This window comes from Flavobacterium sp. (assembly GCF_044339515.1).
GTDB lineage: Bacteria > Bacteroidota > Bacteroidia > Flavobacteriales > Flavobacteriaceae > Flavobacterium.
In genome coordinates, this window is sequence record NZ_JBIIVK010000026.1 from 1 (window position 1) to 47,241 (window position 47,241).

The following is a 47,241-nucleotide window of genomic DNA, read 5'->3' on the forward strand; positions in this document are numbered from 1 at the left end:
TCACTTTTTATTATATCTTTGTCAAGTACACTGTACATAAGGGTTGATTTTGAAATGATTATGTTTTGCAACACAAATTTCGTCAACCCTTTTATATTTACAAAATAAGTTTAAATCACTTCATTATGAAACTTAAATCTATCAAAACATTATCATTTTTTTCTATTTTTGCTTTAGTATTTACTCTAATCTATTCTTTATCTTCTTGTTCAGAAAATAATGAAGTTGAAAACGTTAATACTATTGATAAAACAAATTCTATGGAATATAAAAATTCATTGTTTTTTCCACAAAATGATGGCTCAATTTTGAAATATGAAAACAATAAACCTGTATATGGTGTTGCTATAAATACTGAAATTGGTGCAAGTTTAAATACGAATTCTAGAAACAATTCTGATTCATATAGAATTTCAAATCTTGAAACTGGAGAATATATTGATATCGTTGAGATTGTAGAGGAAAATGATTATTTCAAGTTCAATGCAATAACAAGTACTGGAGAGCAAATTAATGATGTAAAATATTACGGTGATGATTTTATAACAAGCCTAGAAAATTATACAAATGAAAACAATTCAAGAGGTGTTTATGAGAATGAAATTCAATATTGCGGTCCTTGTGTAGTAGTGGTTGTATCTGCTATCGTAGCAATTGTTGACTCTTTACAAGATTCTCCTTTAGAACAATGTAGAGGTGCTATGCAAGCTTTGAGTTGTCCAAGTGGTTCTCGACCTTATATGCAATTCAGCGAAGGATGGTTTTCTACAACTTGTAATGTAGGGTGTAGATAATTATAAATTATGTTAGAAAAATTTAAAAAATACAATTCAAACTATTTAATATTAAGTGGTGCAGTGATTTTTTGCTGCACCATGCTATTATATACATTTGTTTCAATCTATTTTGAAAAAGAATTAGGTAGTTTATCTCGTTTTGATTCTTTTAATAATTATTTTGTTTTTGTTTTTAGTGCATTAATTATTGCACCGATTTTTGAAGAATTTTCTTTTAGAGGTTATTTTGCTAACAATTTACTTTTTAGAACAGTATCAGTTATAGGTATGATAATCTATATATATTCTACCGATAACTTATACCTTTATATTTTATTAATAATCTTGTTTGGGCTAAATTTTGTAAAAAATGTGGATAATAAGTTTTCTTTTATTATTAGTTCAATTATTTTTTCACTTGTTCACTACAAAACACAAGACTTTTCTTCAATTATAACTATTATACCAATGTTTTTTCAATTAAGTTTAGGATTAATTCTAATTTGGGTAGTTTTAAACTTTAATTTATTTAAATCAATTATTATACACTTCTTATTTAATATTTTTTTTATAATATTGTTTACAATACCATTACAATTTCCAAAAGGCGAGAATAAAAAAGTTTCTTATTTGGGTTATACTATTGAATGGAGTAAAACCCCAATATTTAGCTATAAAAACACTTTGATTTCAAGACCAAGCGAATATGAGGTAATAGCTGAAAACGTAGACATAGAGAAGTTTTATAATGCTTTTGATTCTAATAGTATTACAATTAATAATGATAACAAGTTTTTTAAATTTAAAATCAAAATTAACAGAGTTGATTCGACGGCTAATAAGTTAGATTCAAAAACCCTAAAAAAACTATTAGAAAAAGCAAATTTAACTGAAAACAAATAAATACTCTATTTTCTTCATTTTGCGTGAAAAGTGTCTGTTTATTTATGGTGTTAAAATTTTTTACTAATATTTTTTCTAAATTTTAAGTATATTATTTCATTCCATTATTAAATGATAAAAGTTTTTTAAAACAAAATCCTTACAGATGTAAATTTGAAAGGATTTAATTTTTATTAAACAGAGCTTAACAAAACTCGTTATAAGCATCTTTTAAATTCTCTGCAATCATTTCTGCTGGACGTCCTTCAATGTGGTGACGTTCTAACATGTGAACCAATTCGCCATCTTTAAACAACGCCATACTTGGCGACGATGGTGGAAAAGGAAACATGTGTTGTCTCGCTGCATCAACGGCATCTTTGTCAACACCGGCAAAAACGGTTACTAATTGAGTTGGTTTTTTTGCTCCGTCTAAGCTCATTTTGGCTCCCGGTCTTGCATTTCGGGCGGCACAACCACAAACCGAATTCACCACCACTAAAGTTGTTCCGGATTGTTTGATTGCATTTTCAACCGCTTCTGCACTATATAATTCTTGAAAACCTACTTCCGATAATTCGGCTCTCATGGGTTTTACCATTTCTTCTGGATACATAATTATTTAAGATTTATGATTGTTGATATTTGATTTTCTGAATGCAAAGTTAGTAAGAAATCATTTTGATTGGATGATTTGAATCATAAAGATTTGTTATGGTTTAATAAGTCCTCATAACAAATCAGATCCTATTTTTAAACCAATAAAAATGGTTCTGGGTCGTGAAGGACCGTAAATATAATTCGCATCACGATTCACACCCAAGTCAAAATCATTTTGGTATTGATTAAAAAGATTCTGAATACCGCCACTCAATTGAAGATGTAATTTTTCTTTTACCACAAATGTGTAGGAAGATTTTAAGTTTATTTCATAAAACTCATTTGTAGTCACCAAACGGTCTTCTGCAATAAACCCAGCGAAATGTTGTGCATACATTCTTCCGGTATATACCAAAGAAAGATTGTTCTGAAAAGCTTTTTTGGGCGAAAATGTTGCCATTAAATTTCCATAAACATTCGGAGAACGAAAGAAATTTCGATTGGTATTCGTCACGTTTTCACTCCATTGAACCGCTTCGTCATACAAAGCTTTTTGAATGGTTGCTCCTGCTTGAAATTGCCATTTTTGTCCCGGAGCATATTTTGCCTCCAAATTCACACCATACACATCAGCTCCTTTTCCGTTACGTTTTTCCCAGATGGTTTCTGAAAGTTGTTCTAACACAAAAGGGTCGTTTAATCTAGTGTAAAAAGCTTCAAATGTCAATCCGGCTTCTGAGTTTGGTGAAACTTTACTCCAATCTAACGAAGTTAAAAAGGAATGGGATGTTTCCGATTGCAACCCATCCGCTAATTCAACCAAAGCGACTTCTCCGGCTGCAATTCGAGCGTGAATGTCTTCCGAAAAAACTTGTGGAGCTCTAAAACCTTTAGCATAGCTATTTCGCCACTGCAAATTTTCTTTAAAATTATAAAGTATGTTTAATCTCGGATTAAAAATCACGGCCTCATCAGCAGCATTGTGAAAATCGGCTCGCAAACCGCCTAAAACTTTTAGTTTTTCATTTACTTTCCATTCTTGTTGAGCATAAATTCCCAAAATATCTAATGTTTGATTTACAAATGCATTATAACCTGGTTTTTCATCAACCATCATTTCTTTTTTGTATTCGGCTCCGGTTGTTAAGGTTGCCGATCCACCTAAAAATGATTCTTGTTTTCGGTTGTATTGAGCTCCACCAATCCATGTGATGACTTCGGTATTTCCATAACCGCGAATGCTTTCTGCATAATCAATATTACCCAATTCATCATCGGCTCTACCACCATAAAAGTTGTCATTTTTAGATTGTTGGGTGTTGAAATAAACAGCATATTTATTTTTTTCATCCTCTGAATAATTTTCGAATGTGAGTCCGCCACCAACCATTTTGGAATTAATTTGTTCTGTCGTAAGAGCTTCAAAAGGTTGCAAATCAAAACGATTTTCGCCACCTCTTCTAAATTCATTTACCGTATGAAATTCTGCTGTAATTTTACTTCGTTCAAACGGACGATAAAACGATTTGAATCCGAATGTTCGATTTTGCATCGTCGTAATTTCCGTAAAATTATCATCATTGGCATCAAAAGGTTCACGGTCACGAAGCATCGCAAAAATTTGAAGACCTAAATTTAAATCTTCTGATAAAACTGTTCCGTTTAATGTTAATGCTTTGTCGGGCACATTTCCTTCAATTATACCTAAATGCGAATTAATTTCAAACGAATTTTCTATCGGATCTTTGGTAATGATATTGATTGTGCCCGCAATCGCATTCGACCCATATAAAGACGAACCACCACCACGAACAACTTCAATTCTTTCTATCATATTGGTCGGAATTTGATCTAAACCATACACACCATTTAAAGCAGAAAAAATCGGTCGGCTATCCATTAAAATTTGGGAATAAGCTCCATCCAAACCATTCATCCGAACTTGAGAAAATCCACAGTTCTGACAATTCGTTTCCATCCGTAATCCGGGTTGAAAACTTAATCCTTCGGATAAACTAATGGCTTGGGCTTTTTGTAAAACTTCTGAATTGGTTACGGTGACAATGACTGGAGCTTCTGTTCTTTTTTGCAATCCTCGTGTGGCAGAAACCACCACTTGATTCAGCCCGAAAACACTTTCTTCCAAATTAAAATTCAAATGAATTTTTCCGCCGGATGGTACATTAATGTTTTTTTCCTGATTTTTAAATCCAATGGCTTGCACAATAATGGCTTGTTTTCCCGACGGAACTTCAATTGAAAAATTTCCGTTTTCATCAGAAGAAGTTCCTGTGGTTGCATTTTTTAAAAGAATGCTTGCAAATGGAACTGCTTGACCTTCAGATAAAACATGACCAACAACCGTTCCTTTTTCCTGAGCTTGTGTAAAAAATGTAAATAAGAATGATACTAAGAGGAAAATTTTTTTCATACAAAAAATAAATTTAGACAAAACTAAAAATTATTTTACTCATATCAAATTATCTTAGTATATTTGTTTCAAATTAATTGAATTCATGACCTATTCGGAAGAAAATTATATCAAGGTAATTTACCATTTATCGTTGGTTTCACCTAAAGGAATCAATACGAATGCAATTGCCGGAATGATAGAAAGCAAAGCGTCTTCTGTTACGGATATGGTTAAGAAATTAGCCGAAAAAGAATTGGTTGATTACCAAAAATACCAAGGCGTGACGCTCACTCAAAAAGGATTGCACGCCGCCAAAATGATTGTAAGAAAACATCGGTTATGGGAAGTTTTTTTGGTAGAAAAACTAGATTTCACTTGGGATGAGGTACACGATTTAGCAGAAGAATTGGAGCACATTAAATCCGAGAAATTGATCAATCGTTTGGATGAATTTTTAGGCTTCCCTAAAGAAGATCCGCACGGTGATCCGATTCCTGATCGATATGGACAGATGATAAAAGTGGAAAAACAATTACTTTCTGAAGTAGGTTTGAACAAAAAAGTGATGTGTTTGGGTGTTAAAGATAGTTCGCCGAGTTTTTTGCAGTATTTAGATAAACATCAAATTTCGTTAGGTTCTGAAATTGAAATTATCAATAAAGAAGCCTTTGATATGTCGTTGACTATTTTGATGAATGGAAAAGAGATTTTAATTTCGAATAAAATTGCAGGTAATTTATTTGTAAAAGTGATGTAATATGTTTGATCGCATTGTTGATTATTTATCGAGTATTGACCCTATTTTAGCTGCGTTATATGCCACGTTATTCACTTGGTTTTTAACAGCGTTAGGAGCTTCTGTGGTTTTCTTTTTTAAAACAATGAACCGGGCCGCTTTAGACGGAATGCTTGGTTTTACAGGCGGAGTTATGGTTGCTGCCAGTTATTGGAGTTTGCTTGCACCTGCTATTGAAATGTCAGAAGGAGAAGGTTTTGTAAAAGTAATACCGGCAGCGGTTGGTTTTCTTTTAGGAGCTTTTTTCTTATTTGGTTTGGATAAAGTTTTACCGCATTTACATATCAATTTCAAAGAAACTGAAGGTGTAAAATCACCTTGGCAAAAAACAACACTTTTGGTTTTAGCCATCACGTTACACAATATTCCGGAAGGATTGGCTGTGGGTGTTTTGTTTGGTGGTGTAGCTGCCGGAATTCCGGAAGCATCGATTGCTGGAGCAACAATTCTAGCGATTGGAATCGGAATTCAAAATTTTCCGGAAGGAATTGCGGTTTCTATGCCGTTACGACGAATGGGAATGAGCAGAAAAAAGAGTTTTTTATACGGTCAATCCTCCGCTTTAGTAGAACCTATTGCCGGTGTTTTGGGAGCAGTAGCGGTTACGTTTTTCACTCCAATTTTACCTTATGCTTTGGCATTTGCTGCCGGAGCAATGATTTTTGTGGTGGTGGAAGAAGTAATTCCGGAAACGCAACAAGATAAACATACCGATATTTCAACCCTCGGATTTATTGGTGGATTTGTGGTCATGATGAGTTTGGATGTGGCGTTGGGAAGTTAATGACAACCACAATCATTTCCATCGCAATTCTTCTTCGATTTTTTCTTTGTGAATAAAGGTTTAAAAAGAATAATTACGGCTACTACCACTAAAATATAAACAATACTATTTTGTATCATAATGTAAAAATAAATGGTTTTCAATTACTTGAAAACCATTTATTGTTAAAGTTTTGCTCCTACAGAAATATAAAATGTTCTGCCCTCTCCTGGAAGAATACCGGGACCGGGATAACCTCCTGCTCTTCGAGTGGTAAATTCTTCATTAAGTAAATTATTAATACCTGCTCGGATATTATAATTTTTCAAAAATCTATATTCGGTTGATAAATCAAATACGCGATAATCGTCCAAAAGGCCGGTAACACCATTAGCTGATGGAGCTATTGTGTTATTAGCATCCGTAAATATTTTACCGGACATTCTGTATTGTAAAGTAGAAGAGAAATTATCATTACTCCAAGAAAGCCCAAAATTATGAATATAGCGTGGAGCATTTTCAACTCTATTGCCTTCTAAATTAGTTTCTGTAATCGTAACATTTGGTGCCGTTCCGGATGTGTTAAAAATTCTAAAATCGTTATAACGACTATCAATAAAACTTACAGACGCAAATAAATCTAAGTTTCCATAGGGTTTATCAATATTAAATAACTTGGTAAAGTTCAGATTAAAAAAACCTTCGATTCCTTTGTTTACTGTTTCACCCAAGTTGGTTCTGTAAATAAAAGTTCCTTGTGTGGGGTCGTTATTCACAAATTGTCTAATCCCACCAATTCGGTTATTATAACTCAAATAAAACAAACTAAAATCAAAGTTTAAATAGTTTTTAAATGTTCCTCTAAATCCTAAATCAGCATTAAAACCACTAGCGTCTTTTAAATTTGGGTCAATAACATCGGTTACCGCTGGAGGAGTATAATCTGAAAACAATACAGGTCTGTAAGCTTGAGTTATATTAGCATAAATATTTGTGGTTGTAAATTTGTACTCTAAACCCAGTCCAAATAAAGGTTGACTTCTTGAAATCGTTTTATCAGGAAAAGCAACATCATTATTATTACTGATTCCAAATCTTCCTTCGCCTGTGTTTTTGATGTATTCATATCGAACTCCAGGTGTAACGCTAAATTTTTCAGAAACTTTAAACTGATTTTCTGCAAATACCGCTACGTTTTCTGTCGTAAAATTTAAATCACGGGCAAACCTCCCATCTATAGACAAATCAAAATCAAAACCTGTTGTTCCTCTTCCGTCTTGAACCCGTTGTGTATTAGCTTTGTACAAACGCACACCAAAGGCGAGATTATTGTTTACTTTCCCAAGCTTGTATTTATAAATGTTTCTGTTCTCCAAGCCGAAATTTTCGTAAAAATCGCGATCTACTCTTCGGTTGGCATACTCATTAGTAGCAGGATTGATAACATCTTCAACATTTGGAGTTGCAGTGAATCCAACACTGTTTCTTTCGCCAACAAGCCCAAAAAGTTTTGTGTTTGAGGTAAAATTATCATTTATCTTAGTATCAAAATTTAGGGAAAACACATTCCAAGGCGTGCCAAACCAATTTCTTTCTCGCAACGATTGTCTCGGGTCATCTTTAAATTGTTCGTCAGTTAAACCCCCAGCTTGTTGCATTTGGTAATCCATATTAGTATATTCTGCAGACAATTTGGTGTTTTCTGTAAAACGATATTCCACAAAAGCGTGTGTGTTTCGAACCGTATATTCACTATTCTCTCTCCATCCGTCAGCACTTCGGGAATGGTTGTAAACATAATAAGAAAACTTTTTAAAATTTCCGCCAATAGCGTTGTAGCTACTCATCATACCATAACTTCCCACAGTGTTTTGTGTTTCAAAAGAAAATTTCTTTTTTGTTTCTCTTTTTAAAACATAGTTCAGCATTCCGCCAAACTGTGGACCAAATTGCAAAGATGAACCACCGCGAACTAATTCTATGGTTTCAACCGCTTCCAAAGGTGGATTATAATAAGCTTCCGGATAACCAAATACATCAGACGAAATATCATACCCGTTTTGACGTGTATTTAATTCCCAACTTCTATTTGGACTTAAACCGCGAACTCCAACATTAACTTGGATTCCTGAGCCTTCGTTCTCCCAAATGGTGACACCAGGAATTCTGGAAAAAATTTCTCTACTATTGTTGGTCGTAAAATTTCCGTTAATATTAGATAATTTTAAAACTTCATTTTTTTTACCTGAAAACAATACATTTTGTTTTATTTCAGGTAATCTTTCTGGGCTGTTCTTTTTGGGCTCAAGAGTAACTTCTTGTAATCGTATAGTGTCTTGTTGTTGTTTTTGATTGTTCGTTTGAGCGTTTACTACTATGAAACTAGATGTTAAAAACAGCGTAAAATATTTTTTCATTTTTATTTAGATTGATTCTACATTGCAAATGTAAAACCTATTTTTTATTTAGACAAAATATAAATAAGAAAAAAATAAAGAATTTTATAAGTGTTTGAAAATTAAACTGTTTTAAATTTTAATGCTTGAAAGTTATTTTATTTGAGTGTTTGAAAAGCCAGAAGAGCGACTAAATAAGCAAATCCGCTCATAACAAATAGCTGTATTATCGGCCATTTCCAAGAATTAGTTTCTTTTTTAACAATGGCTAACGTACTCATACATTGCATTGCAAAAGCATAAAAAAGCAAGAGTGAAATTCCGGAAGCAAAAGTATATATTGGTTTTCCTGTAATGGAATTTACCTCATTTTTCATTTTTTCTTTGATGGTATTTTCTTCTTCACCATGACTACCTACACTGTAAATAGTAGCCATTGTACCTACAAAAACTTCTCTTGCCGCAAAAGAAGCAACAATTCCAATACCTATTTTCCAATCATATCCAAGAGGTAGAATAACAGGTTCAATTGATTTTCCGATGATTCCGATATAAGAGTTTTCAAGTTTAAAAGAAGCGATTTTATCTTGTATTTCATCTTCAGATAACGATTGATTTTGAGATTCAGAGCTAATGATTTCTTCTGCATTTGCAAAATTATCAGTCGGCCCATAGGATGCCATAAACCATAAAATGATAGACAAAGAAACAATGATTTTACCGGCTCCAAACACAAATGCTTTTGTTTTTTCAAGCACATTTAATCCCACATTTTTATAGTATGGAATTTTGTAATTTGGCATTTCAATCACAAAAAAACTTTTTGATTTGAGTTGGAGCATTTTGTTTAAAATGGTTGCCGAAATAATTGCCATCAAAAAACCAAGCGTGTATAAAATCATCAACGTAAGCCCTTGTAAATTCAGAAATCCAAAAATTCGTTTGTCTGGTATGATTAAGGCAATTAAAATAGCATAAACGGGAATTCTAGCTGCACAAGTTGTAAATGGCGTAACTAAAATGGTAATTAATCGCTCTTTCCAATTTTCTATATTTCGAGTTGCCATAATGGCTGGAATAGCACAAGCGGTTCCAGAAATTAATGGCACAACACTTTTTCCGCTAAGGCCAAATCGTCTCATCGTCTTGTCCATCAAAAAAACGACTCTACTCATATATCCGCTTTCTTCCAATAAGGATATGAACAAAAACAAAAAGGCTATCTGAGGAATAAAAATCACTACACCACCGATACCGGGAATAATTCCTTGTGAAATCAAATCGTTTAATTTTCCGGATGATAAATGTTCGTTAACCCAAGTACTAAGTGTAGCAAACGATTCGTCAATAAATTCCATAGGAATGCTGGACCATTCAAAAACAGATTGAAAAATCAGAAATAAAATGGTAAAGAATATAATATAACCACCAATTTTATGGGTAAGAATGCTGTCTAGTTTGCTTCGTAAATCTTTTGCTTTTGAAGGATCAATTGATTTACCAATTTTGAGTAAATCATTGATAAATTGATACCTTTTTATGGTTTCTTTATGTTGTAATCTTTTTAATTCATCATCTGATTTTGAGAACGAATTATTTTGGATTACCTTTTTTGAAAGCTCACCAAAATTTACATCTTGTGAAATAACCAACCAAAGTTTATACAATTGTTGATTGGGATATATTCTTCGTAAATTATTGAAATAGTCAGAATCAATTTCAGAAGCATTCAAACAGGGTTCGGTTGAAAGCAATTCATAATTAACAATCAATTCTTTCAATTCCTCGATTCCGGTTGCTTTTCTGGAGCTAATGAGTGCAATTTTGGTTTTTAAAGCTTCTTCTAGTTTAGGAATATCCAATGAAATTCCTTTTAACGCCATTTGATCGGCCATGTTGACGACCAAGATAGTTGGAATTTCTAAATCTTTTATTTGTGTAAAAAGGAGTAAATTTCGTTTTAGATTTTCTACCTCAGAGACTACAACTGCAACATCGGGATAATCTTTATCATTCTTATTTAAAAGTAATTCTATTACCAGATTTTCGTCTAATGAATTAGCATTTAAACTATACGTTCCCGGTAAATCAAGAATAGTAGCTTTTTTATTTTGAGGTAAACTACAGGTGCCAACTTTACGCTCTACTGTCACTCCCGGATAATTTCCAACTTGTTGATTGAGTCCTGTTAATTGATTAAATAAGGAAGTTTTTCCGGTATTTGGATTTCCAATGAGTGCAACTTTTAGGGATGTGTTTTTCATTCAGCAATTTAGTTTTGAATGATTTCTACAATAATCTCCTTTGCCATTTCTTTTCGAATAGCCAAATGAGTTCCATTCATATCAAGATACAAAGGATCTCCAAAAGGAGCTGTTTGCACTAATTCAACCAAATGACCTTCCATGCAACCCATTTCAATTAATTTCAAGGGAATGGTTTCCAAATTAAAAGCTGTAATTATAGCTTTTTCGCCTTTTTTCAGTTGGTCAATTGTTGTTTGCAAAGTTTATTTAGAATAAATATAAATACAAAAATAACTTATTTTCATCAATATTAATTGATAAAAGTCTGTTAAGAATTTAATTTTTTTCGTCTATTAAAAAACGTATGTCTTCTATTAATCGTTTTATTTCCTCCTTTTTAGTACCATCATAAAAACCACGAACTCTTCTTTTTTTATCCACTAAAATAAAATTTTCAGTATGAACCATATCATATAATTCTCCTTCGGTTTCGGTTTTTACGGCTAGATAAGATTTTCTGGCAATGTAAAAGATATCTTTTTTATCTCCCGTTACTAAATTCCATTTGGAATCAATCACTCCTTTTTCTAACGCATATTTTTTTAGAACAGGAACACTATCAATATGAGGCATGACTGTATGAGATAAAAGCATCACACCTGAAACATCTTTAAAAGCATTTTGAATTTCCACCATATTGTCTTGCATAATCGGACAAATTGTAGGACAAGTAGTAAAGAAAAAATCAGCGACATAAATTTTTCCTTCATAATTTTTTTGAGAAATGATTTCTCCGTTTTGATTGGTAAAAGAAAAATCAGCAATGGTATGGTATTTACTAACATGTTGAACCGTGCTGTCAACTAATTCAGGATTAACGTCGGATGGATTGAAAATGGGGAGTTTTTTCTTTGGCGTTAATAAATAAAAAGAAATGGATAGGAAAGCAATAGAAAAAATCAGGAATCCTAACAATTGAAATTTGTAGCGTTTAATAAAGGAATGCATAACAATTATTTTTACAAAGGTAGAAAAGTTATCCTCAAAACTTCTGCTTATACAACTGTTAATTAATAGTTATCAATTGAAAACGTTTTTCTATTTTTGAATAAAAAATTCAACCTAAATGAAAAGAAATCTACTTTTATTATTAATAATTCAATCTTCATTTGTCTTTGCTCAATTTAATCCAACCGCTCCATGGATGGATAATGTTCAGAAAAGAGATAACAAGGATGCTACAATTGATGAAATCAAAACAGCTTTTGATACTTATTGGCAAGACAAAAATAACAAGGTAAAAGGTAGTGGATACAAACCTTTTATGAGATGGGAAACCCATTGGCGAAATAAAGTAGATGAAAACGGATATCTAATGACACCTACCCAAATGTGGGAAGCTTGGAATCAAAAACAAGCAAGAATACTGAGTCGCAATGAAACACTGAACGACATCAGCAATTGGGAACCGCTTGGCCCTTTTAATCACATCAATACCGGTTCTTGGTCATCCGGACAAGGACGTGTAAATGTAGTCGTAGTTGACCCAAATAATGCCAACACAATCTACATTGGTGCACCGGCAGGTGGAATCTGGAAATCAACAGATGCAGGACAAAACTGGACTCCGTTATCGGATTATTTGCCGCAGATTGGTGTGTCGGGAATTGCCATTGACCATACTAATTCAGATATAATTTACATTGCCACCGGTGATAAAGATGCCGGTGATACCTATTCAATCGGCGTTTTAAAATCAACTGATGGTGGATTAACTTGGAATACAACCGGATTGACATTTAATAACACTTCAACAGTAGCGGCAGATATTTTTATGCATCCAAACGATCCTTTAACGTTATGGGTTGCAACTAGTGCAGGGCTTTTTAAAACCTCAAATGGCGGAACAACTTGGACAAATAATCTAAGCGGAAATGTAAAAGATTTGAAATTGAAACCGGGCAATCCAAACATTGTGTATGCCGTAACGAATAATCGTTTTTACCGCTCAACCAATGGCGGAAATAGTTTTACAATGATTACATCCGGTATGCCTGCCAATTCGGGGCGGTTAATAATTGATGTTACTCCTGCAAATCCTGAATATGTATATGTTTTGAGTGCAAGAACAAATTGGAGCCATCAAGGATTATATAAATCAACTAATTCCGGTGTGAATTTTTCAATAACTCAAAACACTGTTGATATTTTTGAAGCTGATCAAGCCTGGTTCGATTTAGCCTTAGCGGTTTCGGATACCAATCCGGAAGAAGTTTACACCGGTGTTTTAAATGTTTGGAAATCGTCTGATGGAGGTAATAATTTTACTAAAATAAACAGCTGGTCAAACCCTTTTCAAGCTACTTATACGCACGCAGATATTCACTTTTTACGTTTTTATGATGGTGTGCTGTATTGCGGTAGTGATGGAGGGGTGTATGTTTCTACAAATAATGCAGCTTCGTTTACTGATCTAACAGCAACGGCTCAAATAGGTCAATTTTACAGAATTTCCGTATCGAAACAATCGAGCTCAAAAATAGCCGGAGGACTGCAAGACAATGGTGGTTATGCTTTAAGTAATAATCAATGGAAAAATTTTTACGGAGCGGATGGTATGGAGACTGCTATTGATCCAAACAACAGCAACAAATACTATGGCTTTATTCAAAACGGTGGAGGTTTGTATTTTACCAATAATGCTGGAGCATCACTCTCAGGAAGTATAGGTGCCCCGGAAGGTGAAGGGGGTAATTGGATTACTCCGTTGGTTTTTAATTCAGCCGGAGAATTGTTTGCTGGGTACTCTAATTTATACAAATTGGTCAATGGTTCATGGCAAAATATTTCGATTAATTCTTTCTTCAATGGAAATATCGAATTAATTGTAGTTGACCCTTCCAATGATGATATCATGTATATTGGTGATGGCCAAGATTTGTATAAAAGTTCAAACAGAGGAGTAACATTTGATTATCTTTTTTCATTTTCTTCGGACATTACCTCAATTGAAGTAAACGTTCATAATAATAACATAATTTACATCACCGCCTCTGGTCTTAATGGAGTGGTTTCCAAATCTACCAATGGTGGTTTATCGTTTGCCAATTTTGCACAAGGGTTGCCTTCGATTGGTCGAAATGTCATCAAACACCAAGCCAATCATCCTTTAAATCCCGTTTATTTAGGAACAAGTTTGGGCGTCTATTATCGTGACGATTCCATGAATTCGTGGATTCCCTATGATACTAATTTACCAAATGTTACAGTGACTGATCTAGAAATCAACGTTTTGGACGGAAAAATTATTGCATCAACTTACGGAAGAGGTGTTTGGCAATCACCAATCCCATCCCAAATAGCCGAAAATGAAATTGCTCTGTTGAGCATAGAAAATCCAGCGGCATCAGTCATTAACTGTAGCACGAATAGTTTGTCATTTTTAGTAAAAAATACGGGTTCAACCACAATCACTGATTTCATATTAAATTATTCGATAAATGGAATGGATGCTAGTTATGATTGGAATGGATCTTTAGCTTCATTAGCTACAACTACGGTAGAAATTCCGAACATCACATTAATCAGAGGAAATTCTATTATTCAAGCAAATATTGTAATGGAAAATGATACTTTTTCAAACAATAACGCCCTAAATATAGAAGTATTGAACAATGATGGTGGTCAAGTTGGAGAAGTAAATACTTTTGAAACAGAGGAATCATCACTATTATCCAATCATGAAGGATCCGAAAATAGCTGGCAACGAGGAATACCAACCGGAACATTATTAAACCAAGCAGCTTCGGGAGCAAATGTATATGCAACGAATTTAGATGGGGATTACCTCGATTTAACTAAAGCCTATTTGTATTCACAATGTTATGACCTCACACAAATTACAAACCCGATTATGCGTTTTAAATTAGCGTTTGATATCGAAGAAAATTGGGATGTGCTTTACGCAGAATATTCAACTAATTTTGGTGAAAATTGGGTTGTTTTAGGAACCGCAGATGATCCGAACTGGTATAACAGCGACAGAAATCCGCAAAGTGGTGGAGATTGCGAAATTTGTCCGGGTGCACAATGGACAGGAACAAATACTAACCTACTAGAATACAGTTATCCGTTAAATGCCTTTACAAATGAAAGTAACATTATCTTCCGTTTTGTCTTTCACTCTGATTATACAGTTACAAAAGAAGGAGCTGTTATCGATGATTTTGTTATTGACGGAACATTATCAACACAAGCTTTTGAAAACAATTCTATAGCGGTTTATCCTAATCCGACAAAAGGTGTTTTCACTTTATCGTACGGGAATTTTAATCCGCAACAAATTGATATATATGATGTTACCGGTAAAAATATTTTATCTGTTGGGAATGCGGATTTAACCGATAATCAAACTGAATTGAATTTGTCTAACGTTTCAAACGGAGTTTATTTTATCAAAATTTCAAATGAAAACGGGCAAACCGTGAAACGAATAATTAAAAATTAAGAAATGAATACAATTAAAAGAAATCTAATCTGTGTGTTGACATTGTCTTCCCTAACAGTCGGATTTGCTCAAGAAAAAAGTAAAGAAACCATCGGAATTAACATGGAATACATGGATAAATCCGTAAAACCAAGTGATGATTTTTTCCGATTTGTAAACGGAAATTGGTTAGATAAAAATGAAATTCCTGCTGACAGAACCCGTTGGGGAAGCTTTGATGAACTTCGTAAAAAGACGGACGATGACATGAAAGTTATTCTCAATGAAGCATTGCAAAATCCGGCTTATACAAATGAAACTGATCAAGAAAAAGCATTGAATCTTTACCGCTCAATTATGGATACGGTTTCTCGAAATAAACTCGGCATCAAACCGTTAGAACCTTATTTAAAAAAAATAAATGCCGTTAAAAATGTTTCCGATTTAAAGAAACTTTTAATCGAAATGGAAACCGAAGGTGGAATCGGATTTTTTGGTGTTGGTGTGGGCACGGATGCGAAAAACAGTAACCGAAACGTTGTGAATGTTGGGTTGGGAAGTCTTGGTCTGCCCGATCGAGATTATTATGTTTCCGATGAAAAAGACAGCAAAGAAAAAAGAGAAAAATACCATGCTCATATCATTAAAATGATGAGTTATTTGGGAGAAAAACCTGCACAAGCAAAAGCCAGTGCCGATAAAATTTTAGCTCTGGAAATTGCGATGGCAGCACCTCGTTTAGATCGAGTGGAAAGAAGAGACCGAAGAAAAACATACAATCCGATGACAGTGGCTGAACTTCAAAAATTAACACCTACGATTAATTGGACAGAATATTTAAAAGGAGTTGGTTTGCCTATTGTTGATACTTTAATCGTATCGCAACCCAAATACATGACCGCATTAGAAACTATTTTCAAAGAAAATAAAGTGGAAGATTGGAAAGCTTACATGCGTTGGACCTTGTTAAACCGTTCAGCCGGAGCACTTTCTACTGAAATCGGAAATGCCAACTGGGAGTTTTTCGGAAGAACGCTTACTGGTGCAGTAAAACAAAGACCGTTGGATGAAAGAGCTTTACAAACCGTAAACGGTTCCTTTGGTGAAGCATTAGGGAAAATTTATGTTGAAAAAAAATTCCCACCTGAAGCCAAAGAAAAAGCAAGAAAAATGATTGATAATGTGTTTCTAGCCTTTGAAAACAGAATCAATAATTTACCTTGGATGGCAAAATCTACCAAAGAAAATGCAAAAGCAAAACTGAGAAAATTTAATGTAAAAATCGGTTATCCCGATAAATGGAAAGATTATTCTAAAATAACCATAATCAGTCCAAAAGATGGCGGAACTTATTTTGAAAATTCGAAGCGAATTACGAAATGGCGTAACAATGAAAATTTTGCCAAATTAGGTAAACCGGTTGATAAAACTGAATGGGGAATGTCTCCTCAAACCGTAAACGCTTATTATAGTCCGTCGTTTAATGAAATCGTATTTCCTGCTGCAATTCTTCAACCACCGTTTTATGATTACAGAGCAGACGAAGCTGTAAATTATGGTGGAATTGGAGCCGTAATTGGTCATGAAATTTCACATGGTTTTGATGATAGCGGTTCGCGTTACAACGCCGATGGAAATTTAGTCAACTGGTGGAGTGACGAAGATCTAAAACAATTTACAGAATTAGGCGGAGCTTTAGCAGATCAATATTCGCAATTGGAACCGTTACCGGGAATTTTTGTAGATGGGAAATTTACGTTAGGGGAAAATATTGGCGATTTAGGTGGAGTAAGTGCCGCATTAGACGGATTGAAAATTCACTTAAAAGAAACCGGAAATCCTGGTTTAATCGATGGGTTTACTCCTGAACAACGTTTCTTTATTTCGTGGGCCACCATTTGGAGAAGTAAAGCCAGAGACGAAGCAATTAAAAATTTAGTCAAAACCGATACACATTCTCCAGGTCAATACCGGGCGTATGTTCCCCTTCAAAATGTAGATGCTTTTTATGAAGCATTCAACATTAAACCCGGCGATGGAATGTACATTGCAGAAGACAAACGAGTACGAATTTGGTAGTGAAGTTAAAATATTAATAATCAATGCAATAATATTCAAAATCCAACGTTGTAATTCAACAATCATTTGCTTCAAGCAAGTTAGAGTTAGTTAAATTTTGTTTTGGTGTTTTGAAAAAGGCGTTCCGGAAATTACTTCTGGAACGCCTTTTGAATTTTTTTTTCTGAGTGGCTGAGTTACTGAGACTCTGAGAAACTGAGTTTCTAATATTTTAAGTTTCACATTTTTTTCTCAGCTACTCAGCTACTCAGTATCTCTTTTTAATAACTCATCTCCACAGTCTGTCTCACTTTTTCTAACGTGATATTTTGTTTTTCGCCCATCGCTTTCCAGCCTCTTTCTTCAAAACGATCTACAATAAAATCAGCTGTTTTTTCATAATCAGTGGTGTAATTGGAAAGTTTAGTTTCCATTCCCATTTTATGTAAAAATTCAACCGTTTTTTCAATGGCTTGTGTTGCTTTTTCTTCAATAGAATTTCCTTCTACATTCCAAACGCGTTCACCGTATTGAGCTAATTTTTCTTTTTTGGTTTCAAACATGGTTCGGTATAAATTTGGACCTATGATAGCTAATGTTCGGGCGTGATCAATTTCATATAAAGCGGTTAGTTCGTGTCCAATCATGTGTGTTGCCCAATCACTTGGAACACCTTTTTGAATCAATCCGTTTAGTGCCATCGTCGCACACCACATAAAATTGGAAGCCAATTTATAATCTGATGGGTTTTGAACCACATCCGGTCCAATTTCAATTAACGTTTGTAAAATACTTTCGGCAAATCGGTCTTGTAAAAGAGCATCGTGTGGATAGGTTAAGTATTGCTCCATTACGTGTGTGAAAGCATCAACCACGCCGTTTTCCAATTGTCTTTTTGGTAAAGAAGCCACCACAGATGGGTCACAAATCGAGAATTTTGGGAATAACGCACTTCCGCCTAAAGTTAATTTTTCTTTCGTAGCTTCGATGGTAACTACCGCACCCGAGTTCATTTCGCTTCCGGTTGCCGGTAAGGTTAAAACCGTTCCAAACGGAATGACTTTGGAAATATCTTTAAATAAAATTCTTTTCTTTAAAATTTCAACGGCATCACCTTCAAAATTCACAGCTCCTGAGATGAATTTCACGCCATCAATCACACTTCCGCCACCAACGGCTAAAATGAAAGTGATTTTTTCGTTGCGAATGATTTCTACCGCTTTCATCAACGTTTCATAACGAGGATTGGGTTCGATTCCTCCAAACTCTACCATTTCTACTGATGAAAGTGCGGCTTTTACTTGGTCGTAGATTCCGTTTTTAAAGATGCTTCCCCCACCGTAAGCCAATAAAATTTTACTGTTGGCAGGAATTAATTCGGATAATTTGGCTATTTGACCTTTTCCAAAAATATAATTGGTTGGGTTGTATAATTCGAAGTTTGTCATTGTAAGATTGTTTAAGAGGTTAAAGGTTTAAGAGTTTAAAAGGTTTAAAGCTTAAACGCATACAAAGTTACAAAACGATTGAAGGAACAAGTGGTAAAGGAGTGTTAAGAGAACGAATTATTTCCTATAAAACAAATTATGATCTAAAAAAGCCCACACATTTTCCGGTAAAACGGCTCTCACATTTTTACCGTGTTTGATGCTTTCGCGAATGAAAGTAGAAGATAATTCAATCACCGGAGCTCCTACACGATGAATTTTTGGATGATTGATAAATTGTTCGTCAATGACTCCGGAATTTAATCTTGGATACAGAAAAATGTCATGGTTTTGCAGAATTATTTCGTAGTTTTTCCATTTATGTAGTGAATTCAGATTGTCTTCGCCCATAATCAAAGCAAATGCATAGTTAGGATATTTTTCCTGAAGATGAGCTAACGTATTGATGGTATAATTCGGTTGAGGTAGTTTGAATTCGATATCAGAAGGTTTTATTTTCGGATAATCTTTGGTCGCTAAATGCACCATTTCTAGTCGATGATAATCATCCAATAATGTGCTTTTTTGTTTATGCGGATTGTGCGGCGTAACCACCATCCAAATCTGATCCAAATCAGAATACTCCGCCATGTGATTGGCAATGATTAAATGCCCCACGTGAATTGGATTGAAGGTGCCGAAATAGAGACCGATTTTCATAGATTAGTCCTTAGTGAATAGTCCTTAGTCCTTAGTTTTTGAGAGTTTTTGAAAAGGAATAAATCATTTTTGACTCTTCCTGAATCATTAGCATTAGCTCATCATATAAAGATTCATCTTTAATAAAATCTAATTCTTTGGAAATAATGAGTTGCGTTTCAATTTCGTTTAATGATCCTTTAGCAATATCAAGAAAATAACTGAATGATTTATCCGTATTTCTTCCAAAACCTTCGGATATGTTAGATGGAATTGAAACTGACGCTCTTTTTAATTGGCTTGTTAAAGCAAAACGTTCATCTTCAGGGAATGTTTTAACCAATTTATAAACTAAAATGACAATTTTTATACCTTTTTGCCAAATAAGTAAATCTTTATATGAATTTACAGCTGCCATAAATATTTTTTTTATTAAGTACAACAAACTAAGGACTAAGGACTATTCACTAAGGACTATCAACTAACAAACTTCTTAACCAATTCATACGCCTCTGCTTTCGCCACATCCAAATCATAATTTTTAATCACTTTATCAAATTGCGGTGCGGTAGCTAATTCAACCGATGCTTTTGCAATTCGCATGTTGATTTTATCATCCGATTCTGTAGAACGCTTTTTCAAACGAATTTTTAATTCATCAATACTCGGCGGTTTCACAAAAACGGCTAATGTCTCGGTTTTAAATTTCGATTTTATTCGCAAGCCACCCGCTACATCAATGTCGAAAATGACATTTTTTCCTTTGGCCCAAATGCGTTCGACTTCACTTTTTAAGGTGCCGTAAAAATTATCGCGATAAACCTCTTCCCATTCAACAAATTCTTCTGCTTTGATATGGTTTTTAAATTCTTTGAGCGATATAAAATAATAATCTTTTCCGTGCACTTCTTCACCTCGTGGCTCTCGAGTGGTACAAGAAACCGAAAATTCCAAATTCAAGTCGGATTGAGCCAACAAATGTCGAACAATGGTGGTTTTTCCCGATCCGGATGGTGCAGAGAAGACAAGTAGTTTTCCTTTAGTCATATTTTTTTTAAGTGATTAGTGAATAGTAATTAGTGAATAGTAAGTATCGGCTAATTACTATTCACTAATCACTAATTACTCTATAATACATTCAAAACTTGTTCCTTAATTTTCTCCAATTCATCTTTCATCATCACTACCAATTTTTGCATTTCAGAATGATTCGATTTGGAGCCCATCGTATTAATTTCACGACCGATTTCTTGGGTAATAAAACCTAATTTTCTTCCATTCGCTTCCGTTCCTGCAATAGTTTCGATGAAATAATTAAGGTGATTTTCTAATCGAACTCTCTCTTCGGTAATGTCATATTTTTCAAGATAAAAAATCAACTCTTGTTCAAATCGGTTTTCGTCCACATTGGCTTCTAATTCTGCTAAAGCGGTTCGAAGTCGATTTTTTACTGTTTCAATTCGTTCAGTATCCATACTCACCGCTTGATTCATGAAATTTCGAATATTTTCAATTCGCATAATGAATTCGCTTTCCAATGATTTTCCTTCATCGACACGGAAAGAAGCAATATTTTTCATGGCATCATCCACTACCTTTAAGATTTCATTCCATTCATTTTCATCAATTTCATCACGTTCGGTTTTTAAAGCATCCGGCATCCGAACGGCCATTTTCATCAATTCGGTTTCATCTGCATTTGGAATCACCGCTTTCATTTGATTGATATAGCCTTTCACAATCGGAACATTGATTTTGGAGGAAGTTTCCTCACCGGTAATTTCTATATAAATGGAAAAATCAACTTTGCCTCGCTCTAATTTTTGTGAAATGATGTTGCGTAATCCCAATTCCATTTCACGATAAACAGATGGCATTCTTACATTCAAATCCAATCCTTTACTGTTTAACGATTTAACTTCTACGGTTATTTTTTTGGTTGGAAGTTGCAAAGAGGCTTTTCCAAAACCGGTCATTGATTGTATCATGCTTGTATAAAAATGTTTTCAAAGATAATTAAAAGTTTACAGTCTCAGTCTCAGTTTTCAGATTTACTGCGACTGTAAAGTGCGACTGTAAACTACTTTTTTTTTTGCGTTACCAAATAAACTCCCGTGAATATCAAAATAGCCGAACCAATTTTCACCCAACTCAATTCGTCTTTTCCTAAACTGATGGCAAAAACAGTGGCAAATAAAGGTTGAAGATAGATAAAAACCGCCACAGTAGTAGGTTTTAATTCCCGCATGGAAACTAAGTTTAATAAATACGTTAAGAAGGTTGAAAAAATGACTACAAAACCTATTTTCCAATATATATCAATCGGAACTAATGACCAATTCACGGCATCAAATTCGCTCCACCCAAAAGGTAAAACCATCAAAAAACCAAATGTATATATCCATTTTACGAATGTAAAGGCATTATATTTATCCATTAGTTTTTTGACAATGATAAGATAAAAACCATAAGAAACGGCATTGATAAACACCAACAAATTCCCTAACATTTCGTTTGGAGCATTTATCATCGATTTTCCGTAAAGAATAAGAGAAATGGTCCCGGCTAAGCCCAAAAAGATACCGAATACTTTTCTTTTTAACATCCGTTCTTTCATAATAATGGCAGAAAGGATAAGCACAATCATTGGGGTGGTAACCATCAAAACCGCTCCCATGATGGGCGAAGTATAGCTTAAACCTTTAAAAAATGTTAGCATGTTTAAAGCAACACCAAAAAAAGCTGCAGCAATGATTCTTGGAAAATCAGATTTTGCAATTTTTTCTTTCGGACCAAAAAAGGAAATCATCCAAAATAATAAAACTGAACCTCCAACACGTAGAACAATGAAACCAAAAGGTTCTATAAACTCAGGCATTACATCTTTGGCAATGGTAAAAGTAACCCCATAAATAATGGAAACCAAGGTGGCCGCCATTAACGCCCAATGTCTTTTACTCATTTGCTAAAATATCAATGGCTGCTTGAACGATTTTGGGGCTATTTCCAACAAAAATAGATTTGTCAATCAGAATCACCGGACGGTTTAGGAAAGTGTAATGTTCTAAAATATATCTTTTATAGTCGGATTCAGTGAGTTTTTCATCTTTTAAGCCCATTTCTTTGTACAATTTGGCTCTTTTGCTAAAAAGCACTTCATAATTACCTGTCAATTGTTGAATTTCTTCTAATTGCTTGACAGTTATGGGTTCTTCTTTAATATCTTGGAAAATAAAGTTGTTTGTGTTGGGTAGTGATTTGATGATTTTTTTGCACGTATCACACGTTTTGAGGTAGAAAATTTTACGCATCTAACATTTTTTTACAAAAGTAATTACTTTTTGACTAATTCTAAATCAACAAATTGAGATGTTCTTCCTGTTTTATAAAAAGGTATGACAACAATAAAATTGATTTATATTTTGAGTAAAACAAAAATAGTAGTAATATTGCACTCTCTAAACCGGTCCTATAGCTCAGTTGGTTAGAGCACCTGACTCATAATCAGGTGGTCCTTGGTTCGAGCCCAAGTGGGACCACAAAACCTCCCAAACGGGAGGTTTTTTCTTTTTTTCTTTGTAATTAAAAATATTTTTTTCAAATCTCACAAACCAAAACCAAACATTTTACGTTAATATAATTTTGAAATCAAAGAAGTTAACAAAAAAAATGTATTTTTGCCGATGATTTTAGAATTTCATAGACTTGAGTCAAAAAAAAGTAACATAGCTTTTGTTTTATAGAGATTTTTACTTTATTTGTCAAAATATTTTGTTAAAGAAAAAATTTATTTACATTTACACCCTATGACAATTGTTCCAAATAAGTTTTTAAACGCATTAATAGGATGCTTTATAGGAATGGTTTCGTTAACTGCTCATGCTTCAACATCAGTAGCTAACCCAAACCCTCCGCCACCTACACCGCCACCACCGGGATTACCGATTGATGGAGGGGTTGCCCTTTTAATAATAATAGGATTACTATTTGCTTTTTATAAATACAACTTCAACCAAAACATAAAAAAAACGCTGAAATAATTCAGCGTTTTTTGTCTAGTTTACTTTCTCAGTTCGTTAAGTCGTGAAATATATTTCCCAATTACGTCAAATTCTAAGTTTATAATTGTGCCTTCTTTTATAGTGTGAAAGTTTGTGTGTTCATATGTGTAGGGAATAATGGCAACACTAAACTCATTTAATTTTGAATTTACTACGGTAAGACTTACGCCATTTACGGTTATAGAACCTTTTTCTATGGTAACATTATTCAACGTGGCATCGTACCTGAAAGTAAAATACCAACTCCCATTGGATTCATTAACAGCAACACATTGCCCTATTTGATCCACATGACCTTGCACTATATGACCATCAAGGCGGTCACCCAATCTCATAGCTCTTTCTAAATTCACTACATCACCAGTCTTCCAAGAACTCAAATTAGTCTTTTCAATAGTTTCTTTGATAGCCGTTACAGTGTAATCAGTATTGTCAATTGACACAACAGTTAAACAAACGCCATTATGAGCAACACTTTGATCTATTTTTAATTCCGATGTAATGCCGGAAGTGATTGTGAAGTGAACATTATCCCGCTCTTTTTCAATCGATTTTATTCTTCCGAGAGTTTCTATGATACCGGTAAACATTTGTGGTTTTATTTTTGTAAATTTGCACTTCAAAAATAGCAATAAATTACGTCTTGTCATGGTAAAAAAAGCAGAAAATATTCTCGTAGGAATTTCAATTGGAGATTTAAACGGAATTGGAAGCGAGGTCGTTCTTAAAACATTCGAAGATTCAAGAATGTTAGAATTATGTACACCTGTGATTTTTGCCAATGTAAAAATGCTGTCCTATCTCCGAAAAGGGTTTGAGTCAACCGCAACACTTCACGGAATAGACAAGTTGGATCAAATTATTCCCGGAAAAATCAATGTCTTTAATTTATGGAAAGATAGTTTTAATTTGGAATATGGTGTGGCCAACGACATTGTAGGTTCTTATGCCATTAAATCATTTATAGCAGCCACAAAAGCTTTAAAGGAAGGAATTGTAGACGTTTTGGTTACAGCTCCTATTAATAAATACAACATTCAATCGGAAGATTTCAAATTTCCCGGACATACCGATTATTTAAATCAAGAACTTGACGGCGATGCGTTGATGTTAATGGTCAACGATTCATTAAGAGTAGGTTTACTTACTGATCATATTCCGGTAAATGAAGTAGCGAAACATTTAACCGAAAAATTGATTGTTCAAAAAATCTCAACCGTCAAAAAATCACTTGTTCAAGATTTTAAAATAGGAAAACCTAAAATTGCTGTTTTGGGATTGAATCCGCATTGTGGTGATAATGGTGTAATTGGGAAAGAAGATGATGAAATCATCCGCCCTACTATCAAAAAATTATTTGATACAGGAACATTTGTTTTTGGACCCTATGCTGCCGATAGTTTTTTTGGAAACAACATGCATGAGAAATTTGATGCTGTTATCGCGTGTTATCACGACCAAGGTTTGATTCCTTTTAAAACACTTTCTTTTGGAAGTGGTGTGAACTATACTGCTGGCTTAAACAAGATCAGAACATCACCCGATCACGGCACCGCCTTTGAGATAGCCGGAAAAAACAAAGCCGATTTTAATTCATTCAAGGAGGCCGTATATTTAGCTATCGACATTTATAAAGCCAGAATTGAATATGACCAAATTACTGAAAAACCCCTAAAAACTAAGGAAAAACAGTTTTAAACAAAAAAATGTTTATAACTGTCTTGGATTTGCGATTATTTTATATCTTTGCAAACCAAATTTTTGGGACAAATTGCTGTTGAGATGAAAGTATCTAATGAATATTTAATCCCGTTTATCGGATTAAAGCTAGGAAAACATCAATTTGACTATCAAATAGATAAAACGTTCTTTGATCGCTTCGAATACGATGAATTTGAAAGTTGTAATGTTAAAGTAGATGTTGTTTTAGATAAGAAATCAACAATGCTTGAACTACATTTCAAACACAAAGGAACAGTTCATGTGCCTTGTGATTTAACGGGAGAACCATTTGATTTAACCATCAAAGGAAAAATTGATGTGGTTGTTCAGTTTGGAGATGCTTTTAATGATGAGAATGAAGAATTACTCATATTGCCTCATGGTGAACATCAAGTGGATGTATCTCAATATATTTATGAAATGATTGTGCTTTCAATTCCATTAAAAAGAATTCATCCCGGTGTAAAAGACGGAACATTGAAGTCGGAAGCAATCGAAAAATTAGAACAACTGAAAGTCAAGGCGAAAAAAGAAGAATCGAAAAGTGAAGAAACAGACCCTAGATGGGATCAATTAAAAAAACTATTAACGGATAAATAATATAGTAAAATGGCACATCCAAAGAGAAAGACCTCGAAAACCAGAAGAGACAAAAGAAGAACTCATTATAAAGCAACTGCAGCTCAAATTGCAACTTGCCCAATAACAGGTGAAGCACATTTATACCACAGAGCATATTGGCATGAAGGTAAAATGTACTACCGTGGACAAGTAGTAATCGACAAAACTGAAGCTGTTGCTTAGTATTTTCTTATCGTATATAGATAAACTCTCACCATGTGGGAGTTTTTTTGTTATACCTATATTTTAATAAAATTAGCCTTTCGAAAATAATCAAGTTTAGATTTTTTTTTGTAATTTCCACCTCTTTTAACCGTTACGGGAAAAGAAAAACAATCAAACCCTATGAGTAAAACAACAGCCGCCATAACCGCAGTGGGTGCTTATGTTCCTGATTTTGTGTTGTCAAACCAAGTACTTGAAACATTAGTTGACACCAACGACGAGTGGATTACGACCCGAACGGGAATTAAAGAAAGAAGATTATTAAAAGAAGAAGGAAAAGGAACTTCTTTTTTAGCTATACAAGCTGCTCAAAATTTAATAGAAAAAAGCAATATCAATCCGGAAGAAATTGATGTAGTCATTGTTGCCACGGCAACACCGGATATGCCGGTAGCAGCAACCGCAGTTTATGTAGCCTCTCAAATTGGTGCTGTAAACGCATTTGCTTATGACTTACAAGCGGCCTGTTCAAGTTTCCTTTATGGAATGTCTACTGCCGCGGCTTATATTGAATCCGGAAGGTATAAAAAAGTACTTTTGATCGGAGCGGATAAAATGTCCTCCATTATTGATTATACTGACCGAGCCACCTGTATTATCTTTGGAGATGGTGCAGGTGCTGTTCTTTTTGAGCCAAACCACGAAGGCCTCGGACTTCAAGATGAATTCTTAAGAAGTGATGGTATTGGTCGTGAATACCTAAAAATTGATGCCGGCGGATCAATTCTTCCTCCTTCGGAAGAAACGGTTAAAAATAGACAACATTTTGTTTTTCAAGACGGTAAAACCGTGTTTAAATATGCCGTTTCTGGAATGGCCGATGTGAGTGAAAAAATCATGCAACGAAATAATCTTTCACACGATGATGTTGATTGGTTAGTTGCTCACCAAGCCAACAAGCGAATTATTGACGCTACTTCCAGTCGAATGGGCGTTGACGAGAGCAAAGTGTTGGTAAACATTGAAAAATATGGAAATACAACTTCGGCTACATTACCTTTGCTATTAAGTGACTTTGAGCAAAAATTTAAAAAAGGAGACAACCTTATTTTTGCTGCATTTGGCGGCGGATTTACATGGGGATCTATCTATTTAAAATGGGCTTACGACAAAAAATAAAAAACTAAACTAAACTATCATGGACATTAGAGAAATTCAAAACCTAATTAAATTTGTAGCAAAATCTGGTGCTACAGAAGTAAAATTAGAAATGGATGATTTTAAAATCACCATTAAAACTACAGAAGCCGGAGCAGCAGAAGCCTCCTATTTTCAACATTATCCGGCAGCTCAACCCATGCAACCAATGATGCAACCCGTAGCCGCACCAAGTACTCCGGCACCAGCCACACCAAGTACTCCTGTAGCAGCACCGGCAGAAGATAATTCAAAATACATCACGATAAAATCACCAATGATTGGAACATTATACAGAAAACCGGCTCCGGACAAAGCTCCTTTTGTAGAAGTTGGAGCTACAATTTCAAAAGGTGATCCCGTTTGTGTGATTGAGGCAATGAAGTTATTCAACGAAATTGAGGCGGAAATTTCAGGAAAAATCGTGAAAATTCTTGTTGATGATATGTCACCTGTAGAATTTGATCAACCTTTATTCTTAGTAGATCCATCTTAAAAAGTTAGAAGTTAGAAGTTGGGAGTTAGAAGTTTTTCTTTCTTCTTAATTGTCTAATTGACACCTTGTCTAATTATCTAATTTAAAAAATATGTTTAAAAAAATATTAATTGCCAACCGAGGAGAAATTGCACTTCGTGTGATTAGAACCTGTAAAGAAATGGGCATTAAAACAGTAGCGGTATATTCTACCGCAGATGCTGAAAGTCTTCACGTAAAATTTGCCGATGAAGCGGTTTGTATTGGTCCGCCACCCAGTAATTTGTCGTATTTAAAAATGTCAAATATTATTGCGGCAGCTGAAATTACAAATGCTGATGCCATTCATCCGGGTTACGGATTTTTGTCTGAGAATGCTAAATTTTCTAAAATATGTCAGGAACATGGCATCAAATTTATTGGTGCTTCGCCTGAAATGATTGATAAAATGGGGGACAAAGCTACGGCTAAAGCAACCATGAAAGCAGCCGGTGTTCCATGCGTTCCGGGTTCAGAAGGTTTATTAGAAAGTTACGAACAAGCCGAAAAAATCGCAAAAGAAATGGGTTATCCTGTGATGTTGAAAGCGACTGCAGGTGGTGGTGGAAAAGGAATGCGTGCAGTTTGGAAAAAAGAAGAATTGCTTAAAGCTTGGGAAAGTGCTCGTCAAGAATCAGCAGCAGCATTTGGAAATGACGGGATGTATATGGAGAAGTTGATTGAAGAACCTCGCCATATTGAAATACAAGTTGTAGGAGATGCATATGGAAAAGCATGTCACTTATCGGAAAGAGATTGTTCAGTTCAGCGTCGTCACCAAAAACTAACCGAAGAAACACCTTCACCATTTATGACCGATGAATTGCGTGAAAAAATGGGTGAAGCTGCGGTTAAAGCTGCTGAATTTATTAAGTATGAAGGAGCCGGAACAGTTGAATTTTTGGTTGACAAACACAGAAATTTCTACTTTATGGAAATGAATACCCGGATTCAAGTCGAACATCCTATTACGGAACAAGTTATTGATTACGATTTAATTCGTGAGCAAATTTTAGTGGCAGCAGGTGTGCCAATTTCCGGTAAAAATTATCTACCACAATTGCACTCAATTGAATGTCGTATCAATGCAGAAGATCCTTACAATGATTTTAGACCTTCACCGGGAAAAATTACGGTTCTTCATTCTCCTGGCGGACATGGCGTACGTTTAGACACCCATGTTTATGCCGGTTATACCATTCCGCCAAATTATGATTCGATGATAGCCAAGTTAATTACTACGGCTCAAACCCGTGAAGAAGCTATCAACAAAATGAAACGTGCGTTGGATGAGTTTTATATCGAAGGCATCAAAACTACGATTCCATTCCACCGTCAATTAATGGATGAACCGGATTATGTGGCAGGAAATTATACTACAAAATTTATGGAGAGTTTTAAAATGAACGATCCGGAATAAATAGAAAATCCCAAGTGTTGAGCTTGGGATTTTTTTATAGAATAATCTTAAGAAATGGGTTATAGTTTGAATCATAGCCTATCCAATAGGATGCTAAATGATGAGATTTACTTTCGTTTACGTAAACATGAATTTTGTAACCCTCCCATAAATTTCTAGACCATACGAGTTCCTCGGTAATTATAAAATAATTATACCACTTTCTCGCTCCTAATTTGGTTAAGTTGAGTTTGTTAGTGTTTAGGGCGTTTAGGATTTTGGTTTGGATGTTATTCATGTTGTTAATTTACGTAGTTTAAAAATAAATGATCAATTTCTTTTTTTTGATGTTTAGATAAATGACTATCAATTGATAAAAAAGGCTGTAATTTTTCTATTAATTCATTTTTTCGACCATCTTTCATAAGTAATTTATTAATTCCATCTACACATTTGTCAACACTTCCTTCGAGGATGTATCCGACTAGAAATCCTTCACAATCACAATATTTACCTCCAAGTAAAAAATTATCAATACCGGTTGTAATATATCTTCTTTTCAAATCTGAATCATTTTCTTTTAGGTTTTTTGCTTCGACAAAATATTTATATTCTTCATTATCGTTCCAAAATTTAGAAAATCTCAAATCTATTCTAGAGAATTTTGCGGCAAACCCTTTAACAGGGATAGCAGTTTTATTAAATTGATGATCTTCTCGGTTTGTGAAAATTTTCCAATTTTTTCTTTTTGGGTTTTCATCAAGGTACATATGAAGTATTGCTGTAATATCATTTTCCTCCATATCTAAAGAAATAGTATTACTTGATTTCGAAGTATAATAAGCCTCAATAATCAAAGTTGTACATCTTACTTTGAACTTTTTTTGAAATTTTAGAAATATAGAAGTAGCTAAAGTTCCTGCCATTATTCTTTCATGTTAAGAATTTCAACTAACAAAGCCTTACTATCTTCCATTGCAGCTGTCTCACTCCAAAATCTTCTTTGATTAGGTTTTATGATATAGATATCATTACCATCAAAATAATTAAGTTTTTTTCTAAAATAAAGATTTTGAGATTTTTCATTCCAAAGTTTTTCATCTAATGATTTGAGTTCCCTATAAATATCTTCTTTAGAGATATTCACTTTTTTTTGCTCACTTCCAAAAGACAATTTTATCATATACAAAGGACAATCACTATTAATAGTATAATGTGTTGCCGATACTTTTAAATCAACATCGTCAAGCCAGTCATTAAGTTCTTGAGTTACTCTTTTAGAATAAACATCAATTTTTTTGATAGGTAAAACGGCTATTGAATTTTCTTGTTTTTCAAATAAATCTAAACTATAGTCTAAAGTGTCTTGAATGATAATTTGCTCATCTTCTGTTAACTCTAATATATCATTATAAATGATTTGGTCAATTTGCTTTTCTAAATGAATTATGTTAGTTATTAAACCATTTTCATAGTCAATTTTTTTTGCTTGAAAAATTTGATTAAATAATTCTACTAAACCAAATTTAACTTCATCAGTTATTGTATAAGGTATGGTAAGAAACTCATTTTTCATAATTTGTTCCCTTTCTATTCCATATGATGATATTGTTAAAAAAAGCAAGTAAGAACTAATTTTTGAATTTAACAATGTTGTTAATGCCTTTAAATAATTTTCATTTTTATCCAAAGAATAAAAGCCATAAACGCCATCTCTAAATGTGCATATTTCATCTAAATATGATGCACAAATTTGATTGTCAATTAATCCCTTTTTAAGTAGTACATGTGGTGCAAAATATGCTTCTAAATCACCTAATCTTCTAAAAAAAGATATATTTTGAAATTGATTGTGATTTAATAAAGCATCATCAATACCATAAAATAGTTTAGCTTTTTTTGTTTTTATTGAAGTATTAATTCCTTTTAAATTTGAAGAATTAGATGTAAATCTTTCAATATAATCTGCATCTAAGTACTTATTATCAGATATAAATTGGTTTTTTAAATTTTTGTCTTTTTTGTTTGTTAATAATTGAAATCCAACACCATTTTTGATATTGTTCTTTCTCAAATCGCTTTTTAGAGATTTATTTTTAAAAAGTTTTTCAATCAACTCAAAATCAAAATAGCTTCCCCACATAGCAATTTTCCAGATTTTTGTATCTGGCTTTTGGCATTCAGTTCTTGGTAAATGCTTTTCATCAGATGAATCAATAACAATTCCCTCTAAAATATCATTTTTGATATACGTTTTAGGTGCGTAATAGGTAATTGTGTCTTTCTGTTTTTTAGGGATTTCATTTTGATAAAAAACAATACTAATTGGTCCAACTGCTGAACCAAATAATTGTCCACCAGAAAATTTTGGAGCCTTTCTTAAAATTGAAAAATTATATATTTTCTCAACATGATTATCGTTAAACAACCATTTTCTGAAATTTTGATATGTTCCTCCTGTATTGGTTAAAACTTTTGTATTGAAAATTAAAGCTATTTGACCTTTTGGTGCTAAAAAAGTTGCTTTATGTAAAAATGGCAAAACCATTTCCTGAGCAAAATTTTCCTTTTTACAATAAGTAGATATTGACGGTAGTAAATTTTTTGTGCCAAAAGGCGGATTTCCTACAATCAAATCAAAATATTGTAATTCTTTTATTTCAGATAAATCAGAAATAGTATCTCTCTTAAAAAGATTACTACCTTGTTCTTTTAAACTTTCGTCTTCTGGGTCGTTAATTAAATATGGAAACTTTATCGAGCCATTCCACCAACCTGTTTTTGGATCTAAATTATCTAACAAAGCTAAATACAAACTGAACGCAGCAACTTTTATAGACTTCCCATCCAACTCAATTCCAAAAATATTAGACTTAAGAATATCTACTAAAATATTAAAATTATTAAGCGTTGATGTGTGCTTATTTTCATAACGCTTTACCAATCTTTTAAAGCTTTGAACCAAGAAAATTCCAGAACCACAACTAGGATCTAATGTTTTTACATTATAATTTGATTCGCTATTTCTGACTGGTAACTTTTCATTAAGAATTAACTCAACCAATGAAGGTGGTGTATAAAAAGTTCCTGTATTTTTTTTCTCTTTCTTATCTAATTCAGATAGAAAATTTTCGTAGATTTCACTTAATAATTCAATTCTGATTATACTAAAATCAAATAATTTCCAATTAAATAGTTTGGGTTGATATTCATCAATATTACCATCAAAAAAACACTTTCCTATTAATGATAAATGTTCCTTTGTAATAAAATCTTTTTCGTTTTGTTCAAAATTAAATAAACTTCCATTAAAGTCATCTGATAGTTTTTCGAACAGATTATAGGTTGCTTCAATATCCTCTAAAATATCAAAAAAAGAAGTAGCTTCAGGTAAAAATGATTTATATAAATCAACAGATGTTGCTTTTCTGTCTTCTAAATAGAACAAAAACAAAGAACGCATTATTAATTTATGAATAATAAATTTGTTTTTAAGTCCTTTTCTATCTAATGCATTAGCAACATTGATAAGACTTTGAATTAAAAATTTATCTACTCTTTTTTGAAGATTTATCTTTTTTCTAATTTCTATTGCTTCATCTGATGACCAGATAAATCCGGTGTCTATTGCAATTCTGGAAAAGACAATATTTAGTTTTTGTAGTTTTTGGGTATCTGTTTCTTTACAAGAATAAAGTTCTAATTCTTTTAACTTCGATGTAAATTCATTTTCTTTAATAGTTGAATTATCATAGCTGAAAGGTTTTTCAGAACAATTGTAAATCCTGATTTCTGTTTTGGTATAAACATACAAGAATAAAACCTTTTGAAAATTCCAACAAATTTTTTGTATGTCAGCAATTTGTTTTAAAGTATAAAAATCGAATGAATCTACTTCTTTTAAAAAAAGAACAGGTTGATTTTCATTACCATATACGTTAATAATACCGTGTTTCTTTTTATCAAACAAATCATTAATGTCAAATGCCTTGCAATCTTCTGCAAAATTTAAGATATCTAATTGATTAATTATTGAATTTGACATTGTTTCTATTTTTACAAAAATATGATAAATAAAGAATCTTGCATTAAATAGGAATTAATATTTTGAGTTTAATATTAACAGAACATGATTAATAAAATAAAAACAAAATATTGGTTTTTTTTGATAAATTTTATCTAAGTACCACACTCTCTATAATAAGTTTTTCTTTTAGATTTTTTTTGTGAATATATTTGGTATGGTTTTGAATTTATATTTTATGAAAATATTTAAAAAGTCAAACACAATGAATTAGTTTAAGTAAAAACCAAAATGAATAAACTATTCTAAAAAGAGAACTGCCCTACGCATAGATTAAATATTACAACGTCTCTTTCAACCATCCAAAAAACTCGCGTTGCCAAACCATCGCATTTTGCGGTTTGAGTACCCAATGGTTTTCTTCAGGGAAATAAACAAATCTACTTTTGATACCTTGCAATTGAGCCGCTTGAAACGCTTCTTGTCCTTGACCAATTGGTACACGGTAATCTTTTCCTCCTTGGATAATTAAAATAGGTGTGTCCCATTTGGTTACATTTTTAATTGGATTGAACTGATTATACGTTTTTTGTGCCAATGCATTGGTTTTATCCCAATATGGTCCGGCTAAATCCCAATCGGTAAAGAAAACTTCTTCTGTGGTTCCATACATACTTTCTAAATTGAACACACCGCAATGAGAGATAAATGATTTAAAACGTTTGTTGTGAATTCCGGCTAAATAGAAAACGGAATAACCACCATAACTTGCACCTACTGCTCCCAAACGTGAATTGTCTACATAACTTTCTTTGGCAACATCATCAATGGCAGAAAGGTAATCGTCTATTACTTGTCCACCCCAATCTTTACTGATTTGTTCGTTCCAAGCTACTCCATGGCCCGGCATTCCGCGACGGTTGGGAGCTACTACAATATAACCTTGAGAAGCCATCAAACTGAAATTCCAACGAAAAGAATATGATTGTGACAAGGCACTTTGAGGACCACCTTGACAATATAACAAAGTCGGATATTTTTTAGTTGCATCAAAATTGGGAGGAAGAATAACCCAAACCAACATTTTTTTCCCGTCTGTGGTGGAAACATATCGTTTTTCAAATTTTGGTAAAGCTAATTTGTTATAGGTTTCATCATTCACTTTAGTCAATTGAAGCCATGTTTTTTTCTTAAAATCGTAGGAATAAATTTCTTTCGCATGATTCATGTCAGTTCTCCCAACAATAATTTTATCTCCTGAAAATCCAACAATATCGGTCACATCAAAATCACCCGAAGTGATTTGACGAACAGTAATGGCTATTCGGGTTAGGCCCGGAAAGTTCACTTCAAATAATTGTTTGGTGCCGTCAATCGGAGCCAAGAAATAGATTTTTTTACCATCGGCACTCCAAGTAAAACTATCAACGGTTCCGTCCCAATTCGCGGTAAGGTTCATGTCTATTCCTTTAAAACGAACGATAATGTCATTTTTATCTGCTTCATAACCATCCCGTTTCATTTGTAACCACGATAATTCACCATTAGGAGAAATGGTGGGATGCGTGTCGTAACCCAAATTACTTTCTGTTAGATTGGTAGTGGTTTTTGTTTCTAAATGGTACTCGTATAAATCGGTGTTGGTGGAAATAGCATACGCAGTACCGGATTTCTTTTTACATACATAAATAATACTTTTCCCCTCTTTAGACCAAATGTAATCTTCATCGCCACCAAATGGTTTTTGAGGAGAATCGAAGGGTTCATCTTTCATGATGTCAACAAATGATTTTTCTTTATCAGCTTCAGAAAAGCCAACATGGTTATAACTTCCTTCGTTCCAAGTATCCCAATGGCGATAATTTAAACCATTGTAAATTTGAACATCTGATTTTTTTAAATCAGGATGAACATCTTTTCCATTGATTTTTTCAACTTTAACTTCTTTATGTGAAAGTTTATATTTTCCGTCAGGCGAAAGATTTTTATCCACTAATAGTTCTTTTGTATCGATAATTTCTGTAGCTGTTCCTCCGTTAACAGGAATGCTGTAGGTTTTTGAATTAGACTTGTTTTCTTCCACGGAAGGAATAGAAACTTTATAAAGTATATTTTTTCCATCTTTTGAAATCCCTAAAGGCGAAACTCGACCTAATTTCCAGAGGGTTTCAGGTGTTAAAACTTCTTGGGCGGCTAGTGTTTGAATTCCCATAAATAAACTGAAAATAATGATGCTTTTTTTCATCGCATAAAAAAATTAAAAGTATAAAAGTAACGCTTTTTGCATAAAAAAACCATCTCTGAAAAAGAGATGGTTTTAAAAAAGTGATGTTTTTTTTATTGTTTAATAAAACGTTTTGTCTCTGAACTCGTTTCGTTGACTAATTCAAGTAAATAAGTTCCCGTTGTTAATGAAGAAACGTTGATTGTATTTTCAGTTAAAGTTCCGGTTTGAACTACTTGCCCCATTACATTTATGATTCTAAATTGCGAATAAACCGTTTCTGATGAAATAAATAAGTTTCCATCTTTCACTGGATTTGGATATAGTTTAACTTCGTTGTTTGCTATTGGTTCAATTTCAACTTCACCTTCTCTACCAGTTGAAACAATATTTACAGTATAATCTTCCACTTCTCCAAAAGAGAAGGTTTCACAAGCTGTTGGAGAAGCATTATATTTCATTGATACTCTCATTCTAGTTTGACCTAAAAGAGCAGTTGTTGGAACCGTAAAACTACCGGAAATTGGAGTTGCAGTTGTGCGATTTCTGTTGAAAACTTGTTCATCAGCATCGGCAAAATCACCATCTCTATTCCAATCAATCCAAACACGATAAGCTTCGCTGTAAACAGTTCCGGTCCATCCCGGTGTAATTGTAATTGCATTACTCGTTCCTCTCACTAAATTAGTAGATAAATTAGTAAAGTTGCCATATCCGCCATTGTTTCCTGATAAGTTGTTTATTGTACCCAATTGAACTCTATTGATGAACTCATCAGCAGTACTATTCCCTCTTGAGGCACAATACGTAATCGTATTGGCTAGAGTAGTAACATTTACTGTATTGCTGTTTACAGATACATTTCCGGCAGCATCTTTTGCTCTAACATTAAAAGTATAGGCTGTAGAAGCAGTTAAACCGGTAACAGCAAATGTTGTTGCAGTTGTAGTAGAACCGATTAAAATTCCATTTCTAAGCACATCATAACCTGTTACACCTACATTGTCAGTAGCACCAGACCATGATAAATTAGTTGATGTTTGTGTAGTTCCAGAAGCAGATAAAGTTGGAGCCGTTGGAGCTGTTGTATCAGGAGCAGGAGCAGATGGAGTGGTTACTGAAACGGTATTGCTGTCGCCAGAGATATTACCGGCTCCGTCTTTTGCACGAACAAAGAAAGAATAAGTCGTAGATGCTGTTAAACCAGTTGCAGTATAAGTTGTTCCGGTTACAGAAGCAATTAATGAACCACCTCTATACACATCATATCCTGTAACGCCAACATTGTCAGTTGAAGCTGTCCATGATAAATTTGTGGATGTTTGAGTTGTTCCGGAAGCGGTTAAATTGGTTGGTGCTGTTGGAGCAGTAGTATCAGCTACAGCTGTTGTCAACGTAAAATTAGCATTAGAAACATCAAAGAAAATGTGATTATTTCCTTTAACCATGATACGACAAGTTGAGCTACTAACGTTTGGCATTGTTACTGCTTGTGAACCATCATTTGGAGTGGCTGTTAACAAATTTGACCAAGTATTTCCACCGTCTGTTGAAATTAAAATATCAACATTGGCACAATTTACATTGTTTGCTGTTGTTCCGGCCACGTTCCATGTTACAGTTTGTGAACTTCCACCTGCATATGAAACGGCTGTATTTGGTGAAGTTACCGAAAATGGTCCTGCTGTTGCATTAACAGTCACAACCATATCGTCACTGTTGTTAGCAGAACCACCTGCTCTGTTGTCACGAACAGTTAGTCTGAAATTCATCGTTCTGGCAACAGAAGGAAGTGCTTCTACTGTTATTTCTGTACCTGCTGTTGTCGTTGCACCCGCTAAAACAGATTGCATTCTTGGGAAGTAACGTACAGGAGAAGTGCTTGAATTATAAGATCTGAAAGTAGGTCCGGTGGTTCTTGTTGCACTTGCAGCTGAACTTGCTCCGGTTGCGGTTGAAGCAGCATTATCAAATTGTTCCCAGTTAAATGTTAACACATCACCATTAGCATCTGTTCCGATTCCGGTTAACATAAATGGAGTGCTTCTTGGAATGGTATAATCTAAACCGGCATTGGCTGTTGGTACTGTGTTTCCGGTTGCTGTATTGGTTTGACAGGTTTTGTTTTTAACATTATTCGTTACTTGTTGAATGCTAAACGCATGAAAATACACGTCTGAATTAGGTTGAACATCTTGGTTGGTAATACCTGCATAACCCATAATGGTTGACCCTGAACCAGGTTCCATGTTAGCTCCAGTTCCTTCATTACTCATTGAAAAGGTATGATTTGCCCCAAATTGATGACCCATTTCGTGAGCTACATAATCAATATCAAATAAATCTCCGGTTGGAACTGTTGCGGCTGTAAAAGCACTTCCTTTCGAACCATTCACACATACACAACCAATACAACCTGCATTTCCATTGTTAGAAGCTCTCACAAATAAATGTCCTATATCATAATTGGCCTCACCAATAACTGATGTTAATGTGCTTTGAACTTGACTGTTATAACTTGTAGTATATGGGTCAGTTGAAGCGTTGGTATAAATTACTAAATCTGTATTAGCAATTAAAACCATTCTCACTGCAAAATCTTTTTCAAAAACACCGTTTACACGGGTCATTGTTGCATTGATTGCAGCCAAAGCTTGTGCTTTTGTCCCTCCAAAATAAGCAGTATATTCCCCAGTTGTAGATACCGCTAAACGGAATGTTCTTAATGTACTGTCATCTGCATTTGGGCGTAAAGTTGAAGGGTCGATCTGATCTGCTACCGTATCGATTACACCACATTCAAATGGCGAAAAGTATTTTGCTTTATCCGCTTTTTTGTAAACGGAATAGGTTGTTAAATCCTCTGTTAAAGGCTCAATAAAAACCGCAGCTTTTCCTGAATTCAACTGCATAGATTGAAAACCTAAAGGAGAAATACTAAAATAAACCGTTGAGGTTGGATTGTCAATCCCAACACCGATATAGGATTTAATTTCGGGATAATTAGCTGCCAATTCTGGTGCTAAAATTGAGTTTTCATACACCGTGAATCGTTCCATAGTTCCCTCTGCATTGGGAAAAGAAATTACTTTACCGCTCTTAGTTTGGGAAAATCGATTTGGAGTTGTGGAAAGAAACGTTTTGATACCTTCCACATCTAATTCAAAAACATTGTTTTGTGGAACTCCTGCCTTGCTTTCTAAAAGGGTGGCATTACTTTTTAAAGCCGAGGTTTTCCAGAAATTGCTTTTCTCTTGTGCATTGGAAAAGCATACACTTGCCAAAAGTGCAATGGTGAGTAATTTGAGCTTCATAAATCTTGGTTGATTAGTTAATATGAAGCCAAAAGTAAAATTATTTTTATGCCGTTAATGGATGAATCTACTAATTTATTAACAATTTTAAAATTTTACATTTAACACATTGTCATATTAACAACACATTTGTTAAAATTTAGTTTTTACAATCGAGTATAATCAATAAACAATATGTCTTTTGGAAAATATTTTCTAACAAAAAAAATAAAAAGTACATTTATGAAAAATTTTCAAACAGATGCAATTAAGTTTTTGGGAACTTAAAAATTGGTTTACAAATGTAGATTTCACTATTGTGGGTAGTGGAATCGTAGGATTACATTGTGCTCTTGAATTGCGAGAAAAATTTCCTTCTGCTAAAATTTTAGTGCTCGAAAAAGGTGTTCTTCCGCAAGGAGCGAGTACGAAAAATGCCGGATTTGCCTGCTTTGGTTCCGTTTCTGAAATCTTGGACGATTTGCGAACACATACAGAAGAAGAAGTATTCCAATTGGTCCAAAAAAGATGGGAAGGATTACAATTACTTCGCAAGCGAATTGGTGATGAAGCGTTAGATTTGAAACCTTTTGGCGGATTTGAATTGTTTTTGAAAGAAGATGAATCTACGTATGAACAATGTTTACAGAAGCTTCCTTTTATCAATGATTTATTAAAACCGTTGTTTAAAAATGACGTTTTTTCAAAAGAAGTGGATCGATTTGCTTTTCAGGGAATACAAGAATATGTACTTTTTAATCCGTATGAAGCTCAGATTGATACCGGAAACATGATGCAAAAGCTATTGAAATTAGTGGTTCACCAGAATATTTTAATTTTAAATCAACAAACTGTTTCTTCGTTTATTGAAAAAAATAATGTTGTAGAAGTTGTGTTATATGATTTTTCCTTTCCAACCAAAAAATTGTTTTTTGCCACAAACGGATTTGCGAAAGAACTGACCAATGGTGAAGTAAAACCGGCAAGAGCTCAAGTTCTGATTACAAAACCCATTCCGAATCTTGATATTAGAGGAACGTTTCATTTGGATAAAGGCTATTATTATTTTAGAAATTTTGAAAATAGAATACTACTAGGCGGAGGAAGAAATTTAGATTTTGAAGGCGAGACGACAACAGCATTAGCTCAAACAGAAATTATTCAAAATAAGTTGGAGCAATTGCTAAAAGAAGTAATTTTGCCCAACCAATCATTTGAAATTGAACACCGCTGGAGCGGAATTATGGGCGTTGGCAATCATAAAAAACCCATCGTGAAACAGTTGAGCGAAAATGTTTTTTGTGGTGTTCGTCTTGGCGGAATGGGTGTAGCCATTGGTAGTTTGGTGGGTAAAGAATTAGCAGATTTAATTGATTAATCTATGATAAGAAAAATAGTTCGCTTCCTTTGGAAAGCAATTTTGTGGTTTTTTGGAATTTCTATTTTTTTAGTTATTCTGTTCAAATTTGTTCCGATTCCGTTTACGCCTTTAATGGGAATTAGAGCCATCGAACAAAAAAAGGAAGGCAAAGAAATGATTTGCAGTCACGATTGGGTGCCGATAGAAGAAATTTCGATTAATCTGCAAAAAGCCGTAATAGCCAGTGAAGACGGTAATTTTTTAACCCACAATGGTTTTGATTTTGAAGCGATTGAAAAAGCAATGGAAGCTAACAAAAAAGGAAAAAAATTACGAGGTGGAAGTACCATTTCGCAGCAAACAGCCAAAAACGTTTTTCTATGGCAAGGAAGAAGTTATTTACGTAAAGGTTTGGAAGCCTATTTCACCGTTTTAATCGAATTGATTTGGGGAAAAGAACGCATCATGGAAGTCTATTTAAATAGTATTGAAATGGGTAACGGCGTGTATGGAGCACAAGAAGCATCACGCGTATGGTATCGAAAAGACGCGATTAACTTGACTCCACGTGAAGCTGCCGGAATTGCTGCAATTCTTCCTAATCCGAGAAAATTTAAAGCGACTAATTCTTCGAATTACATCAATCGTAGAAAGAATAAAATTGTTAGACAAATGAGTTATTTGGGAAAGATTGAGTATTAGAATCAAATAGTATTAAATCATTAAAAAATTAAGGTTCATTAAGAAGTTTGACTTAATGAACCTTAATTTCTTAATCGTTATATGAAAAAAAATGTTGAAAGCTAGATTTTCTTAATCCCCATATTAAACAACGTAAATGCTTGTATATCGGCATTTTCCTCAATGGTTTTAGAAATTGGTTTTCCGGCACCATGTCCGGCATTTACATCAATTCGTATCAAAACAGGATTTTCTCCCGATTGTTTATCTTGCAACTCGGCAGCAAATTTAAAACTGTGTGCAGGAACAACTCTATCATCATGATCTCCGGTTGTCACTAAAGTAGCAGGGTATTTTACTCCTTTTTTTACATTGTGAACAGGAGAATAATTTTTCAAATAATCAAACATTTCTTTATTGTCGTTGGCTGTTCCGTAGTCATACGCCCATCCCGCTCCTGCTGTAAAAGTATGGTAACGTAACATGTCTAACACGCCTACCGCTGGTAATGCGACTTTTGCTAAATCCGGACGTTGCGTCATTACCGCTCCCACCAATAATCCTCCATTTGATCCACCACGGATGGCTAAATAATCAGATGACGTATATTTTTGAGCGATCAAATATTCGCCGGCAGCAATAAAATCGTCAAATACGTTTTGCTTTTTCATTTGCGTTCCGGCATCATGCCATTTTTTACCGTATTCTCCGCCTCCACGTAAATTAGCCACCGCATAAATTCCGCCATTTTCCATCCAAACAGCATTGGTAATACTGAAACTTGGCGTTAAGCTTACATTGAATCCGCCATATCCATAAAGAATGGTAGGGTTTTTACCATCCAATTTTATTCCTTTTTTATGGGTAATAATCATCGGAATTTTTGTGCCGTCTTTAGAAGTATAAAATACTTGTTTACTTTCGTAATCAGCAGAATTGAAATCTACTTTCGGTTTTTGGTATTCTTTTGATGTTCCGGTTTTTGGATCAAAGGAATAAATCGTTCCGGGTGTTACATAATTTGAAAAACTAAAGTATAATTCTTTTTCCGTCTTTTTCCCACCGAAACCTCCGGCAGAACCAACTCCAGGTAATTTTACTTCACGTATAGCTCTTCCTTCATAATCATATTGAACAACTTGTGAAATGGCGTCTTTCATATAGTTGGCAAAAATATAACCGCCACCTGTAGATGGAGACAAAACATAATCTGTCTGAGGAATGAAGTCTTTCCAATTTTCAGGCTTGGCGTTTTTCGCATCCACTGTTACAATTTTTTGGTTGGGAGCATTCAAGTTCGTTACGATGTATAATTTTGAACCAACATTATCAATAATGTAATTATTACTATTGAAATTATCTACAATCGTTTCTAACTTACTGTTTGGATTACTTAAATCTTTAATGTATAACTCATTTCCGGTTGTAGAGTTAGCCGCCGTGATAATCAAGTATTGTTGGTCTTCAGAAACACCACCACCCACATAACGTCTCTTTTCATTTAGTCCAAAAATGACTTTGTCTTCTTTTTGAGAAGTTCCTAATTTGTGGTAATACAATTTATGTTGATCGGTTTTAGCAGAAAGTTCGCTACCCTCAGGTTTGTCATAACTGGAATAAAAGAAACCATCATTCCCTAACCAAGAAATGCCACTGAATTTTACATCAACAATGGGTTGTCCCAACACTTTTTTAGAAACCGCATCCATAATGATAATTTTGTTCCAATCACTACCGGCTTCGGAAGTAGAATAAGCGACCAAAGAACCATCTTTTGAAAATTCTAAATTCGCTAAAGAAGTTGTTCCGTCCGCCGCAAATGTATTAGGGTCTAGAAAAATTTCCTCTTTACCGGATTTGTCTTTTCGGTATAAAACCGATTGATTTTGCAAACCATTATTTTTGTAGAAATAGGTATAATTCCCCTCTTTAAACGGTGCCGAAATACGCTCGTAATTCCAAAGTTTCTCCAATCGTTCTTTAATTTGATTACGATAAGGAATGGTGTTTAAAAATTTAAACGTCACTTCATTTTGGGTTTTTACCCAATCTTCTGTTTCCTTGGAGCGGTCGTCTTCCAACCAACGATAAGGGTCGTTTACTTCCGTACCAAAATAGGTGTCTTTTACGTCACCTTTTTTTGTTTCAGGATATTGAATAGAAGAGTTTGTTTGTGCATTCATACTAATTACACAAACAATTGCAAATGCTGAAATAGATTTTTTCATTCTTTTGAATTGATTGATATGTACAAATATAATCAACCGGAATGTTAATTTTAGTTAAATAGAGGCTTGTATTTTGGCCACAGTTTATACATCAAAATTCCATTAAAAATGGCTACCAAAAGAGCTCCGCTAATTCCCGGTATATCTAAAAACAAATGAAATAATAAAATGTTTACCGAAATCGGAACTAAAACAACTAAGGCAAAAGCCACCCATTTATTTAAAAGCAGCAGAAGTCCAATCAAAATCTCAATTACGCCAACCACTTGTAAAACGTAACCGGTTGAAGCTAACGAATTAATAAAATCAGCTGCATTTTCCGGTAATTCAGGAGCCGGAATAAATTTTAAAAACTTGTTTAGTCCGAATACAACCAGGATAGCTCCCAGCAGAATTCGCATCAGTTTGGTAAATTGTGAATTCATAAGTTATTGTATTTTTTGGTTAGAAAATGTAATAAAATATCTAAATTAATAAAAAATACTTTATAAAATTCACAAAATGAAATAAAAAAACCAAACCCTAGCGTTTGTAGGGTTTGGTTGGAAAAGATAATTTTTTAATAAATTTAGATTATAACGATAGGAAAAGAAACCTCAACATCGGTTGAACCACCGGCATTACTAATGTTGCCATCTGAAACACCATCGGCATTTTTGTTTGGTAAATGTCTTAGAGTAATTGTGATTATTCCTGTTTCAGGATTTGCTCCTGTTGTAAAGGTAAATTCTAATCCAAGTGGATTTCCTTCAGTATCCAAATCCGAATAGGTGAAGTTTCCTAAACTGTTTGGAATTTGATAAAACACTTGGTGTTCCAAATCTTTCTCTTCAATTTCTTCAGTGATATTTTCAGCAGGATTTACCAACTCATTCAAAAACTGAACAGAACCGGAATAAGTGGTTGAAGCGGCAAAATTTCCACTTACGGTAATTACCGGTGCATTTGGGCCATCGCCATCAGCATCTCGTGAAGTTAATGTGATGGTTTGTCCGCCACCCACAAATGTTGCGGTTAAGGTTGTGATTAATTCTTCTTCCACCACCGGAGAATCGTCGTTGCTGCACGAATTGAAAGTGAAGATTGCTGTTAAGGCCAAAGCCATCATTTTTAAATTTTTCATTTTTGTGTTTTTTAATAATTAAATTTTAATTGTAATTGAATGTTTCTACCCATTTCATCAACAAAAAAACGTTGGCGATTTAAGTAGTCACGGTAGTTTGTGTTTAAAATATTTTGAACTGAAAAAGCGATTGTTGTATCCAGTTTTTTGAACGTTTTGAGTTTCATTTCCGAATAAAAATGGAACAATTGATACGCTTTTGGTGGCGTACTGATGTCTACCAAAACTGTAACAAACTCGCCATCAACAATGATATCGGTTTCAAAATTAAAGTTGGGATAACGGTTTTGGCGAAACACTGATTCGGATTGAAGTTCTAGAACCAAACCATTCCATTCCGGTTTTTTGTACTGAATTGAGTTTGAAATCGTCATCGGCGGCATATCAATCAAAGGCTGTTTTTTTGATAAATCTTCTCCGTTTACATAAGCAAAGGAAATTTTATGTTGCCAATTGGATGAAATATTCCACTGCGAATGAAAATCAAGTCCGACTAACCGAGCATTGGTTTGTTGAAATTCCCATACGGGGAAAGCTCCTCGAATTGTCGTTTCAAACCCAATCGGTCGCAAATACATAAAATTGGAGATGTAATGCAAAAACGGATTGATTTCCATTGAAAAGGATTTTACGTTTTTGGATAAAGAGGAAGAAAATTTAAGCGATTCTTCTTTCTTTAAACGTAAATCGCCCAACTCAATTTGCCCGGTGGAATGATGCAAACCATCGGAGAAAAATTCAGATGGATTCGGATTTCTGTTGGATAAGCTCAAGTTGTTCAACCATTTCCAATCCGACTGAAAATCTTTTCGTATACCTAAACTCGCCGAAACGTTATGAAAAGTAAACTGCGGTTTGGTCAACCATTGATCGGCAAATTCGCCTACAATAATATCAACAAAATCAGCTTGATAGCCTCTTTCATCCCATCGCGATTTCAAATAATATTTGGTGGCTTCGATGGTTGAAAAATCATACCGAATTCCACCATCTACAATCAAATCTTCTTTGATTTCATACGTTCCGATGCCATACCAACTTCCATCAAACCGAAAATAAGTCGGAATCAAAGGTCGCACACCGGTTCTTGGATTGGCAAAATTATTTTGAAATAATCCGCTGATTCCGGTTTTCAACGTAAATCGTTCCCACTCTTTTTTATAATCCGATTGAAGAGAATGAGTGGTCAGTTCCAAATCCAAATCCGATTTGTTGACATTTCCTCCTCTACGAATATCAAATTCATTTCGGTTGTTGAATTGAAGCGAATAAAAAGTAGAAATCGAACTGCTTTCATCCAATTTTTGCAAATAATTGAACTTAAATAAATGATGCTGAATGGCTTGTCTTGGTTGTTCAATCGAATACGTAAAATCATCAATTCTGTACGGAATTTGATTGTTGATGGAATTATACAAATCGGTTACATTACCAATATGCGAAGCACTCAAAATGCCAATAGTAGCATTATACAAACTGTAAAACGCAGAGAGTTCATAGTTTTCTTTCACATACGAAACATCACCTGAAAAATTCAGTTCGCGGTTTCCGGAATTGGATAAAACGTAATCCGGAGCTTCGCGATCACCAAAATAGGTCAATGTTCCCAACGCATTCCATCGCCAACCTTCCGAATTTCCTTTGTGAATACTCGAACTTATTGTTCCGCCACGACCGTTGGATGAACCGCTGACAATCGTTTTACCAAACAACGTATCTTGTTTCACACTAATTGATTCGATAATTACCATTCCGCCCACCGCATCGCCACTGTATTGCAAACCCGAAGCACCTTTGACAACTGAAATTTTTCCTGCAGCGTTCAAGTCAAAATTCGGAGCGTGTTCCGTTCCCCATTGTTGGTCTTCCAAGCGAACTTGATTGGAAAAAATGGGAACTCGACTGCTGTGCAAACCGTTAATAACCGGTTTTACAATACTCGTTCCGGTTCTTAAAAGTGAAACTCCGGCAACTTCTTTCAACGCTTCTGCTAAGGTTTTGGAACTGTTTCGCTCCATCGATTCTTTAGAAATTTGCTGTTCGGATAAACTGTTGCTTATTTGCGAAACTTTTTGCTTCACTGTGATTTCTTCCAAAGTGGTTTCGGAAGGTTTCAATTGCACATTCAGCACGACATCTTCGGTCATATCCACTAACGTATCACAAGTTGCATAGCCCAAATAGGAAATATACACCCGCAATTCGCCTTTGGGCAAACCGTTGATTTCGAATTCGCCAATTGGATTACTGGCGGTATTCAGGTATTTGGTATGAATGTGACTTCCGGTTAGCGGTTGGTTTTTTTCGTTGGTGATTTTTCCACTTAACGTGAATTGACCATAGCTCGAAAATCCAAACCACAACAAGAAGAAAAGGATAAAAAAGTATCGCATTTTTCCGGTTCAAAATATAAAACACAAGAAGTCATTACTATTTTGTAGCAAATGACTGTTTTTTGTTTCTAAGATTTTAAACGGTTTGCGGTGGTCCGCGATGCGAAAAAAGGGAACCTGAAAAAGAAGAAATTAATGCTTGCTCCTGATATAAATACGGAACAGGTTTAATCGGTAAATCAAATCGATAGGTTAAAACTTCCGGTTGGATGTAAAACCAAAAATGAAAATCACAGATGGAACAGCTCTCTTCCGAATGTTGATGCGAAACACCATCGTGAGAATGATGACACACTTCGGTTTCCTCAACATCATCAGCCACTAAATACTGATAGCTATGCAATGACTGAAACAGTATTGTGAACAACACTGCCGACATTAAATACAAATTTAGTATGGCTACTTTCTTTTTCATTGGTGCAAAGGTAGGGAAAAAGCTCTTTAAAGGGAAATTTTTAGGAAGAGTTTATGAAGAGGAAATATAATCAGAGCGTATAATAAGAAATCAATGCTAAAAATACTTTTCGAATTATGGATTGGATATTAAAGAAATAAAAAAATTTAAAACCATTAATGTCCGATAAAAACTAAAATCGGACTTTTTTATTTCTTATTAAATTGAAAATCAGTTTTTTATATTTTAATTTTATCTGCTTTAAAAAAGTAGGCTTTAAAAAAAGGACAATTGCTCTAC

The 47,241-nt window shown here is 34.2% G+C and carries 39 protein-coding genes and 1 tRNA gene; 16 read left to right on the forward strand and 24 right to left on the reverse strand.

What is annotated here, in order from left to right:
* Positions 1-125 precede the first annotated feature (125 nt).
* Together ACIQ0M_RS08675 and ACIQ0M_RS08680 are read left to right on the forward strand one after the other, a co-directional pair.
* Positions 126-794 carry a hypothetical protein gene (locus ACIQ0M_RS08675; RefSeq protein ID WP_396151456.1) on the forward strand — a complete coding sequence of 223 codons (669 nt, stop codon included), beginning with the start codon at positions 126-128 and terminating at the stop codon, positions 792-794.
* Positions 795-803: 9 nt separating this feature from the next.
* Positions 804-1,679 (forward strand): type II CAAX prenyl endopeptidase Rce1 family protein, encoded by an 876-nt coding sequence (locus ACIQ0M_RS08680; protein WP_396151457.1) that lies wholly within the window; start codon positions 804-806, stop codon positions 1,677-1,679.
* 184 nt (positions 1,680-1,863) lie between these two features.
* Here ACIQ0M_RS08680 and ACIQ0M_RS08685 read toward each other — a convergent pair whose 3' ends face one another.
* Positions 1,864-2,274, reverse strand: coding sequence for a BrxA/BrxB family bacilliredoxin (locus ACIQ0M_RS08685; protein ID WP_396151458.1), 411 nt, complete (start codon positions 2,272-2,274; stop codon positions 1,864-1,866).
* A 114-nt stretch (positions 2,275-2,388) separates the two neighbouring features.
* Positions 2,389-4,689 (reverse strand): TonB-dependent receptor domain-containing protein, encoded by a 2,301-nt coding sequence (locus ACIQ0M_RS08690; protein ID WP_396151459.1) that lies wholly within the window; start codon positions 4,687-4,689, stop codon positions 2,389-2,391.
* A gap of 85 nt (positions 4,690-4,774) precedes the next feature.
* Between ACIQ0M_RS08690 and ACIQ0M_RS08695 the strand changes: the two genes are divergently transcribed.
* Positions 4,775-5,428: a metal-dependent transcriptional regulator gene (locus tag ACIQ0M_RS08695; RefSeq protein ID WP_129463608.1), complete on the forward strand. Its 654-nt coding sequence runs from the start codon at positions 4,775-4,777 to the stop codon at positions 5,426-5,428.
* A 1-nt stretch (position 5,429) separates the two neighbouring features.
* Entirely contained in the window at positions 5,430-6,251 is an 822-nt protein-coding gene (locus tag ACIQ0M_RS08700) for a ZIP family metal transporter (RefSeq protein ID WP_396151460.1), read from the forward strand.
* 164 nt (positions 6,252-6,415) lie between these two features.
* Here ACIQ0M_RS08700 and ACIQ0M_RS08705 read toward each other — a convergent pair whose 3' ends face one another.
* The 4 genes from ACIQ0M_RS08705 to ACIQ0M_RS08720 all read right to left on the reverse strand — a co-directional run bounded on the left by ACIQ0M_RS08705 (position 6,416) and on the right by ACIQ0M_RS08720 (position 11,880).
* Positions 6,416-8,647, reverse strand: coding sequence for a TonB-dependent receptor family protein (locus ACIQ0M_RS08705; RefSeq protein ID WP_396151461.1), 2,232 nt, complete (start codon positions 8,645-8,647; stop codon positions 6,416-6,418).
* Between the two features lie 137 nt (positions 8,648-8,784).
* Entirely contained in the window at positions 8,785-10,890 is a 2,106-nt protein-coding gene (gene feoB, locus ACIQ0M_RS08710; protein WP_396151462.1) for a ferrous iron transport protein B, read from the reverse strand.
* A gap of 8 nt (positions 10,891-10,898) precedes the next feature.
* Positions 10,899-11,132: a ferrous iron transport protein A gene (locus ACIQ0M_RS08715; RefSeq protein WP_396151463.1), complete on the reverse strand. Its 234-nt coding sequence runs from the start codon at positions 11,130-11,132 to the stop codon at positions 10,899-10,901.
* Between the two features lie 76 nt (positions 11,133-11,208).
* Positions 11,209-11,880: an SCO family protein gene (locus tag ACIQ0M_RS08720; RefSeq protein ID WP_396151464.1), complete on the reverse strand. Its 672-nt coding sequence runs from the start codon at positions 11,878-11,880 to the stop codon at positions 11,209-11,211.
* 118 nt (positions 11,881-11,998) lie between these two features.
* Between ACIQ0M_RS08720 and ACIQ0M_RS08725 the strand changes: the two genes are divergently transcribed.
* Complete coding sequence (locus tag ACIQ0M_RS08725; RefSeq protein WP_396151465.1) at positions 11,999-15,379, forward strand: T9SS type A sorting domain-containing protein; 3,381 nt, start codon at positions 11,999-12,001, stop codon at positions 15,377-15,379.
* A gap of 3 nt (positions 15,380-15,382) precedes the next feature.
* Positions 15,383-17,437, forward strand: a complete 2,055-nt coding sequence (locus tag ACIQ0M_RS08730) for a M13 family metallopeptidase (RefSeq protein WP_396151466.1) — start codon at positions 15,383-15,385, stop codon at positions 17,435-17,437.
* 260 nt (positions 17,438-17,697) lie between these two features.
* Here the strand turns inward: ACIQ0M_RS08730 and ACIQ0M_RS08735 are convergent, their stop codons facing one another.
* The 7 genes from ACIQ0M_RS08735 to ACIQ0M_RS08765 form a co-directional block, all read right to left on the reverse strand.
* Entirely contained in the window at positions 17,698-18,864 is a 1,167-nt protein-coding gene (locus ACIQ0M_RS08735) for an iron-containing alcohol dehydrogenase (protein WP_396151467.1), read from the reverse strand.
* Between the two features lie 117 nt (positions 18,865-18,981).
* Positions 18,982-19,563, reverse strand: a complete 582-nt coding sequence (gene nadD / locus ACIQ0M_RS08740) for a nicotinate (nicotinamide) nucleotide adenylyltransferase (RefSeq protein WP_396151468.1) — start codon at positions 19,561-19,563, stop codon at positions 18,982-18,984.
* Between the two features lie 31 nt (positions 19,564-19,594).
* A complete protein-coding gene (locus tag ACIQ0M_RS08745) occupies positions 19,595-19,960 on the reverse strand; it encodes a four helix bundle protein (protein WP_396151469.1) in 366 nt (121 codons plus the stop codon).
* 59 nt (positions 19,961-20,019) lie between these two features.
* Positions 20,020-20,589, reverse strand: a complete 570-nt coding sequence (gmk, locus tag ACIQ0M_RS08750; protein ID WP_396151470.1) for a guanylate kinase — start codon at positions 20,587-20,589, stop codon at positions 20,020-20,022.
* Positions 20,590-20,669: 80 nt separating this feature from the next.
* Positions 20,670-21,530, reverse strand: coding sequence for a YicC/YloC family endoribonuclease (locus ACIQ0M_RS08755; protein ID WP_396151471.1), 861 nt, complete (start codon positions 21,528-21,530; stop codon positions 20,670-20,672).
* Positions 21,531-21,622: 92 nt separating this feature from the next.
* Positions 21,623-22,504, reverse strand: a complete 882-nt coding sequence (locus ACIQ0M_RS08760; protein ID WP_396151472.1) for a DMT family transporter — start codon at positions 22,502-22,504, stop codon at positions 21,623-21,625.
* The gene (locus ACIQ0M_RS08765; protein WP_396151473.1) at positions 22,497-22,853 is read right to left on the reverse strand and encodes an arsenate reductase family protein; all 357 of its coding nucleotides are present in this window, start codon (positions 22,851-22,853) and stop codon (positions 22,497-22,499) included. Before ACIQ0M_RS08765 ends, ACIQ0M_RS08760 begins: the two co-directional genes overlap by 8 nt.
* Before the next feature lie 154 nt (positions 22,854-23,007).
* Between ACIQ0M_RS08765 and ACIQ0M_RS08770 the strand changes: the two genes are divergently transcribed.
* Together ACIQ0M_RS08770 and ACIQ0M_RS08775 are read left to right on the forward strand one after the other, a co-directional pair.
* Positions 23,008-23,081: transfer RNA gene (locus tag ACIQ0M_RS08770), tRNA-Ile, on the forward strand.
* Positions 23,082-23,348: 267 nt separating this feature from the next.
* A complete protein-coding gene (locus ACIQ0M_RS08775) occupies positions 23,349-23,582 on the forward strand; it encodes a hypothetical protein (RefSeq protein WP_396151474.1) in 234 nt (77 codons plus the stop codon).
* A 20-nt stretch (positions 23,583-23,602) separates the two neighbouring features.
* On the opposite strand, the gene ACIQ0M_RS08780 is transcribed toward ACIQ0M_RS08775, so the two are convergent.
* Complete coding sequence (locus ACIQ0M_RS08780; protein ID WP_396151475.1) at positions 23,603-24,193, reverse strand: riboflavin synthase; 591 nt, start codon at positions 24,191-24,193, stop codon at positions 23,603-23,605.
* Between the two features lie 58 nt (positions 24,194-24,251).
* Between ACIQ0M_RS08780 and pdxA the strand changes: the two genes are divergently transcribed.
* The 6 genes from pdxA (at position 24,252) to accC (ending at position 29,242) form a co-directional block, all read left to right on the forward strand.
* Positions 24,252-25,301, forward strand: coding sequence for a 4-hydroxythreonine-4-phosphate dehydrogenase PdxA (gene pdxA, locus ACIQ0M_RS08785; protein ID WP_396151476.1), 1,050 nt, complete (start codon positions 24,252-24,254; stop codon positions 25,299-25,301).
* A gap of 84 nt (positions 25,302-25,385) precedes the next feature.
* The gene (locus ACIQ0M_RS08790; RefSeq protein WP_396151477.1) at positions 25,386-25,925 is read left to right on the forward strand and encodes a YceD family protein; all 540 of its coding nucleotides are present in this window, start codon (positions 25,386-25,388) and stop codon (positions 25,923-25,925) included.
* A gap of 9 nt (positions 25,926-25,934) precedes the next feature.
* Complete coding sequence (rpmF, locus tag ACIQ0M_RS08795; RefSeq protein ID WP_026709628.1) at positions 25,935-26,129, forward strand: 50S ribosomal protein L32; 195 nt, start codon at positions 25,935-25,937, stop codon at positions 26,127-26,129.
* Positions 26,130-26,291: 162 nt separating this feature from the next.
* Positions 26,292-27,290 (forward strand): beta-ketoacyl-ACP synthase III, encoded by a 999-nt coding sequence (locus ACIQ0M_RS08800; RefSeq protein ID WP_396151478.1) that lies wholly within the window; start codon positions 26,292-26,294, stop codon positions 27,288-27,290.
* Positions 27,291-27,309: 19 nt separating this feature from the next.
* Positions 27,310-27,804: an acetyl-CoA carboxylase biotin carboxyl carrier protein gene (accB, locus tag ACIQ0M_RS08805; protein ID WP_396151479.1), complete on the forward strand. Its 495-nt coding sequence runs from the start codon at positions 27,310-27,312 to the stop codon at positions 27,802-27,804.
* Between the two features lie 91 nt (positions 27,805-27,895).
* A complete protein-coding gene (gene accC / locus ACIQ0M_RS08810) occupies positions 27,896-29,242 on the forward strand; it encodes an acetyl-CoA carboxylase biotin carboxylase subunit (protein WP_396151480.1) in 1,347 nt (448 codons plus the stop codon).
* Positions 29,243-29,276: 34 nt separating this feature from the next.
* Here the strand turns inward: accC and ACIQ0M_RS08815 are convergent, their stop codons facing one another.
* The 5 genes from ACIQ0M_RS08815 to ACIQ0M_RS08835 all read right to left on the reverse strand — a co-directional run bounded on the left by ACIQ0M_RS08815 (position 29,277) and on the right by ACIQ0M_RS08835 (position 38,783).
* Positions 29,277-29,519 (reverse strand): hypothetical protein, encoded by a 243-nt coding sequence (locus ACIQ0M_RS08815; RefSeq protein ID WP_396151481.1) that lies wholly within the window; start codon positions 29,517-29,519, stop codon positions 29,277-29,279.
* 4 nt (positions 29,520-29,523) lie between these two features.
* On the reverse strand, positions 29,524-30,147 hold the full coding sequence (locus ACIQ0M_RS08820; protein WP_396151482.1) for a hypothetical protein: 624 nt from the start codon (positions 30,145-30,147) through the stop codon (positions 29,524-29,526).
* Positions 30,147-33,266: a class I SAM-dependent DNA methyltransferase gene (locus tag ACIQ0M_RS08825; RefSeq protein WP_396151483.1), complete on the reverse strand. Its 3,120-nt coding sequence runs from the start codon at positions 33,264-33,266 to the stop codon at positions 30,147-30,149. The genes ACIQ0M_RS08820 and ACIQ0M_RS08825 overlap by 1 nt, the downstream gene beginning before the upstream one ends.
* Positions 33,267-33,585: 319 nt before the next feature.
* On the reverse strand, positions 33,586-35,457 hold the full coding sequence (locus ACIQ0M_RS08830; protein ID WP_396151491.1) for a S9 family peptidase: 1,872 nt from the start codon (positions 35,455-35,457) through the stop codon (positions 33,586-33,588).
* A 125-nt stretch (positions 35,458-35,582) separates the two neighbouring features.
* Positions 35,583-38,783, reverse strand: a complete 3,201-nt coding sequence (locus ACIQ0M_RS08835; RefSeq protein WP_396151484.1) for a reprolysin-like metallopeptidase — start codon at positions 38,781-38,783, stop codon at positions 35,583-35,585.
* Positions 38,784-39,024: 241 nt separating this feature from the next.
* On the opposite strand from ACIQ0M_RS08835, the gene ACIQ0M_RS08840 reads away from it, so the two are divergent.
* Both ACIQ0M_RS08840 and mtgA read left to right on the forward strand, forming a co-directional pair.
* Entirely contained in the window at positions 39,025-40,140 is a 1,116-nt protein-coding gene (locus ACIQ0M_RS08840; RefSeq protein WP_396151485.1) for an NAD(P)/FAD-dependent oxidoreductase, read from the forward strand.
* 3 nt (positions 40,141-40,143) lie between these two features.
* Positions 40,144-40,824 (forward strand): monofunctional biosynthetic peptidoglycan transglycosylase, encoded by a 681-nt coding sequence (mtgA, locus tag ACIQ0M_RS08845; RefSeq protein WP_396151486.1) that lies wholly within the window; start codon positions 40,144-40,146, stop codon positions 40,822-40,824.
* Between the two features lie 101 nt (positions 40,825-40,925).
* Here the strand turns inward: mtgA and ACIQ0M_RS08850 are convergent, their stop codons facing one another.
* The 5 genes from ACIQ0M_RS08850 to ACIQ0M_RS08870 all read right to left on the reverse strand — a co-directional run bounded on the left by ACIQ0M_RS08850 (position 40,926) and on the right by ACIQ0M_RS08870 (position 46,962).
* Positions 40,926-42,986 (reverse strand): prolyl oligopeptidase family protein, encoded by a 2,061-nt coding sequence (locus tag ACIQ0M_RS08850; protein WP_396151492.1) that lies wholly within the window; start codon positions 42,984-42,986, stop codon positions 40,926-40,928.
* Between the two features lie 95 nt (positions 42,987-43,081).
* On the reverse strand, positions 43,082-43,456 hold the full coding sequence (locus ACIQ0M_RS08855) for a DoxX family membrane protein (protein WP_396151487.1): 375 nt from the start codon (positions 43,454-43,456) through the stop codon (positions 43,082-43,084).
* A 143-nt stretch (positions 43,457-43,599) separates the two neighbouring features.
* Positions 43,600-44,154, reverse strand: coding sequence for a type 1 periplasmic binding fold superfamily protein (locus ACIQ0M_RS08860; protein WP_396151488.1), 555 nt, complete (start codon positions 44,152-44,154; stop codon positions 43,600-43,602).
* Between the two features lie 11 nt (positions 44,155-44,165).
* Entirely contained in the window at positions 44,166-46,547 is a 2,382-nt protein-coding gene (locus ACIQ0M_RS08865; RefSeq protein ID WP_396151489.1) for a TonB-dependent receptor, read from the reverse strand.
* 76 nt (positions 46,548-46,623) lie between these two features.
* A complete protein-coding gene (locus tag ACIQ0M_RS08870; protein WP_396151490.1) occupies positions 46,624-46,962 on the reverse strand; it encodes a hypothetical protein in 339 nt (112 codons plus the stop codon).
* Between the last annotated feature and the right edge of the window lie 279 nt (positions 46,963-47,241).

What these genes read in the sequence shown, in the direction of transcription:
- ACIQ0M_RS08675 (WP_396151456.1), top strand. Translation starts at nt 126, where the DNA reads ATGAAACTTAAATCTATCAAAACATTATCATTTTTTTCTATTTTTGCT.
- ACIQ0M_RS08680 (WP_396151457.1), top strand. Translation starts at nt 804, where the DNA reads ATGTTAGAAAAATTTAAAAAATACAATTCAAACTATTTAATATTAAGT.
- ACIQ0M_RS08685 (WP_396151458.1), bottom strand. Translation starts at nt 2,274, where the DNA reads ATGTATCCAGAAGAAATGGTAAAACCCATGAGAGCCGAATTATCGGAA.
- ACIQ0M_RS08690 (WP_396151459.1), bottom strand. Translation starts at nt 4,689, where the DNA reads ATGAAAAAAATTTTCCTCTTAGTATCATTCTTATTTACATTTTTTACA.
- ACIQ0M_RS08695 (WP_129463608.1), top strand. Translation starts at nt 4,775, where the DNA reads ATGACCTATTCGGAAGAAAATTATATCAAGGTAATTTACCATTTATCG.
- ACIQ0M_RS08700 (WP_396151460.1), top strand. Translation starts at nt 5,430, where the DNA reads ATGTTTGATCGCATTGTTGATTATTTATCGAGTATTGACCCTATTTTA.
- ACIQ0M_RS08705 (WP_396151461.1), bottom strand. Translation starts at nt 8,647, where the DNA reads ATGAAAAAATATTTTACGCTGTTTTTAACATCTAGTTTCATAGTAGTA.
- feoB (WP_396151462.1), bottom strand. Translation starts at nt 10,890, where the DNA reads ATGAAAAACACATCCCTAAAAGTTGCACTCATTGGAAATCCAAATACC.
- ACIQ0M_RS08720 (WP_396151464.1), bottom strand. Translation starts at nt 11,880, where the DNA reads ATGCATTCCTTTATTAAACGCTACAAATTTCAATTGTTAGGATTCCTG.
- ACIQ0M_RS08725 (WP_396151465.1), top strand. Translation starts at nt 11,999, where the DNA reads ATGAAAAGAAATCTACTTTTATTATTAATAATTCAATCTTCATTTGTC.
- ACIQ0M_RS08730 (WP_396151466.1), top strand. Translation starts at nt 15,383, where the DNA reads ATGAATACAATTAAAAGAAATCTAATCTGTGTGTTGACATTGTCTTCC.
- ACIQ0M_RS08735 (WP_396151467.1), bottom strand. Translation starts at nt 18,864, where the DNA reads ATGACAAACTTCGAATTATACAACCCAACCAATTATATTTTTGGAAAA.
- nadD (WP_396151468.1), bottom strand. Translation starts at nt 19,563, where the DNA reads ATGAAAATCGGTCTCTATTTCGGCACCTTCAATCCAATTCACGTGGGG.
- ACIQ0M_RS08745 (WP_396151469.1), bottom strand. Translation starts at nt 19,960, where the DNA reads ATGGCAGCTGTAAATTCATATAAAGATTTACTTATTTGGCAAAAAGGT.
- gmk (WP_396151470.1), bottom strand. Translation starts at nt 20,589, where the DNA reads ATGACTAAAGGAAAACTACTTGTCTTCTCTGCACCATCCGGATCGGGA.
- ACIQ0M_RS08755 (WP_396151471.1), bottom strand. Translation starts at nt 21,530, where the DNA reads ATGATACAATCAATGACCGGTTTTGGAAAAGCCTCTTTGCAACTTCCA.
- ACIQ0M_RS08760 (WP_396151472.1), bottom strand. Translation starts at nt 22,504, where the DNA reads ATGAGTAAAAGACATTGGGCGTTAATGGCGGCCACCTTGGTTTCCATT.
- ACIQ0M_RS08765 (WP_396151473.1), bottom strand. Translation starts at nt 22,853, where the DNA reads ATGCGTAAAATTTTCTACCTCAAAACGTGTGATACGTGCAAAAAAATC.
- ACIQ0M_RS08775 (WP_396151474.1), top strand. Translation starts at nt 23,349, where the DNA reads ATGACAATTGTTCCAAATAAGTTTTTAAACGCATTAATAGGATGCTTT.
- ACIQ0M_RS08780 (WP_396151475.1), bottom strand. Translation starts at nt 24,193, where the DNA reads ATGTTTACCGGTATCATAGAAACTCTCGGAAGAATAAAATCGATTGAA.
- pdxA (WP_396151476.1), top strand. Translation starts at nt 24,252, where the DNA reads ATGGTAAAAAAAGCAGAAAATATTCTCGTAGGAATTTCAATTGGAGAT.
- ACIQ0M_RS08790 (WP_396151477.1), top strand. Translation starts at nt 25,386, where the DNA reads ATGAAAGTATCTAATGAATATTTAATCCCGTTTATCGGATTAAAGCTA.
- rpmF (WP_026709628.1), top strand. Translation starts at nt 25,935, where the DNA reads ATGGCACATCCAAAGAGAAAGACCTCGAAAACCAGAAGAGACAAAAGA.
- ACIQ0M_RS08800 (WP_396151478.1), top strand. Translation starts at nt 26,292, where the DNA reads ATGAGTAAAACAACAGCCGCCATAACCGCAGTGGGTGCTTATGTTCCT.
- accB (WP_396151479.1), top strand. Translation starts at nt 27,310, where the DNA reads ATGGACATTAGAGAAATTCAAAACCTAATTAAATTTGTAGCAAAATCT.
- accC (WP_396151480.1), top strand. Translation starts at nt 27,896, where the DNA reads ATGTTTAAAAAAATATTAATTGCCAACCGAGGAGAAATTGCACTTCGT.
- ACIQ0M_RS08815 (WP_396151481.1), bottom strand. Translation starts at nt 29,519, where the DNA reads ATGAATAACATCCAAACCAAAATCCTAAACGCCCTAAACACTAACAAA.
- ACIQ0M_RS08820 (WP_396151482.1), bottom strand. Translation starts at nt 30,147, where the DNA reads ATGGCAGGAACTTTAGCTACTTCTATATTTCTAAAATTTCAAAAAAAG.
- ACIQ0M_RS08825 (WP_396151483.1), bottom strand. Translation starts at nt 33,266, where the DNA reads ATGTCAAATTCAATAATTAATCAATTAGATATCTTAAATTTTGCAGAA.
- ACIQ0M_RS08830 (WP_396151491.1), bottom strand. Translation starts at nt 35,457, where the DNA reads ATGGGAATTCAAACACTAGCCGCCCAAGAAGTTTTAACACCTGAAACC.
- ACIQ0M_RS08835 (WP_396151484.1), bottom strand. Translation starts at nt 38,783, where the DNA reads ATGAAGCTCAAATTACTCACCATTGCACTTTTGGCAAGTGTATGCTTT.
- ACIQ0M_RS08840 (WP_396151485.1), top strand. Translation starts at nt 39,025, where the DNA reads ATGCAATTAAGTTTTTGGGAACTTAAAAATTGGTTTACAAATGTAGAT.
- mtgA (WP_396151486.1), top strand. Translation starts at nt 40,144, where the DNA reads ATGATAAGAAAAATAGTTCGCTTCCTTTGGAAAGCAATTTTGTGGTTT.
- ACIQ0M_RS08850 (WP_396151492.1), bottom strand. Translation starts at nt 42,986, where the DNA reads ATGAATGCACAAACAAACTCTTCTATTCAATATCCTGAAACAAAAAAA.
- ACIQ0M_RS08855 (WP_396151487.1), bottom strand. Translation starts at nt 43,456, where the DNA reads ATGAATTCACAATTTACCAAACTGATGCGAATTCTGCTGGGAGCTATC.
- ACIQ0M_RS08860 (WP_396151488.1), bottom strand. Translation starts at nt 44,154, where the DNA reads ATGAAAAATTTAAAAATGATGGCTTTGGCCTTAACAGCAATCTTCACT.
- ACIQ0M_RS08865 (WP_396151489.1), bottom strand. Translation starts at nt 46,547, where the DNA reads ATGCGATACTTTTTTATCCTTTTCTTCTTGTTGTGGTTTGGATTTTCG.
- ACIQ0M_RS08870 (WP_396151490.1), bottom strand. Translation starts at nt 46,962, where the DNA reads ATGAAAAAGAAAGTAGCCATACTAAATTTGTATTTAATGTCGGCAGTG.